This window comes from Pseudomonas sp. SWRI77, from assembly GCF_014269105.1.
Classification (GTDB): Bacteria; Pseudomonadota; Gammaproteobacteria; order Pseudomonadales; family Pseudomonadaceae; genus Aquipseudomonas; species Aquipseudomonas capeferrum.
The window spans coordinates 56,091-112,066 of record NZ_JABWRV010000010.1; the positions used below are offsets into that span (position 1 = coordinate 56,091).

At 63.1% G+C, this 55,976-nt stretch carries 56 protein-coding genes (2 of these 56 cut by a window edge); 30 read left to right on the forward strand and 26 right to left on the reverse strand.

What is annotated here, in order from left to right; genetic code table 11:
• A protein-coding gene (locus tag HU766_RS12160; RefSeq protein ID WP_186657022.1) for a hypothetical protein crosses the window boundary here: on the forward strand, positions 1–319 show its 3' end. Its footprint begins 569 nt before the window's first position; the window shows 319 of its 888 coding nt (coding positions 570–888); its start codon lies off the left edge, out of view; it ends in the stop codon at positions 317–319.
• Between the two features lie 140 nt (positions 320–459).
• Here HU766_RS12160 and HU766_RS12165 read toward each other — a convergent pair whose 3' ends face one another.
• The 9 genes from HU766_RS12165 to HU766_RS12205 all read right to left on the reverse strand — a co-directional run bounded on the left by HU766_RS12165 (position 460) and on the right by HU766_RS12205 (position 12,031).
• A complete protein-coding gene (locus tag HU766_RS12165; protein WP_186657025.1) occupies positions 460–1,428 on the reverse strand; it encodes a peptide ABC transporter ATP-binding protein in 969 nt (322 codons plus the stop codon).
• The gene (locus tag HU766_RS12170; RefSeq protein ID WP_033701138.1) at positions 1,428–2,396 is read right to left on the reverse strand and encodes an ABC transporter ATP-binding protein; all 969 of its coding nucleotides are present in this window, start codon (positions 2,394–2,396) and stop codon (positions 1,428–1,430) included. Before HU766_RS12170 ends, HU766_RS12165 begins: the two co-directional genes overlap by 1 nt.
• A gap of 10 nt (positions 2,397–2,406) precedes the next feature.
• Entirely contained in the window at positions 2,407–3,333 is a 927-nt protein-coding gene (locus HU766_RS12175) for an ABC transporter permease subunit (RefSeq protein WP_033701137.1), read from the reverse strand.
• A 10-nt stretch (positions 3,334–3,343) separates the two neighbouring features.
• Positions 3,344–4,354, reverse strand: a complete 1,011-nt coding sequence (locus HU766_RS12180; RefSeq protein ID WP_016485006.1) for an ABC transporter permease subunit — start codon at positions 4,352–4,354, stop codon at positions 3,344–3,346.
• Positions 4,355–4,430: 76 nt separating this feature from the next.
• Positions 4,431–6,026 (reverse strand): ABC transporter substrate-binding protein, encoded by a 1,596-nt coding sequence (locus HU766_RS12185; RefSeq protein ID WP_186657027.1) that lies wholly within the window; start codon positions 6,024–6,026, stop codon positions 4,431–4,433.
• Positions 6,027–6,110: 84 nt separating this feature from the next.
• Entirely contained in the window at positions 6,111–7,490 is a 1,380-nt protein-coding gene (locus tag HU766_RS12190; RefSeq protein ID WP_033701134.1) for an OprD family porin, read from the reverse strand.
• A 132-nt stretch (positions 7,491–7,622) separates the two neighbouring features.
• Positions 7,623–9,215 carry an ABC transporter substrate-binding protein gene (locus HU766_RS12195; protein WP_186657030.1) on the reverse strand — a complete coding sequence of 531 codons (1,593 nt, stop codon included), beginning with the start codon at positions 9,213–9,215 and terminating at the stop codon, positions 7,623–7,625.
• Between the two features lie 149 nt (positions 9,216–9,364).
• Entirely contained in the window at positions 9,365–10,990 is a 1,626-nt protein-coding gene (locus tag HU766_RS12200; RefSeq protein ID WP_047581369.1) for an ABC transporter substrate-binding protein, read from the reverse strand.
• 324 nt (positions 10,991–11,314) lie between these two features.
• Positions 11,315–12,031, reverse strand: coding sequence for an SIMPL domain-containing protein (locus HU766_RS12205; RefSeq protein WP_186657034.1), 717 nt, complete (start codon positions 12,029–12,031; stop codon positions 11,315–11,317).
• A gap of 201 nt (positions 12,032–12,232) precedes the next feature.
• Here HU766_RS12205 and HU766_RS12210 point away from each other — a divergent pair, with 201 nt between their 5' ends.
• The 4 genes from HU766_RS12210 (at position 12,233) to HU766_RS12225 (ending at position 16,571) form a co-directional block, all read left to right on the forward strand.
• Entirely contained in the window at positions 12,233–13,489 is a 1,257-nt protein-coding gene (locus HU766_RS12210; RefSeq protein WP_033701130.1) for an ATP-binding protein, read from the forward strand.
• Positions 13,489–14,049, forward strand: coding sequence for a response regulator transcription factor (locus HU766_RS12215; protein ID WP_033701129.1), 561 nt, complete (start codon positions 13,489–13,491; stop codon positions 14,047–14,049). Before HU766_RS12210 ends, HU766_RS12215 begins: the two co-directional genes overlap by 1 nt.
• Positions 14,050–14,211: 162 nt before the next feature.
• Entirely contained in the window at positions 14,212–15,153 is a 942-nt protein-coding gene (locus HU766_RS12220) for an AEC family transporter (RefSeq protein ID WP_033701128.1), read from the forward strand.
• 56 nt (positions 15,154–15,209) lie between these two features.
• Positions 15,210–16,571 (forward strand): amino acid permease, encoded by a 1,362-nt coding sequence (locus tag HU766_RS12225; protein ID WP_033701127.1) that lies wholly within the window; start codon positions 15,210–15,212, stop codon positions 16,569–16,571.
• An 89-nt stretch (positions 16,572–16,660) separates the two neighbouring features.
• Here HU766_RS12225 and HU766_RS12230 read toward each other — a convergent pair whose 3' ends face one another.
• From HU766_RS12230 to gatC, 5 genes are all read right to left on the reverse strand, one after another.
• Positions 16,661–17,704, reverse strand: a complete 1,044-nt coding sequence (locus HU766_RS12230) for a calcium/sodium antiporter (protein WP_033701126.1) — start codon at positions 17,702–17,704, stop codon at positions 16,661–16,663.
• 59 nt (positions 17,705–17,763) lie between these two features.
• Positions 17,764–18,138, reverse strand: coding sequence for a septal ring lytic transglycosylase RlpA family protein (locus tag HU766_RS12235; protein WP_186657038.1), 375 nt, complete (start codon positions 18,136–18,138; stop codon positions 17,764–17,766).
• A 174-nt stretch (positions 18,139–18,312) separates the two neighbouring features.
• Positions 18,313–19,758: an Asp-tRNA(Asn)/Glu-tRNA(Gln) amidotransferase subunit GatB gene (gene gatB, locus HU766_RS12240; protein WP_033701124.1), complete on the reverse strand. Its 1,446-nt coding sequence runs from the start codon at positions 19,756–19,758 to the stop codon at positions 18,313–18,315.
• 11 nt (positions 19,759–19,769) lie between these two features.
• Positions 19,770–21,221, reverse strand: a complete 1,452-nt coding sequence (gene gatA / locus HU766_RS12245; protein WP_186657042.1) for an Asp-tRNA(Asn)/Glu-tRNA(Gln) amidotransferase subunit GatA — start codon at positions 21,219–21,221, stop codon at positions 19,770–19,772.
• Between the two features lie 15 nt (positions 21,222–21,236).
• A complete protein-coding gene (gene gatC, locus HU766_RS12250; protein ID WP_027595588.1) occupies positions 21,237–21,524 on the reverse strand; it encodes an Asp-tRNA(Asn)/Glu-tRNA(Gln) amidotransferase subunit GatC in 288 nt (95 codons plus the stop codon).
• Between the two features lie 204 nt (positions 21,525–21,728).
• Here gatC and mreB point away from each other — a divergent pair, with 204 nt between their 5' ends.
• From mreB to tldD, 8 genes are all read left to right on the forward strand, one after another.
• The gene (gene mreB, locus HU766_RS12255; protein ID WP_003255163.1) at positions 21,729–22,766 is read left to right on the forward strand and encodes a rod shape-determining protein MreB; all 1,038 of its coding nucleotides are present in this window, start codon (positions 21,729–21,731) and stop codon (positions 22,764–22,766) included.
• A gap of 165 nt (positions 22,767–22,931) precedes the next feature.
• Entirely contained in the window at positions 22,932–23,963 is a 1,032-nt protein-coding gene (mreC, locus tag HU766_RS12260) for a rod shape-determining protein MreC (protein WP_186657172.1), read from the forward strand.
• Entirely contained in the window at positions 23,963–24,451 is a 489-nt protein-coding gene (gene mreD, locus HU766_RS12265; RefSeq protein WP_186657045.1) for a rod shape-determining protein MreD, read from the forward strand. Before mreC ends, mreD begins: the two co-directional genes overlap by 1 nt.
• A 33-nt stretch (positions 24,452–24,484) precedes the next feature.
• Positions 24,485–25,096, forward strand: coding sequence for a Maf family protein (locus tag HU766_RS12270; RefSeq protein ID WP_186657048.1), 612 nt, complete (start codon positions 24,485–24,487; stop codon positions 25,094–25,096).
• Positions 25,097–25,150: 54 nt separating this feature from the next.
• Positions 25,151–26,608 carry a ribonuclease G gene (gene rng / locus HU766_RS12275; protein ID WP_033701120.1) on the forward strand — a complete coding sequence of 486 codons (1,458 nt, stop codon included), beginning with the start codon at positions 25,151–25,153 and terminating at the stop codon, positions 26,606–26,608.
• Between the two features lie 82 nt (positions 26,609–26,690).
• A complete protein-coding gene (locus HU766_RS12280; RefSeq protein WP_186657051.1) occupies positions 26,691–30,512 on the forward strand; it encodes a YhdP family protein in 3,822 nt (1,273 codons plus the stop codon).
• Positions 30,513–30,520: 8 nt separating this feature from the next.
• Positions 30,521–31,372, forward strand: a complete 852-nt coding sequence (locus HU766_RS12285) for a carbon-nitrogen hydrolase family protein (protein ID WP_186657054.1) — start codon at positions 30,521–30,523, stop codon at positions 31,370–31,372.
• Between the two features lie 2 nt (positions 31,373–31,374).
• A complete protein-coding gene (gene tldD, locus HU766_RS12290; RefSeq protein WP_033701116.1) occupies positions 31,375–32,814 on the forward strand; it encodes a metalloprotease TldD in 1,440 nt (479 codons plus the stop codon).
• 34 nt (positions 32,815–32,848) lie between these two features.
• Here tldD and yjgA read toward each other — a convergent pair whose 3' ends face one another.
• Complete coding sequence (gene yjgA, locus HU766_RS12295; protein WP_033701114.1) at positions 32,849–33,370, reverse strand: ribosome biogenesis factor YjgA; 522 nt, start codon at positions 33,368–33,370, stop codon at positions 32,849–32,851.
• A 108-nt stretch (positions 33,371–33,478) separates the two neighbouring features.
• On the opposite strand from yjgA, the gene pmbA reads away from it, so the two are divergent.
• The 6 genes from pmbA (at position 33,479) to HU766_RS12325 (ending at position 38,734) form a co-directional block, all read left to right on the forward strand.
• Positions 33,479–34,825 (forward strand): metalloprotease PmbA, encoded by a 1,347-nt coding sequence (gene pmbA, locus HU766_RS12300; protein ID WP_033701112.1) that lies wholly within the window; start codon positions 33,479–33,481, stop codon positions 34,823–34,825.
• Positions 34,826–34,962: 137 nt separating this feature from the next.
• On the forward strand, positions 34,963–35,364 hold the full coding sequence (locus tag HU766_RS12305; protein WP_033701111.1) for a hypothetical protein: 402 nt from the start codon (positions 34,963–34,965) through the stop codon (positions 35,362–35,364).
• Positions 35,357–36,733 carry a class II fumarate hydratase gene (locus tag HU766_RS12310; protein WP_156310390.1) on the forward strand — a complete coding sequence of 459 codons (1,377 nt, stop codon included), beginning with the start codon at positions 35,357–35,359 and terminating at the stop codon, positions 36,731–36,733. Before HU766_RS12305 ends, HU766_RS12310 begins: the two co-directional genes overlap by 8 nt.
• A gap of 21 nt (positions 36,734–36,754) precedes the next feature.
• Positions 36,755–37,216, forward strand: coding sequence for a hypothetical protein (locus HU766_RS12315; protein WP_186657057.1), 462 nt, complete (start codon positions 36,755–36,757; stop codon positions 37,214–37,216).
• Position 37,217: 1 nt separating this feature from the next.
• Positions 37,218–37,829, forward strand: a complete 612-nt coding sequence (locus HU766_RS12320) for a superoxide dismutase (RefSeq protein WP_156310384.1) — start codon at positions 37,218–37,220, stop codon at positions 37,827–37,829.
• 11 nt (positions 37,830–37,840) lie between these two features.
• Positions 37,841–38,734 carry a ZIP family metal transporter gene (locus HU766_RS12325; protein ID WP_099452996.1) on the forward strand — a complete coding sequence of 298 codons (894 nt, stop codon included), beginning with the start codon at positions 37,841–37,843 and terminating at the stop codon, positions 38,732–38,734.
• A gap of 5 nt (positions 38,735–38,739) precedes the next feature.
• On the opposite strand, the gene HU766_RS12330 is transcribed toward HU766_RS12325, so the two are convergent.
• From HU766_RS12330 to HU766_RS12375, 10 genes are all read right to left on the reverse strand, one after another.
• Positions 38,740–39,012, reverse strand: coding sequence for an HPr family phosphocarrier protein (locus HU766_RS12330; protein ID WP_033701105.1), 273 nt, complete (start codon positions 39,010–39,012; stop codon positions 38,740–38,742).
• 20 nt (positions 39,013–39,032) lie between these two features.
• Positions 39,033–39,887 carry an RNase adapter RapZ gene (gene rapZ / locus HU766_RS12335; RefSeq protein WP_033701103.1) on the reverse strand — a complete coding sequence of 285 codons (855 nt, stop codon included), beginning with the start codon at positions 39,885–39,887 and terminating at the stop codon, positions 39,033–39,035.
• Positions 39,888–39,889: 2 nt separating this feature from the next.
• Positions 39,890–40,354 carry a PTS IIA-like nitrogen regulatory protein PtsN gene (gene ptsN, locus HU766_RS12340; protein ID WP_033701102.1) on the reverse strand — a complete coding sequence of 155 codons (465 nt, stop codon included), beginning with the start codon at positions 40,352–40,354 and terminating at the stop codon, positions 39,890–39,892.
• Between the two features lie 12 nt (positions 40,355–40,366).
• The gene (raiA, locus tag HU766_RS12345) at positions 40,367–40,675 is read right to left on the reverse strand and encodes a ribosome-associated translation inhibitor RaiA (RefSeq protein WP_033701100.1); all 309 of its coding nucleotides are present in this window, start codon (positions 40,673–40,675) and stop codon (positions 40,367–40,369) included.
• A gap of 82 nt (positions 40,676–40,757) precedes the next feature.
• Positions 40,758–42,251 (reverse strand): RNA polymerase factor sigma-54, encoded by a 1,494-nt coding sequence (locus HU766_RS12350; protein WP_186657060.1) that lies wholly within the window; start codon positions 42,249–42,251, stop codon positions 40,758–40,760.
• A 175-nt stretch (positions 42,252–42,426) separates the two neighbouring features.
• Positions 42,427–43,152: an LPS export ABC transporter ATP-binding protein gene (gene lptB, locus HU766_RS12355; protein ID WP_033701098.1), complete on the reverse strand. Its 726-nt coding sequence runs from the start codon at positions 43,150–43,152 to the stop codon at positions 42,427–42,429.
• Entirely contained in the window at positions 43,153–43,677 is a 525-nt protein-coding gene (gene lptA / locus HU766_RS12360) for a lipopolysaccharide transport periplasmic protein LptA (RefSeq protein ID WP_033701097.1), read from the reverse strand.
• Entirely contained in the window at positions 43,664–44,236 is a 573-nt protein-coding gene (gene lptC / locus HU766_RS12365; protein ID WP_033701095.1) for an LPS export ABC transporter periplasmic protein LptC, read from the reverse strand. The genes lptA and lptC overlap by 14 nt, the downstream gene beginning before the upstream one ends.
• Positions 44,237–44,244: 8 nt before the next feature.
• The gene (locus HU766_RS12370; RefSeq protein ID WP_033701094.1) at positions 44,245–44,769 is read right to left on the reverse strand and encodes an HAD family hydrolase; all 525 of its coding nucleotides are present in this window, start codon (positions 44,767–44,769) and stop codon (positions 44,245–44,247) included.
• Positions 44,770–45,744 (reverse strand): KpsF/GutQ family sugar-phosphate isomerase, encoded by a 975-nt coding sequence (locus HU766_RS12375; protein ID WP_033701093.1) that lies wholly within the window; start codon positions 45,742–45,744, stop codon positions 44,770–44,772. It lies immediately after the preceding gene.
• Between the two features lie 248 nt (positions 45,745–45,992).
• Here HU766_RS12375 and HU766_RS12380 point away from each other — a divergent pair, with 248 nt between their 5' ends.
• The 10 genes from HU766_RS12380 (at position 45,993) to hisC (ending at position 54,005) form a co-directional block, all read left to right on the forward strand.
• Positions 45,993–46,802, forward strand: coding sequence for an ATP-binding cassette domain-containing protein (locus HU766_RS12380; protein WP_033701092.1), 810 nt, complete (start codon positions 45,993–45,995; stop codon positions 46,800–46,802).
• On the forward strand, positions 46,802–47,599 hold the full coding sequence (gene mlaE / locus HU766_RS12385; RefSeq protein WP_033701089.1) for a lipid asymmetry maintenance ABC transporter permease subunit MlaE: 798 nt from the start codon (positions 46,802–46,804) through the stop codon (positions 47,597–47,599). The genes HU766_RS12380 and mlaE overlap by 1 nt, the downstream gene beginning before the upstream one ends.
• Entirely contained in the window at positions 47,599–48,084 is a 486-nt protein-coding gene (gene mlaD, locus HU766_RS12390; protein ID WP_016501327.1) for an outer membrane lipid asymmetry maintenance protein MlaD, read from the forward strand. Before mlaE ends, mlaD begins: the two co-directional genes overlap by 1 nt.
• Positions 48,085–48,093: 9 nt before the next feature.
• A complete protein-coding gene (locus HU766_RS12395) occupies positions 48,094–48,741 on the forward strand; it encodes an ABC transporter substrate-binding protein (RefSeq protein ID WP_186657063.1) in 648 nt (215 codons plus the stop codon).
• On the forward strand, positions 48,738–49,040 hold the full coding sequence (locus HU766_RS12400; protein ID WP_033701086.1) for an STAS domain-containing protein: 303 nt from the start codon (positions 48,738–48,740) through the stop codon (positions 49,038–49,040). The genes HU766_RS12395 and HU766_RS12400 overlap by 4 nt, the downstream gene beginning before the upstream one ends.
• Positions 49,041–49,159: 119 nt before the next feature.
• A complete protein-coding gene (locus HU766_RS12405; RefSeq protein ID WP_003255121.1) occupies positions 49,160–49,399 on the forward strand; it encodes a BolA family protein in 240 nt (79 codons plus the stop codon).
• Between the two features lie 23 nt (positions 49,400–49,422).
• Positions 49,423–50,688 (forward strand): UDP-N-acetylglucosamine 1-carboxyvinyltransferase, encoded by a 1,266-nt coding sequence (murA, locus tag HU766_RS12410; RefSeq protein ID WP_033701085.1) that lies wholly within the window; start codon positions 49,423–49,425, stop codon positions 50,686–50,688.
• Positions 50,689–50,858: 170 nt separating this feature from the next.
• The gene (gene hisG, locus HU766_RS12415) at positions 50,859–51,494 is read left to right on the forward strand and encodes an ATP phosphoribosyltransferase (protein WP_033701084.1); all 636 of its coding nucleotides are present in this window, start codon (positions 50,859–50,861) and stop codon (positions 51,492–51,494) included.
• A gap of 136 nt (positions 51,495–51,630) precedes the next feature.
• Positions 51,631–52,956 carry a histidinol dehydrogenase gene (hisD, locus tag HU766_RS12420; protein ID WP_033701083.1) on the forward strand — a complete coding sequence of 442 codons (1,326 nt, stop codon included), beginning with the start codon at positions 51,631–51,633 and terminating at the stop codon, positions 52,954–52,956.
• A 2-nt stretch (positions 52,957–52,958) separates the two neighbouring features.
• Entirely contained in the window at positions 52,959–54,005 is a 1,047-nt protein-coding gene (gene hisC / locus HU766_RS12425; protein ID WP_156310381.1) for a histidinol-phosphate transaminase, read from the forward strand.
• A gap of 87 nt (positions 54,006–54,092) precedes the next feature.
• Here hisC and HU766_RS12430 read toward each other — a convergent pair whose 3' ends face one another.
• Positions 54,093–55,274, reverse strand: coding sequence for an alkaline phosphatase family protein (locus HU766_RS12430; protein ID WP_186657077.1), 1,182 nt, complete (start codon positions 55,272–55,274; stop codon positions 54,093–54,095).
• Between the two features lie 139 nt (positions 55,275–55,413).
• Here HU766_RS12430 and HU766_RS12435 point away from each other — a divergent pair, with 139 nt between their 5' ends.
• Positions 55,414–55,976, forward strand: partial view of a FadR/GntR family transcriptional regulator gene (locus tag HU766_RS12435; protein WP_186657081.1) — the 5' portion only. Its footprint extends 88 nt past the window's final position; only the first 563 of its 651 coding nucleotides appear in the window; it begins with the start codon at positions 55,414–55,416; its stop codon lies beyond the right edge, outside the window.

Here is a 55,976-nt window from a genome sequence, read left to right on the forward strand (position 1 = left end):
AGGGACGCTGGCCGAAAGTGATCGCGCTTACCTGGCGCAACTGGTGGCCCAGCGTACCCGCTTGAGCCAGGCCGAGGCCGAGGCACGGGTTGATCAAGTGTTCGCTCAGGTTCAACAGGCCAAGGTAGAGGTGCAGCAGGCCGCTGACACGGCAGCCAAAGTGGCGGGCTGGACGGCCCTGTGGACCTTCGTTGCACTGTTGTGTGGGGCATTCTTCGCCAGCCTTGCCGCGCTGCTCGGTGGCCGTCAGCGTGATCGCGTCGTATGGCTGGAAGCTGAAGGGGTGGACTACACCGCGCGTCGTACCATTCAACGTTAAGTAAGGAGAAACATCATGCGCTCATTACTGCTGTGGATGATTGGGGTGCCGATTCCGGTGATTATCCTGATTGCGATATTCATGCATTGAGAGTCTTGGGGGCGCTTTGCGCCCCTTCGCGGGGCAAGCCTCACACTGATCTAGAGAAACTGCTCCGCATAGTGGCACGCCACCTGCCGCGTCCCCACCTGCCGAAACGCTGGCACCTCCTTCCCACACCGTTCCGTTGCATACGGGCAGCGCTTGTGAAAGGCACACCCATCCGGCGGGTTCAATGGGTTGGGCAGCTCACCGACAATCCTGATCTTCGGTTTCAGCGGGTCGGGGTGGATCGCCGGCGTTGCCGACAGCAATGCCTGTGTATAAGGATGCAGCGGCTTCTCGTAGATGTCCGCCTTAGGCCCCATCTCCGCCGGCCGCCCTAGGTACATCACCAACACGTGGTCCGCCACATGCCGCACCACGGCGAGGTTGTGCGAGATGAATACATAGGCTGTATTGAATTCCTTCTGCAGGTCCATGAACAGGTTCAGCACCTGTGCCTGGATCGACACGTCCAGCGCCGAGGTCGGCTCGTCCGCCACCAGCACCTTGGGCTGTAGCATCATCGCCCGGGCCAGGGCGATACGCTGGCGCTGGCCACCCGAGAACATGTGCGGGTAACGCTGGTAATGCTCGGGCCGCAGACCGACCTGCTCCATCATCTTCTGCACTTTCTCGCGCCGCTCGGCCTTGCTCAACGAGGTGTTGATCAACAGCGGCTCGGCCAACTGGTCGCCGATCTTCTGCCGCGGGTTCAGCGAGGCATAAGGGCTCTGGAAGACCATCTGCACGTCACGGCGAAGTTGCTTGCGTTCGGCCTTGCTGGCGCCCTTGACCTCGGTGCCGGCGATCTGCAGCGAGCCGGACGAGGGCTCTTCGATCAAGGTCAGCGCGCGGGCCAGGGTCGACTTGCCGCAGCCGGACTCGCCGACCACGGCCAGGGTCTTGCCGGCCTCCAGTTCGAACGACACGCCATTGAGCGCGCGCACCAGGGCGTGGCCCTTGGACAGGCCACGGGACACTTCGTAATGGCGAGTCAGCTCGCGGGCAGTGAGTACGACGGCCATCACGCCACCTCCTGGTTCAGCGGGTAGAAACAACGCACCAGGCTATGTGCCTGGGGGGCGAGGGGGGGGCGCTGTTGCCGGCAGTTGTCCTGCACGTAGGGGCAGCGCGGCGACAGCAGGCAGCCTTGCGGCCGGTCATAGCGACCGGGGACGATGCCGGGCAACGTCGCCAGGCGCTCGGCACCCAGGCTGTGCTCGGGGATCGCCGCCAGCAGCGCTTCGCTGTAGGGGTGCGCTGGCACGTCGAACAGCTCGGGCACCTGGCCCACTTCCACGGCCTGGCCTGCATACATCACACAGACACGTCGCGCGGTTTCGGCCACCACGGCCAGGTCATGGGTGATCAGGATGAGCGCCATGTTGCGCTCCTTCTGCAGGTTCACCAACAGCTCCATGATCTGCGCCTGGATGGTGACATCCAGGGCCGTGGTCGGCTCATCAGCGATCAGCAGCTTGGGTTCTCCGGCAATCGCCATGGCAATCGCCACGCGCTGGCTCATACCGCCGGACAATTGGTGCGGGTAAGCGTCCAGGCGGCTTTCTGCGGCCGGGATCTCGACTTTTTTCAGCAGCTCCAGGGCACGCTGGCGCGCCGCCTTGCCCTTCAGGCCCAGATGCTGGCGCAGTACTTCCTCGATCTGAAAACCTACGGTGTAACTTGGGTTGAGCGCGGTCATCGGGTCCTGGAAGACCATGGCGATGTCCTTGCCCACCACCTTGCGCCGCTGCCGGCCGCTGAGCTTGAGCATGTTGGTGCCGTTGAACGTCAGGGTGTCGGCGGTGATGCGCCCGGGGGCGTCGATCAGCCCCATCAAGGCCATCATGGTGACCGATTTGCCCGAGCCGGATTCGCCGACGATGGCCAGGATCTCGCCGGCATCCACTGCCAGGTCCAGGCCGTCGACCACGGGTACCGCGTTGGCGTCGCCGAAGCGCACGTTGAGGTTGTTGATCTGCAACAGTGACATGGCGTTCTCCTCAGGCGGCGTTCTTGAGTTTCGGGTCCAGCGCATCACGCAGTCCGTCGCCCATCAGGTTGATTGCCAGCACGCTGAGCAGAATGGTCACCCCAGGCAGGCTGACCACCCACCAGGCGCGTTCGATGTAGTCGCGGGCCGAGGCCAGCATGGTGCCCCACTCGGGCGTTGGCGGTTGCACGCCCAGGCCCAGGAAACCCAGGGCCGCGGCGTCGAGGATCGCCGAAGAGAAACTCAAGGTGGCCTGCACGATCAACGGCGCCATGCAGTTGGGCAGCACAGTGACGAACATCAGGCGCGGCAGGCTGGCACCGGCCAGGCGGGCGGCGGTGACGTAGTCGCGGTTCAGTTCACCCATCACTGCGGCGCGGGTCAGGCGCACATAGGCGGGCAGCGAGACGATGGCGATGGCGATCACCGTGTTGAGCAGGCCGGGGCCGAGGATGGCGACGATGGCCACCGCCAGCAACAGCGACGGCAGGGCCAGCATCACGTCCATCAGGCGCATGATCGAGGGGCCGAGCAAGTGCGGGAAGAAGCCGGCCAGCAGGCCCAGCAGAATCCCCGGGATCAGCGAAATCACCACCGACGACAAGCCGATCAGCAGTGACAGCCGGGCACCCTGGATCAACCGCGACAGCAGGTCGCGTCCCAGCTCGTCGGTACCGAGGATGAATTGCCAGGTCCCCCCTTCGAGCCACACCGGTGGGGTCAGCAGGAAGTCGCGGTACTGCTCGCTCGGGTCATGTGGGGCGACCCAGGGGGCGAACAGGGCGCAGAACACCACCAGGCACATGAAGGCCAGGCCCATCACCGCGCCCTTGTTGCGCGAGAAGGCGTGCCAGAATTCCTTGTACGGCGAGGGGTAGAGCAGGCTTTGGTCCACCGGGCTGGCCGGTGTGACGGGTTTTGCAAGTGGACTGGTCATGGCGGGGGTCTCAGCGCTGATGACGGATGCGTGGGTTGGCCAGGCCGTAGAGGATGTCCACGACGAAGTTGACCAGAATCACCAGGCAGGCGATCAAGAGGATGCCGTTCTGGACCACGGGGTAGTCACGGGCACCGATGGCTTCGATCAGCCACTTGCCGATGCCCGGCCAGGAAAAGATGGTTTCGGTAAGCACCGCACCGGCCAGCAACGTGCCGACCTGCAGGCCGAATACAGTGAGCACCGGGATCAGCGCATTGCGCAGGCCGTGCACGAACACCACGCGGGCCGGCGACAGGCCTTTGGCGCGGGCGGTGCGGATGTAGTCTTCGCGCAGCACTTCGAGCATCGACGAGCGGGTCATGCGGGCGATCACCGCCAGCGGAATGGTGCCCAGCACGATGGCCGGCAGGATCAGGTGCATCACGGCGTCCTTGAACGCGCCTTCTTCGTCGCTGAGCAGGGTATCGATCAACATGAAACCGGTTTTCGGCTCGATGTCGTAGAGCAGGTCGATGCGCCCGGACACCGGCGTCCAGCCCAGGCTGACCGAGAAGAACATGATCAGGATCAGCCCCCACCAGAAGATCGGCATGGAGTACCCGGCGAGCGAAATGCCCATGACCCCGTGATCGAACAGCGAGCCGCGCTTGAGCGCGGCGATCACCCCGGCCAGCAACCCGACGATGCCGGCGAACAGCAGCGCGGCAAAGGCCAGCTCCAGGGTGGCTGGGAACAGGGTGAGGAATTCGGTCCACACGCTTTCGCGGGTGCGCAGCGATTCACCCAGGTCACCCTGGGCGAGCTTGCCCACATAGTCCAGGTACTGGACCGGCAGCGGCTTGTTCAGGCCCAGGCGCTCCATGGCCTGGGCGTGCATTTCGGGGTCGACCCTGCGCTCGCCCATCATCACTTCCACCGGGTCGCCGGGGATCAGGCGTATGAGCGCGAAGGTCAGCAAGGTGATACCGAAAAAGGTCGGGATCAGCAGGCCCAGGCGCCGGGCAATAAAACTCAACATTGTCGGGGTTACCTCATCAGCCGTTGTACGGCAGTGCCGCTGGTCCCCGTGTGGGCTGCCAGCGGTCGTTGTTTTTCTACTTCACCTCGGTGGTGGCGAAGTTGTTGTTGGTCAGAGGGTTGATCACGTAACCCTCCACGTTCTCACGCATGGCGGTAAATATCTTGGGGTGGGCCATGCTGATCCAGGGCTGGTCGTCATCGTACACCTTCAATGCCTCGCTATAGAGCCTTGCACGCTCGCCGTTGTCGGTCACCTGACGGGCCTGGTTGATCAGCGCCTGGAATTTCGAGTTGCACCAGCGTGCGTAGTTCTCGCCATTTTTCGCCGCCTCGCAACTGAGCAGCGGGGTGAGGAAATTGTCCGGGTCGCCGTTGTCGCTTGCCCAGCCTGTGGAAACCAGGTCGGCCTCGCCTTTTTTGGCCCGGCGCAGCATCTCTGCCCACTCCATGACGCGAATGTCGAGCTTGATGCCGACCTTGGCCAGGTCGGCCTGGAGCATTTCCGCCGACAGCCGTGGGTTGGGGTTGGTCGGGCCACCGCCGCTGCGGGTGAACAGGGTGATGACCGTACCGTCTGGCACACCGGCCTGTTTGAGCAGCGCACGTGCCTGGTCGAGGTCGCGCGGTGGGTTTTGGTTGTCGCGGTTGAAGCCGATCATGCTCGGCGGATAGGGGTTGATGCCGACCACGGCATTGCCTTTGCCGAACAGCTGGTCGACGTGGGCCTGGCGGTCGAAGGCCATGTTGATGGCTTTGCGCACACGCACATCGCTGAGGTATTTGTGTTCGGTGTTCATGGCGATGTAGCCGGTGACCAGTGCTTCGGTATTGGCCACCTTGAGCTTGGGGTCGGCCTTGATCGACGGCACGTCCTCAGGCTTGGGGTACAGCGCCACCTGGCATTCGTTGGCGCGCAGCTTTTGCAGGCGTACGTTACTGTCGTTGGCGATGGCGAAAATCAGGGCATCGGCCGGTGGCTTGCCACGGAAATAGTCCGGGTTGGGCTTGTAGCGGACCTGGGCGTCCTTGTTGTAGCGCTGGAAGATGAACGGGCCGGTGCCGATCGGCTTGCTGTTGAGGTCGCCGGTCTTGCCAGCCTTGAGCAACTGGTCGCCGTACTCGGCGGAGTAGATCGAGGTGAAGCCCATGGCCATGTCGCGCAGAAACGGTGCTTCAGGGCGGGTCAGGGTGATGACCACGGTACGATCGTCGGTCTTGTCCACCGACTTGAGCAATTTGCCAAAGGCCATGCTTTCGAAATACGGGTAGCCGACGCTGGTCTTGTCGTGCCAGGGGTGTTGCGGGTCGAGTTGGCGGCGCAGGCTCCACAGCACGTCATCGGCATTGAAGTCGCGGGTAGGGGTGAAGTAGTCGGTGGTGTGGAACTTCACCCCCTGGCGTAGGTGGAAGGTGTAGGTCAGGCCATCAGCTGAGATGTCCCAGCGCTCGGCCAGGGCTGGCTGTATGTCGGTAGTCCCAGGTGTGAAATCGACCAGGCGATTGAACAGCGTTTCGGACGAGGCATCGAACGTCACGGCGGTGGTGTACTGGACGACGTCGAAACCCTCGGGGCTGGCTTCGGTACACACCACCAGCGGCTTGGCCGCAAGCGGCGCGGCGCTGCCCAGGATGAGCGCTGCCAAGGCAGCGTGGAGCGGTAGCGATTTCATGAGTACTCCCTGCAAACATTGATTCCAGCGTAGCCGCCACGGCCTGTTTTTTTCAGTGGGTGAGGCAGGCCGTGGCGTCATCGGTCAGAGGATGTTGAACGGAATGGTGGTCACCAGGCGGAACTCGTCCAGGCTGCCATCGGCCTGCGCCTTGCTGGCGCGGTGCGCGGTGTAGGTGGCGCGGATGCTGGTGTCCTTCAGCGGGCCGCTCTGCACGGCGTAGCTGGTGCCGATGCCCCACTCGTAGTGGGTCTCGCCGTCCATGCCGTTGACGTCATAGGCAGTGCCCCGGTAATGGGTGCCATCGATGCCCCAGCCGCGTGCGTTGTACAGGTTGAACTTGAGGCCCGGCACGCCATACGGCGCCATGTTCAGCACATAGGAAAGCTGCAGCGATTTCTCGTTCGGGCCGTTGAAGTCCGAGAGCAGCGAGTTGGCCAGGTAGATGCCGTTGGTTTCGTGCAGGTAGTCGAAGTACTCGTTACCGTTGACCTGTTGCCATGACGCGCTGAGGGTGTGGGCCTGGTGGGTGAGGGCGAGCGACAGGCTGTAAGTGTCGTTGTCGATCTCGCCCATCTTCTTGCTGCCTGCATCCACGGTCTTGTAGTAGTTCAGGCCGGTGCTCAGGCTGAGCACGGCGCTGTCGCCCAGCACGTGGTTGGCGCCGAAGTAGTACTGGTTCCAGAAGTCGTCGACCTTGGTGGCATACAGGCTGGTGCTCAGGCTTTTGAACGGCTGGTAGTTGACCCCGGCAGTGCTGGCGCGGTCGGTCTCGACGCCGGCGGCGCCGTACTCGGAGCGGAACTTGCTGAGGCTTTGTTCGGTTCGGGGCGAGACGCGATCGAAGGTGCCCAGGTCGAACGACAGGTTGTCGAATTCGGCGCTGTGCAGGAAGGCGCCCTGGAAGCTCGATGGCAGGGCGCGGTTGCCAATGTAGGCGATCATCGGCGTGTCCACCGACTGGCGGCCGAGAGTGAGCGTGGTGTTGGACACGCGGGCCTTGATGTTGCCCAGGCCCAGCTTGCTCCACTGGCCGACGGGGTCGCCGTCGCTGTGGGTCAGCGTGCGGTTGTTGGGCCCGGCGATTGCCTCGCGGCTCTGTTGCAGGGCAATGGCATTGTAGCCGGCGGCTTCGACGGCAATACCGACGGTGCCTTGGGTAAAGCCCGAGCTGTAGTTGAGGATGGTGCCCTGCAGCCAGTTCTCGCGGCTGTGGGTGTCGTGGCGAGTACCGTCGCGCTTGTAGTACTTCCAGAGCGGGGCGCGGGTGGCGCGCTCGCGGGCATACCAGTTACGAGTGCTGCCAGAGACGCTTTGGCCGTCGATGAAGCCGGTTGCCTGGTCTTGTTCACTGCTGGTCTTGAGGCTGAGTGGGACGTAGGCCTGGCTTTGGGGTTCGGCTTCGGCCACGGAGCAGACGCTACCGAGGGTCAATGCCAGTGCGGTTGAGGTGAATAGTCTCAAGGTGAAAACTCCCTTTCCTTTTTCTAGTTATTACCGGCCTTGTGAGCCGGGCGTGTTGCTGCGGTGTTGCCAGAGTTGCCCGGGGTTGCCGGGCTAATCAGGGGGAGGGGTGTTGTTTGTAGCGGCTAGTACCTAATCAACACTCACACCGGAAAAATTGTTGCGGCCAAAGGGGCTGACCTTGAAATCGGCAACCTTGATGCTGATCGGCTGGTTCACCGTGGAGTGCGCCACCGGGGTGATTGGCACCTGTTGCTTGAGCCGCTGCTGGGCCTGCCGGTAGAGGGCGGTGCGTTGTTCGCGGTCGGTCACCTGCTTGGCTTGCTTGACCAGGCTGTCGTACTGCGGGTCGCACCACCGGGAGTAGTTGTTGCTGCCGATGGCGTCGCAGTTGTAGAGGGTGCCGAGCCAGTTGTCGGGGTCGCCGTTGTCACCGGTCCAGCCGATCAGGGCAATGTCGTGCTCGCCGCTTTTCATGCGCTTGAGGTATTCACCCCACTCGTAGCTGACGATACGTACCTTGAAGCCAAGCTTGCTCCAGTCGGCCTGGAGCATCTCGGCCATGAGCTTGGCATTTGGGTTGTAGGGGCGCTGCACGGGCATGGCCCACAGGGTGACTTCGGTGCCTTCCTTGACCCCGGCCTGCCTGAGCAGTTGCTTGGCTTTTTGCGGGTCGAAGGGCGCGTCCTCAAGGCTGTCGTCATAGGACCACTGGGTCGGTGGCATGGCGTTGACTGCGCGCTGCCCGGAGTCCTGATACACCGCCTGAAGGATCGCCTGCTTGTTCACCGCCATGTCCATGGCCTGGCGCACTTGCAGGCGGTCGAACGGCGGGTGCTGGGTGTTGTAGGCGATGTAGCCGAGGTTGAAGCCAGGTTGCTGCAGCACTTCGAGTTTGTTATCGGCCTTGAGCGCCGGCAGGTCGGCGGGGCGCGGGTGCAGGGTGACCTGGCATTCGTTGCGCCGCAGCTTCTGGATACGTACCGAGGGGTCGATGTTGATCGAAAACACCAGGTTGTCGATTTTCACCTGGCCCGGCGCCCAGTACGCCTTGTTGCCCTTGAAGCGGATCTGCGAATCCTTCTGGTAGCGCTGGAACACGAACGGTCCGGTGCCGATGGGCTGCTGGTTGATGTCGCTGGGGCGCCCGTTGGCCATCAAGTGCTCGGCGTACTCGGCGGACAGCACCGAGGCGAAGCTCATGGCCAGGTTCTGCACGAAGGCGGCGTCGACCTTGTTCAGGGTGAACATCACGGTCAGCGGCCCGGTCTTTTCGAGGCGGGCGATATTCTTGTCCAGGCCCATGCTGACGAAGTACGGGAATTCGGTGGGGTAGGCCTGACGGAACGGGTGGCCCTTGTCGAGCATGCGGTTGAAGGTGAACAGCACGTCGTCGGCATTGAAGTCGCGGCTGGGGCTGAACGCCTTGTTGGCGTGGAACTTCACCCCCTCACGCAGGTGGAAGGTGTAGCGCAGCCCATCGTCGGACACGTCCCATTGGGTGGCCAGGGCCGGCTGCACCGCCGTGCCACCGCGCTCGAACTCGACCAGGCGGTTGTACAGCGGTTCGGCGGCGTCGTTGTCAGTGGCGCTGGTGTACTGGGCCGTGTCGAAGCCGGCCGGGCTGCCCTCGGAGCAGAACACCAGGTTTTTTGCGAACAGGGCCGGGGAGAGGCTTATCAGGCCCAGCGCGAGCAGGGTCGAAAGGGGGGTGGCAGGGCGCATGGCAAGTCCTTGTTGGTCTGTTTCGCCGCCTCGGGGTACGAATGGCGGCAACAGTTCGCCGATCCCGCTGCGGATGGCGGCGGGGCGGTATGCTGTGATCGGATCTGGTGGGGCTGGCACCCGCCGCCTGGCGGGTGCCGGGATCTACCCTATTTGTCCACGCTGACGCCGTAGAAGGCGTTCAACGCGAACGGGCTGATCTTGAAGTCCTTCACCTTGGCGCTCATGGGCTGGTACACGGTGGAGTGGGCAATCGGGGTGATCGGCACCTGCTCCTTGAGGATGTGCTGCGCCTGCTGGTACAGCTCGGTGCGCTTGGCCTGGTCCGAGGTGGCCTTGGCCTGCTTGATCAGGTCGTCGTAAGGCTTGTAGCACCACTTGGAGAAATTGTTGCCGTCGACGGCATCGCAGCCGTACAGGGTGCCCAGCCAGTTGTCCGGGTCACCGTTGTCGCCGCTCCAGCCAATCAGCATGGCGCCTTGTTCGCCGCCTTTTGAGCGCTTGATGTACTCGCCCCATTCATAGCTGACGATTTTTGCCTTGATGCCGATCTTGGCCCAGTCGGCTTGCAGCATTTCAGCCATCAGCTTGGCATTTGGGTTGTACGGGCGTTGCACCGGCATGGCCCACAGGGTGATCTCGGTGCCTTCCTTGATGCCGGCTTGCTTGAGCAGCTGTTTGGCCTTTTCCGGGTCGTAGGTGGCGTCCTTGATACTGTCGTCATAGGACCACTGGGTGGGCGGCATGCCGTTTACCGCCAACTGACCGGCACCCTGGTAAACCGATTCGATGATTTTCTTCTTGTCCACCGCCATGTCCAGTGCCTGGCGCACTTCGAGTTTGGCCATGGGGTTGGGTGCGTCGCTGCCCTTGATCTTGTCCATCACGTTGTAGGCGATGTAACCGAGGTTGAAGCCGGCCTGATGCGGCATCTGCAGGTTCTTGTCGGCCTTGAGCGGCTCGATGTCCGCCGGCCGCGGAAACAAGGTGACCTGGCACTCGCCCTTTTTCAGCTTCTGCATGCGCACCGAGGCATCGGTGGTGATGGCGAAGATCAGGTTGTCGATCTTCACGTCCTCGGGTTTCCAGTAGTCCTTGTTGCCCTTGAAACGGATCTGCGCGTCTTTCTGGTACTTGCTGAACACGAACGGGCCGGTGCCGATCGGCTTCTGGTTGAGGTCGGCGGCCTTGCCCCCCTTGAGCAACTGGTCGGCGTACTCGGCCGACTGAATGGAGGCGAAACTCATCGCCAGGTTCTGGATGAACGCGGCGTCGACGTCGTTGAGGGTGAACTTGACCGTGTGTTCGTCGACTTTCTCCAGCTTGGCAATGTTCTTGTCCATGCCCATGTCGGTGAAGTAGGGGAACTCGGTGGGGTAGGCCTTACGGAACGGGTGGTCCTTGTCGAGCATGCGGTTGAAGGTGAACAGCACGTCGTCGGCATCGAACGGGCGGCTTGGCTTGAAGTAGTCAGTGGTGTGGAACTTGACCCCTTCGCGCAGGTGGAAAATGTAGGCCTTGCCGTCGTCGGACACTTCCCATTTTGTCGCCAGGCCCGGAATCACGGCGGTACCGCCACGTTCGAACTGGGTCAGGCGGTTGAACACGGTCTCGGCCGAGGCGTCGAAGTCGGTTCCCGTTGTGTACTGCCCTGGGTCGAAGCCGGCGGGGCTGCCTTCGGAGCAGAACACCAAGTTGGACGCCGCGTGGGCGTGGGGGGCGCCAGCGAGCAAACCTGCGCCAAGCAGGAACGGAATGACTGCGTGTTTGAGCATGGTGGCCTCATTGTTGTCATTTTTGATTGAGGTGGCCTCGTGAGCCGACCTGAGGATACTTATGCAGGGGCTATTCCCAATGCAACACTCGGAAGGACAGTTGGCGCCAGAAATGTGGTACGACCGTACATGGATGTCGCATCAGTATAACTTTTGGCGAAGTTAAACGTTTGCGAGGGCAAAATGATGGCTTTTTGCTGAATGTTACGAGGGGGAGGAATTGTAGGCATGCACCGCCAGGGTGCGTAGGAAATGTCTGAAAATGCTAAAAGTGGCCATGCTGCGGGGCTGGCCAGAAGGGGGCGCAACGCGCCCCACTGTGCCTCAAGGCATCTGAACTTCGATCAAGCCATCGGCATTCATGCTGACTTCGCTGGTGCCCGCCTCGATATCCGGCGCCGGTGCCGCTTCGTCACCCGCCATAGCCTTCATGGCCATCGGTGCGCTGCGCATATAAGGGCGCGGGTAACCGCTGCTGTTGAGGTTCAGGTTGACCACTTTGTAGCCCTTGCCACCCAGTGCCTCGGTGGCCAACTGTGCGCGTGCCTTGAAGGCATTGACGGCGTCCTTGAGCAGGTCGTCCTCGCTGGCCTTGCGCGTGGCCGGGGCGATGGAGAAGTCCATGCCGCCCATTTTCAGCGCTTGCAACAGGTCGGCGGTCAGTTGCGACAGGGCTGGGAAGTTGGCGCTCTCCAGTCGCAGCTCGGCACGTTCACGCCAGCCGGTGATCTTTTGCCCTTTGCTGTCGTACACCGGGTAGCTGTTGCGGCTGCCCTGGCTGATCTTCACATCCTTGACCTGGCGAGACTGCTGTACAGCCTTGTTCATGGTCTCGGTGATCTCTTTGGCAAGCTTGCCCGGGTCGGTGTTCTGCGCTTCGCTGTAGAGGGTCACGACCATCAGGTCGCGCGGCACTTCCTTGCTGACTTCGGCACGCAGCGATACCTGGTTGTAGCGCGGCTCTTCGGCCGCCAGCGCAGGCAGGCTGGCGAGCAGCCCGCACGACAGGATCAGGGCAGTGCCGCGACGAGGGATTTGCATGTAAGACTCCTTGGCAATAAAAGGGCGTGGGATCTGGTCTCCATTCCACGCATGGCCCATCAGACCGGGAACAGTGTAGTGGGTTCAAAAGTGCCACTATGCACCTGTGACAAAGTGTGGCGCTTTGCCGCATCGCTGCAGTGAGGCGCCCGGCTTCGGTATACTCCAGCCGATTTTCTGGAGCACTCATCAGGAGAGCTCATGCTCGCTGACGTACAACCGTTGTCCGCTACCCGTCAGAACCTCTGGCGCCTGACTGTCATCCGCGTGCTGGTCCTGGCTGCCCAGGCAGGCTCGGTGGGCGTCGCCTACTGGACCGACCTGCTGCCCTTGCCATGGTTTTCGCTGGCAGCAACGCTGGCCCTGTCGTCCATCCTGTGTGCGTTCACCGCGTTGCGCCTGCGCCTGTCGCTGCCGGTCACTGAACTTGAGTATGCACTGCAGCTTGCCTGCGACCTGTTGATCCACAGTGCCTTGCTGTATTACTCCGGCGGCTCGACCAACCCGTTCGTTTCCTATTACCTGGTGCCGCTGGCCATTGCCGCGGTGACCTTGCCCTGGCTCTATTCGTTGATCCTTTCGGGCATCGCGCTGACGGCCTACAGCTTGCTGCTGGTGCAGTTCTACCCGCTTGAAGGGCTGCCTATGGCGCGGGACAAGATGCAGGTCTACGGCATGTGGCTGAGCATCGCCCTGGCGGCCGCAGTCATCACCTTCTTTGCCGCGCGCATGGCCGAGGAGCTGCGGCGCCAGGAACAACTGCGCTCCGAGCGCCGTGAAGAGAGCCTGCGCGATGAGCAATTGCTGGCCGTGGCCACCCAGGCCGCCGGCGCTGCCCATGAGCTGGGCACACCGCTGGCGACCATGAGCGTACTGCTTAACGAAATGCGCCAGGACCACCCCGACCCTTTGTTGCAGGAAGACCTGCAGATCCTTCAGGACCAGGTCAAGCTGTGCAAGGAAACCTTGCAGCAACTGGTGCGTGCCGCCGAGGCCAATCGCCGCCTGGCCATGGTCGAGCAGGACGTCACCGTCTGGCTGGACGAGGCGCTCAACCGTTGGCACCTGATGCGGCCCGAAGCCAGTTACCGCTTCCAGCGCCTCAGGGACGGCCAGGTACCCCGCCTGACGCCGCCACCTGACCTGACCCAGGCCCTGCTGAACCTGCTGAACAATGCAGCCGACGCGTGCCCGGACGACCTTGAGGTGCGCCTGGACTGGGACGCCGAGGACATTGTCATCAGCATTCGTGACCATGGCCCTGGTGTGCCCCCGGCAATCGCCGAAGCGATTGGCAAACCCTTTATTACCACCAAGGGCAAAGGCTTCGGCCTGGGCCTGTTCTTGAGCAAGGCCAGCGTGACGCGTGCGGGCGGTTCGGTGAAACTCTATAGTCATGAGCAGGGTGGCACCCTGACCGAACTGCGCCTGCCCCATGGCAAGCGAGGAGATGAATGATGAGTGAAGATATCCAGGTTGAAGGCGAAGAGCTGCCGCACCTGCTGCTGGTGGATGACGATGCCACCTTTACCCGGGTCATGGCACGCGCCATGAGCCGCCGCGGGTTCCGCGTGAGCACCGCAGGCTCGGCTGAGGAGGGGCTGATCCTGGCCCAGCAGGACCTGCCGGACTACGCCACGCTGGACCTGAAGATGGAAGGTGACTCAGGGTTGGTGCTGTTGCCCAAGCTGCTGGAGCTGGACCCGGAGATGCGGGTGGTGATCCTCACCGGTTACTCGAGCATCGCCACCGCAGTCGAGGCGGTCAAACGCGGTGCCTGCAACTACCTGTGCAAGCCGGCCGATGCTGACGATGTACTCGCGGCGCTGCTTTCCGAGCACGCTGACCTGGATGCCCTGGTGCCGGAAAACCCGATGTCGGTCGACCGCCTGCAGTGGGAGCACATCCAGCGCGTGCTGAACGAACACGAAGGCAATATCTCGGCCACGGCGCGGGCGTTGGGCATGCACCGGCGGACCTTGCAGCGCAAGCTGCAGAAGCGACCGGTTCGGCGCTGACCCGTTCGCCGGGCAAGCCCGCTGCCACACATTGTGGGAGCGGGCTTGCCCCGCGAAAGGTCCCTGGCTGTCAGACACTTCTCTGTATCGCATCCCGATCCCCGCAACTCGCAGCCGTTGACGTATCATTAGCCCCCTGACGGCAACTCCCTGCAGGATCGCATGCTCGCCCTTCTTATCCAGACGCTGAACATCACGGCGCCCGTTTTCGCCATGCTGTTCATGGGCATACTGCTCAAACGCATCCACCTGATCGACGACAACTTCAACCGTGTCGCGTCGCAGCTGGTGTTCAATGTCTGCATGCCGGCGCTGCTGTTCCTGGGCATCTACCACGCCGACCTGGCGGCCGCGGTCAAACCCGGCGTCATCCTGTATTTCGTCGCTGCCACCCTGGTTGGCTTCGCCGTGGCCTGGGGGCTGGCCCTCTGGCGTTGCCCGCCGGCAGACCGCGGCATCTACACCCAAGGCGCATTTCGCGGCAACAACGGCGTGATCGGCCTGGCGCTGGCCGCCAGCCTGTACGGCGACTACGGTATCTCGCTAGGGGCGGTGCTGGCAGGCCTGGTGATCCTCATGTACAACTCGCTGTCGGCGGTGGTGCTGGCGGTGTACAGCCCGGACCTCAAGTCTGACCCGTGGAGCATCTGCAAGAGCATCTTCAGCAACCCCTTGATCCTCAGCGTGCTGGTGGCAACGCCCATGGCCTACGGCCAGGTGCCGCTGCCCAACTGGTTGCTCACCTCGGGCGACTACCTGGCGCAGATGACCCTGCCGCTGGCGCTGATCTGCATTGGCGGTACCCTGTCGCTGGCGGCGCTGCGTGACAGTGGCAGGCTGGCGATCGATGCCAGCCTGGTGAAGATGGTCTGGTTGCCGCTGGTCGGCACGTTGGGTGCCTGGCTGTGCGGTTTCCGCGGTGCCGAGCTGGGCATCCTGTTCCTGTACATCGGCAGCCCTACCGCAGCGGCCAGCTACGTGATGGCACGGGCGGCCAATGGCAACCATGAATTGGCTGCCTCGATCATCGTGATCACGACGCTAATGGCGGCGATCACCACCAATATCGGTATTTTCATCTTGCAGTGGGGCGGATGGATCTAGATCCTTGACTGCAAATAACAGCAATAACACTGCCTCACTGAGCTAAAGGACACTTCATGCAAGACCAGAGCACGCCCGAGCGCTTGCAGCGCGGGTTGAAGAACCGCCATATCCAGCTGATCGCGCTGGGTGGGGCCATCGGCACGGGGCTGTTTCTGGGGATCGCCCAGACCATTCAGCTGGCTGGCCCTTCCGTTTTGCTGGGCTATGCCATTGCCGGCCTGATGGCCTTCTTCATCATGCGCCAGCTTGGCGAAATGGTGGTCGAAGAGCCGGTCGCCGGCAGCTTCAGCCACTTTGCCCACCAGTACTGGAGCGAATTCGCAGGCTTCGTCTCGGGCTGGAACTACTGGGTGGTGTACGTGCTGGTGGGCATGGCCGAGCTGACGGCGGTGGGCATCTATGTGCAGTACTGGTGGCCAGATTTCCCTACTTGGGCTACGGCGGCGATCTTCTTCGTGGTCATCAACCTCATCAACCTGACGCAGGTGAAAGTCTACGGTGAGATGGAGTTCTGGTTCGCCCTGGTCAAGGTGGTGGCCATCGTCAGCATGATCGGCTTTGGTGCCTGGCTGCTGAGCAGCGGCCATGGCGGCCCGGATGCCAGCGTGGCCAACCTGTGGCAGTACGGTGGTTTCTTCCCTAACGGCGTCACTGGCCTGGTCATGGCCCTGGCCGTGATCATGTTCTCCTTCGGTGGGCTGGAGCTGGTGGGGATCACCGCTGCCGAGGCGGACAACCCGCGTCAGAGCATCCCCAAGGCCACCAACCAGGTGGTCTACCGCATCCTGATTTTCTACATTGGCGCCTTGGCGGTGCTGCTGTCGCTGTACCCATGGCAGAAGGTGGTGCAGGGGGGCAGCCCGTTCGTGATGATCTTCCATGAGCTGGACAGCGACCTGGTGGCGACGATCCTCAACGTCGTGGTGTTGACGGCTGCGCTGTCGGTTTACAACAGTTGTGTCTACGCCAACAGCCGCATGCTGTTCGGCCTGGCCAGCCAGGGCGATGCGCCGCGTCAGTTGCTCAAGGTCAGCCGCAGTGGCGTCCCGCTGACGGCGCTGGGCGTTTCGGCGTTCGCCACCGGCCTGTGCGTACTGATCAACTACCTGATGCCGGGGGAAGCCTTCGGTTTGCTGATGGCCCTGGCGGTGTCGGCGCTGGTGATCAACTGGGCGAGCATCAGCATTACCCACCTGAAGTTCCGCAAGGCCAAGCTGGGCGCGGGCATTACCCCGTTTTATCAGAGCTGGGGGCACCCGATTACCAATTACCTGTGCCTGGCGTTCATCGTGCTGATTCTGGTGGTGATGTACCTGACGCCGCCGATTCGTATTTCGGTGATGTTGATTCCGGGTTGGATCGCGGTGCTGTGGGTGGCGTTCCGGTTGAAGAAGGCGCGGCAGGCCAAGGGGTGAGGGGCTGACAAGCGCCTGGCTCGATCTCACAGGCGCAGCAAACCGCAAGGCATGCACCTGGCAGCCATCACGCTACCCCTTACGGCACCTCAATGCTGTCGGCGCCAGGCGCGCACGGTGGTATACAGCAACACCACCGCTAGCACCGGCAGCACATAAAACAGCATGAGCCGTTCCAGGCGCCCGGCCAGTGGCATGCCGGTGGTGAAGGCCACCACATGCAGCCCATAGGCCAGGTACAGGCAAAGGAACACCAAGCCTTCAGCGCGGGTAATCCGGTACCCCGAATAAAACACCGGCAGGCTTAGCGCCGCCACACCCAGCATCACCGGCAAGTCAAAGGCCAGTGCGTTGGGTGAGATCGACAGCGGCTCTGGCGTGATCAGCGCAGTCAGCCCCAATACCCCCAGCAGGTTGAACAGGTTGCTGCCGATCACCGTGCCCACGGCGATCTCCCGTTCGCCGCGAAGGGCGGCGATCATCGCCGCCGCCAACTCTGGTAGCGACGTGCAGACCGCCACCACGGTCAGGCCGATGATGCGTTCGGACAGCCCCAGGTCGGTCGCCACCTCGACGACGGCTTCCAGCAGCAGGTGCCCGGCCAGGCTCAGCAGGCCAAGGCCGAGGGCAATCTGCAACAGGGCGCCAGACCAGAAGCGTGCGCCGCTGACGGTGATGACGCTGGGCGCGGGGTAGGTGCGGGCGTAATGCCGCGATTGGTGCCAGAGCATGCCCAGGTAGCCCACCAGTGCCAACAACAGCAGCAGGCCCTCCCAGCGGCCCAGGTAGCCATTGGCGGCGAGCGCATACACCAGCGCGCTGGCGACGATCATCAGGGGGATATCCAGGCGCACCAGCTGGCGTGATACGCGCAGCGGGATGATCAGCGCGGCCAGGCCGAGAATCACCAGCACGTTGAAGATATTGCTGCCGATCACGCTGCCGACTGCGACATCGGGTGCGCCTTGGTAGGCAGCCTGCAGGCTGACGGTGAGCTGCGGCGCGGTGCTGCCGAAGGCCACCAGGCTCAGGCCGATGATCAATGGCCGCACGTGCAGGCGCAGGGCCAGGCGCAGGGCCACACGTACCAGTAGCTCTGCACCGCAGGCCAGCAGCACGAGGGCGACGCCCAGTTGCAGGAGGCTGAAGGTGGGAAGGGTGGCGAGGTCGAAAATGGTCGGGCTCCAGTCGGTCAGTCGCTCAGACCTTGTACCCGGACGCGCGCCGTTCCGCTACGGAGCATGCCAATTTTTTCTGCTGCGGCGCGTGACAGGTCGATCAGCCGGCCACGTGTGTGCGGGCCGCGGTCGTTGATGCGCACCACCACGCTGCGTTGGTTGGCAAGGTTGGTGACCAGCACCTTGCTGCCGAAGGGCAGGCTGCGGTGAGCGGCGGTGAGGGCATGCTGGTTGAAAGGCTCGCCACTGGCCGTGCGTTTGCCGTGGTGGCGGGCGCCGTAATAAGAGGCGGTACCGGTCTGGTTGTAGCCGCGAGGGTCGATGTCGTGGCTGGCGCAGCCGGCCAGCAGGGAGAAGAGTGCGAGGGTGCCGAGGGATCGTTTTAGCAAGTCGAAAGCTCCGGTGCTGCCGTTGGGGCTGCTGTGCGGCACTTCGCGGGGCCAGTCGGATCGCCGCACCGCCGCTCCCACAGGTACTGGGCTGCGCAATACCTGTGGGAGCGGCGGTGCGGCGATCCGACTGGCCCCGCGAACGAGGGCAAAGCCCTCGCCGCATTTTTCAGCTCAGCCTTCGAGCTTGGCTTTGAGCAATTGGTTCACTTGCCCAGGGTTGGCCTTGCCCTTCGACGCTTTCATCGCCTGGCCGACGAAGAAGCCGAACATCTTGCCACGCTTGGCCTCGTCGGCGGCGCGGTACTGTTCGACCTGTTCGGCGTTGGCAGCCAGCATCTCGTCGAGCATCGTCTCGATTGCACCGGTGTCGGTAACCTGCTTCAGGCCACGGCTTTCGATGATGCTGTCGGCATCGCCTTCACCGGCGGCCATGGCTTCGAACACGGTCTTGGCAATCTTGCCGCTGATGGTGTTGTCGCGAATCCGCAGCAACATGCCACCGAGCTGCTCGGCACTGACCGGCGCCTGGTCGATCTCGATGCCCAGCTTGTTCAGCAGGCTGCCCAGCTCGACCATGACCCAGTTGGCGGCCAGCTTGGCGTCGCCGCCAATCTTCACCACTTCTTCGAAGTAGTCCGCCTGTTCACGGCTGGAGGCCAGCACGTTGGCGTCGTAGGCCGACAGGCCGTACTGGCTCTGGAAGCGCTCGACCTTTTGCGGTGGCAGCTCGGGCAAGCCGGCACGGATGGTGTCGAGGAAGCTGTCCTCGATGACCACCGGCAGCAGGTCCGGGTCGGGGAAGTAACGGTAGTCGTTGGCTTCCTCCTTGCTGCGCATGGAGCGGGTCTCGTCCTTGTTCGGGTCGTACAGGCGGGTTTCCTGGATGACCCTGCCACCGTCTTCGATCAGGTCGATCTGGCGCTGGATCTCGCTGTTGATCGCACGCTCGATGAAGCGGAACGAGTTGACGTTCTTGATCTCGCAGCGGGTGCCGAACTCGGCCTGGCCCTTGGGGCGGATCGACACGTTGCAGTCGCAGCGCAGCGAGCCTTCGGCCATGTTGCCGTCGCAGATGCCCAGGTAGCGCACCAGGGCGTGGATGGCCTTGACGTAGGCCACGGCCTCCTTGGCGCTGCGCATGTCCGGCTCGGAGACGATTTCCAGCAGCGGCGTGCCGGCACGGTTCAGGTCGATGCCGGTAGAGCCGCTGAAGTCTTCGTGCAGGCTCTTGCCGGCGTCTTCTTCCAGGTGCGCACGGGTAACCCCGATGCGCTTGATGGTGCCGTCTTCCAGGGCGATATCCAGGTGGCCCTTGCCGACGATCGGCAGCTCCATCTGGCTGATCTGGTAGCCCTTGGGCAGGTCGGGGTAGAAGTAGTTCTTGCGCGCGAACACGTTGCGCTTGCCGATCTCGGCGTCGATCGCCAGGCCGAACATGCAGGCCATGCGCACGGCTTCCTGGTTCAGCACCGGCAGTACGCCGGGCATCCCCAGGTCAACCAGGCTGGCCTGGGTATTCGGCTCGGAGCCGAAGGTGGTGGCGCTGCCGGAGAAGATCTTCGACTGGGTAGCGAGCTGGGTATGAATTTCCAGCCCGATCACAACTTCCCATTGCATGTGTGAACTCCTCAGAAGCCGTTGGGGGCACGGGTGTGCCAGTCGGTCACTTGCTGGTAGCGGTGCGCGACGTTGAGCAGGCGGCCTTCCTGGAAGTACGGCGCCAGCAACTGCACGCCAACGGGCAGGCCATCGACGAAGCCGGCCGGCATCGACAGGCCGGGCAGGCCTGCCAGGTTGGCGGTGATGGTGTAGACGTCTTCAAGGTAGGCGGCGACTGGGTCGCTGCTCTTGGCGCCGAGCTTCCAGGCCGGGTTCGGCGTGGTCGGGCCAAGGATCAGGTCGACGTCGTTGAACGCGGCCATGAAGTCGTTCTTGATCAGGCGGCGGATCTGCTGCGCCTTGACGTAGTAGGCGTCGTAATAGCCGGCCGACAGGGCGTAGGTGCCGACCATGATGCGGCGCTGCACTTCGGCGCCGAAGCCTTCGCCACGCGAACGCTTGTACAGGTCGGTCAGGTCTTTGGGGGCTTCGCAGCGGTAGCCGAAACGCACGCCATCGAAACGCGACAGGTTGGAGGACGCTTCAGCGGGCGCGATCACGTAGTACGCCGGGATGGCATGCTGCATGTTCGGCAGGCTGATTTCCTTGACCACGGCGCCGAGCTTTTCCAGCTCCTTGACGCTGGCTTGCACGCGTTCGGCGATGCGCGGGTCGAGGCCGGCGCTGAAGTATTCCTTCGGCAGGCCAATGCGCAGGCCTTGCAGCGAGGCGTTGAGTTTGGCGCTGTAGTCCGGCACCGGTTCTTCGATGCTGGTGGAGTCCTTGGCGTCGAAACCGGCCATGCCTTGCAGCAGCAGCGCGCAGTCTTCGGCGGTACGGGCCAGTGGGCCGCCCTGGTCGAGGCTGGAGGCGTAAGCGATCATGCCCCAGCGCGAAACACGACCGTACGTCGGTTTCAGGCCGGTCAGGTTGGTCAGCGCTGCCGGCTGTCGGATCGAGCCGCCGGTGTCGGTGCCAGTGGAGGCTGGCAGCAGGCGCGCGGCGACGGCAGCAGCCGAGCCACCGGACGAGCCGCCAGGCACGTGCTCGAGGTTCCACGGGTTTTTCACCGGGCCATAGTGGCTGGATTCGTTGGCCGAACCCATGGCGAATTCGTCCATGTTGGTCTTGCCCAGGGTGACCATGCCGGCTTCGGCCAGCTTGGCGACCACGGTGGCATCGTACGGCGCCTTGAAGTTGTCGAGCATCTTCGAGCCGCAGCTGGTGCGTACACCGTTGGTGCAGAACAGGTCCTTGTGGGCGATCGGCGCGCCCAGCAGTGCCCCGGCCTCGCCAGCGGCGCGGCGGGCGTCGGCGGCACGGGCCTGGCCCAGGGCCAGCTCTTCGGTGACGCTGATGAAGCTGTTGATTTGCGGGTCGAGTTGCTTGATGCGCGCCAGCAGGGCGCCCGTCAGCTCTTCGGAGGAAAACGACTTGTCGGCGAGTCCGCGGGCGATCTCGGCCAGGGTCAATTGATGCATGGCAGGCTCTATCCCTTACTCGATGACTTTGGGAACCAGGTACAGACCGCTTTCGGTCGAGGGTGCGATGGCCTGGTAGGCCTCGCGCTGGTTGCTTTCGGTGACCTGGTCGGGACGCAGTCGCTGGCTGGCCTCCAGGGGGTGGGCCAGGGGCTCGATGCCCGTGGTGTCGACCGCTTGCATCTGGTCGACCAGCCCGAGAATGCTGTTCAGTGCATCGGTAATACGTGGCAGTTCGCCATCATTCAGCCCCAGACGGGCCAGATGGGCGATCTTTTCCACGTCGCAGCGTTCAAGCGCCATGGGGATCTCCAAGGGGAACAAAGAACGGAATAAGGTCCGTGATGAGGAACATGTCGGCATTCTGGCGGTCATACGGCCGCGATCATCTGCTGGCGTGCTCGGAAAAACGACCAATTTAACATATTGGCTCCTTGCCCAAAATCCCTGCCATTGTTAGAGTTTGCCGCACTTTTTTACCCACGCTTTCCCCAGGGTCACTTTCCCATGTTCAAGAAACTGCGTGGCATGTTTTCCAGCGATCTTTCCATCGACCTGGGTACTGCCAACACCCTTATTTACGTGCGTGAGCGCGGTATCGTCCTGAATGAGCCCTCGGTTGTTGCCATCCGTACCCATGGCAATCAGAAAAGCGTCGTCGCCGTCGGTACCGAAGCCAAACGCATGCTGGGCCGTACGCCCGGCAACATTGCTGCCATTCGTCCGATGAAGGACGGCGTCATCGCCGACTTCAGCGTTTGTGAAAAAATGTTGCAGTATTTCATCAACAAGGTTCACGAGAACAGCTTCCTGCAGCCCAGCCCTCGCGTGCTGATCTGCGTGCCGTGCAAGTCGACCCAGGTAGAGCGCCGCGCGATTCGCGAGTCGGCCCTGGGTGCCGGTGCCCGCGAAGTCTTCCTGATCGAAGAGCCCATGGCCGCCGCCATCGGTGCCGGCCTGCCGGTTGAAGAGGCCCGTGGCTCGATGGTCGTCGATATCGGCGGTGGTACCACCGAAATCGCGCTGATCTCCCTCAACGGTGTGGTCTATGCCGAATCCGTGCGGGTTGGCGGCGATCGCTTCGACGAAGCCATCGTCACCTACGTGCGCCGCAACTACGGCAGCCTGATTGGCGAGTCCACCGCCGAGCGTATCAAACAGGAAATCGGCACCGCCTACCCGGGCGGCGAAGTGCGCGAAGTCGATGTCCGTGGTCGTAACCTGGCCGAGGGCGTACCGCGTGCCTTCACCCTGAACTCCAACGAAGTGCTCGAAGCGCTGCAGGAGTCGCTGGCGACCATCGTTCAGGCGGTCAAGAGCGCCCTGGAGCAGTCGCCGCCGGAGCTGGCCTCCGACATCGCCGAGCGCGGCCTGGTGTTGACCGGTGGTGGCGCACTGCTGCGCGACCTCGACAAGCTGCTGGCCCAGGAAACCGGCCTGCCGGTGATCGTCGCCGAGGACCCGCTGACCTGTGTCGCCCGTGGCGGCGGTCGCGCCCTGGAGATGATGGACAAGCACGCGATGGACCTGCTCTCCAGCGAGTGATCCTGCTCGCGGCTCATGAGCGCCCGGTTTACAGGTAGCACGCACAGTGCTACCTGTATGCGCTGGGCTGGCGTCCGTTTGGGCGTCGTTTCCGTCAACCCGCAACCAGGCTGGTGCGTTGTCCCATGTCCAATGACCTCCTGAGTCGTCCACGAGGAACGGCCCATTAAACCGCTTTTCTCCAAGGGCCCTTCGCTGGGCGTTCGTCTGCTCGTATTGGTGGTGCTGTCGATCGCGTTGATGGTGGTCGATGCGCGCTTTGCCGTGCTCAAGCCTGTGCGCAGCCAGATGGGCATGGTGTTGATGGAATCGTACTGGATCACCGATTTGCCGCAGCGCTTGTGGCAAGGCGTGGCGGGCCAGTTCGGCAGCCGTACCGAACTTATCGCGGAAAACGAAAAGCTCAAGACCGAGGCCCTGCTGTTGCAGGGGCGCCTGCAGAAGCTGGCGGCCCTGACCGAGCAGAACGTGCGCTTGCGTGAGTTGCTCAATTCTTCGGCCCTGGTCAACGAAAAGGTCGAAGTGGCCGAGCTGATCGGCGTCGACCCCAACCCGTTCACCCACCGCATCCTGATCAACAAGGGTGAGCGCGATGGTGTGTTCCTCGGCCAGCCGGTGCTCGACGCCCGCGGCCTGATGGGCCAGGTGGTCGAATTGATGCCTTACACCTCGCGGGTGCTGTTGCTGACCGATACCACCCATAGCATTCCGGTGCAGGTCAACCGCAATGGCCTGCGCGCCATCGCCAGCGGTACCGGCAACCCGGAGCGCCTGGAGCTGCGCCATGTGGCCGATACCGCCGACATCAAGGAAGGCGACCTGTTGGTCAGCTCCGGTATGGGCCAGCGCTTCCCGGCCGGCTACCCGGTGGCCACGGTCAACGAAGTGATTCACGACTCCGGCCAGCCGTTTGCCATTGTCCGCGCCATCCCTACCGCCGCACTCAACCGCAGCCGCTACATGCTGCTGGTGTTCAGTGACCGGCGTACCCCGGAACAGCGCGCCACTGACGCGGCGATTGCGCAGGAAGAGGCCGACCGCAAGGGCACCGCGGTGGGTGTTCAGCCTGGCGCCAATGGCGAGCAGGCCGCACCTGCCGGTACCGCAACCGCGCCCGTCGCGCCCGCAACCCCGGCAGCCCCTGCCACGCAGCCCGCCGCTGCGCCTGTAGCGCCCGCTCAACCCCGGAGGCAATGATGGCTGCATCACGCCGCAACAACGGCTGGGTCATCTGGCTGACATTCGCCGTTGGCTTGCTGCTCAGCGTCTCGCCCATGCCTCAGTTCATGGAAGTGTTCCGGCCCATGTGGCTGGCGCTGCTGGTATCGTTCTGGACCCTTGCCGTGCCGAGCAAGGTCGGCATGACCACGGCCTTCGTGCTGGGCCTGGCCGAGGATGTGCTGTATGGCACGTTGCTTGGGCAGAACGCGCTGATCCTGACCCTGATCACCTTCCTGGTGCTGTCGCTGCAGCAGCGCTTGCGCATGTTCCCCATGTGGCAGCAGAGCCTGGTGATCCTGGTGATCTTCGGCATCGCCCAGCTGATACAGCTATGGCTCAGCGCGCTGACCGGCAACCGCCTGCCGACCCTGGCTCTGGTGTGGTCGGCGGTCATCAGCGCCTTGCTCTGGCCATGGATCAGCTTTGCCCTGCGCGACCTGCGCCGACGCTTGCACATAAATTGACGGCGTTGCCGCGACTGACAGGGAGATGTCTACATGAACCCGTTTTACCTGGCCTCTGGCTCGCCCCGTCGTCGTGAACTGCTGACCCAGATCGGCGTACCGTTCACTACAGTAAGCGCCCCCATCGATGAAACCCCGCTGGCCAATGAAGGTGCCCAGGCCTATGTCGAGCGCCTCGCCCGGGCCAAGGCCGAAGCTGGCCTTGCCAGCCTGAAGGGCCCGGCGGTGGTGCTGGGCGCAGACACCGCAGTGGTCCTCGATGGGCGTATTCTCGGCAAACCGGAAAACCGTGAACATGCCTTGGCCATGCTGGCCGACTTGTCTGGCCGCGAACATCAGGTATTGACCGCTGTCGCCCTGAGCGATGGCGCACGCACCCTGAGCCTGTGCGTCACCAGCAATGTGCGCTTTCGTGCCATCAGCGCCGATGAAGCAGCGCGCTACTGGGCCAGCGGTGAGCCTGCCGACAAAGCCGGCGGTTATGCCATCCAGGGGCTGGGCGCAGTGTTCGTCACCGGCCTTGCAGGCAGTTACTCTGCGGTGGTGGGTTTGCCGCTGAGCGAGACCGCCGAGCTGCTCGCCGGGTTCGGCATCGCCTGCTGGCAACTGCCTGCGCTTTCTCCAGAGGTAACAAAGCCGCAGTAGCCAGCGCTGCCTGCGCGATCCATCATTATCCAAGACCTTTGACGAGAGCCTGCCATGAGTGAAGAGATCCTGATCAACATCACCCCGATGGAGTCACGTGTGGCGGTGGTGGAAAACGGGGTGCTGCAGGAAGTGCACGTCGAGCGCACCCAGCGCCGCGGCATCGTCGGCAATATCTACAAGGGCAAGGTGGTACGCGTGCTGCCCGGCATGCAGGCGGCGTTCGTCGACATCGGCCTGGAGCGGGCTGCCTTCATCCATGCCTCGGAAATTTCCCAGCGCGAAGGCTCGGCGGTAGAAAACATCACCGCGCTGGTGCATGAAGGCCAGGCGCTGGTGGTACAGGTGACCAAGGACCCGATCGGCACCAAGGGCGCCCGCCTGACCACGCAGTTGTCGATCCCTTCGCGCTACCTGGTGTACATGCCGCGCAGCAGCCATGTTGGTATTTCCCTCAAGATCGAAGACGAAGCCGAGCGTGATCGCCTCAAGCAGGTGGTCAGCAGCTGCATGGACAGCGAGAACATCAAGGACGCCGGCGGCTTCATCCTGCGCACTGCCGCCGAAGGCGCCCGCGCCGAAGAGATCCTGCAGGACATTCGCTACCTGCGCCGCCTGTGGGAACAGATCGGCAGCCAGATCCAGACCTGCGGCGCGCCCACGGTAATCTACGAAGACCTCGGCCTGGCCCTGCGTACCCTGCGCGACCTGGTCAACCCGAAGATCGAGAAAATCCGCATCGACTCGCGGGAAACGTTCCAGAAAACCACGCAGTTCGTCGGCGAATTGATGCCTGAGATTGCCGATCGGCTCGAGCATTACCCTGGCGAGCGGCCGATCTTTGACCTGTACGGTGTCGAAGACGAGATTCAGCGTGCCCTGGAGCGCAAGGTGCCGCTCAAGTCCGGTGGCTATCTGGTGGTCGACCCTGCTGAGGCAATGACCACCATCGACGTCAACACCGGCGCCTTCGTCGGCCATCGCAACCTTGAAGAAACTATCTTCAAGACCAACCTTGAAGCCGCTACCGCCATTGCCCGGCAACTGCGCCTGCGCAACATCGGCGGCATCATCATCATCGACTTCATCGACATGGAGGATGAAGAGCATCAGCGCCAAGTGCTGCGCACCCTGGAAAAGCAGCTCGAGCGTGATCACGCCAAGACCAACATCATCGGCATTACCGAGCTGGGCCTGGTGCAGATGACCCGCAAGCGCACGCGTGAGAGCCTCGAGCAGGTGCTTTGCGAACCCTGCCTGGCGTGCCAGGGCCGTGGCAAGCTGAAAACCCCCGAGACCATTTGTTACGAGATCTTCCGTGAGATCCTTCGCGAAGCCCGTGCCTACCAGGCCGAGGGCTACCGCGTACTGGCCAACCAGAAAGTGGTCGACCGCCTGCTGGACGAAGAGTCGGGCAACGTGGCGGAGCTTGAAACCTTCATCGGCAGAACTATTCGCTTCCAGGTCGAGTCGATGTACTCGCAGGAACAATACGATGTGGTGCTGCTCTGAGGCTTACCAAAACGCAGCACAGGATGGCCGGGCTGGCAAAACCGGTACTTGGGGCCATCATGGATAAACGACCTGGAGGGCCATGGCCATGGGACGTCTGAACCGCGTTCTTGTCGCCTTGACTCGCTGGGGGCTGGGCTTGTGTGCGCTGCTGGCGGTGCTGGTGGCGTTGTATGTCAGCCTCGGCCGGCAATTGGTGCCGTTGGTGGCCGAGTACCGAGCCGATGTCGAGAGCAAGGCCGAACAGGCGTTGGGCCTGCCAGTGCATGTCGGCGCCCTTGAGGGGCGCTGGAGCGGGCTGGCGCCTGTGCTGCGCGTTCGCGACCTGCAATTGGGCGAAGGCGCCACCGCGTTGCGCCTGGACGACGTCAAGCTGGTGCCGGACTTGTGGGCCAGCCTGACCTCCCGCGAGGTACGCCTGGCGCGTATTCAGTTAGGCGGCTTGCAACTGATCCTGCGCGAAGATGAGCAAGGCGCCTGGAACCTCGAAGGGCTGCCGAAAAAAGACGATGCCGCCCTCGACCCCGCCGAATTGCTGCAGCGCTTGCGCCAACTGGGGCGTATCGATGTATTCGACAGCCAGGTTACCTTGCAGCCCTGGCAGCGCGACCCCCTGACCTTGACGTATGTGAGTGCCGGCCTGCAGGCCGGTGCCTCGCGCCAGGCCCTCGACGTGCGCGCAACCCTGCCGGACGGCCAGCCCCTGGCGCTGAACCTGCGCAGCCGCGCGTCGGCCAAAGCCTGGCAAGACGCTGAGGTTACGGCATACCTGAGCCTGCCGCAGAGCGATTGGGCGCGCTGGTTGCCGCCGCGTCTGCTGGGCCAGTGGCAGGCTGACGCATTGCGCGCCGGGGGCGAGTTCTGGGTCGACTGGCGCCAAGGCCAGTTGCAAGACGCGGTGGTCCGTCTCAATGCGCCAACGCTGCAAGGTGCGTATGCCGGGCGCAAGGCCGCAACCCTGGACAACCTGGCGCTCGCCGCCTGGTTCCAGCGCAGCCCGCAAGGCTTCGATGTGAGTGTCGATTCCCTGGCCATGAGCATCGGCAAGACCCGTTGGGAAACCCATCTGCAGTTACGCCAGCGCCCTGGGCAGGCACCCGCCGACGAGCGCTGGGAAGTGCAGGCCGACCGCCTTGACCTCACTCCGCTGACCCCATTGATCGATGCCTTGGCACCGCTGCCGGATAACCTCATGGCCGTGGTCGATGGCCTGAAGGTCACCGGCGCGCTGCGCAACCTGCGCCTGGAGGCGCGGCCCAAGGCTGAGGGCGACCAGCGGCTGCAATTTGCCGCCAACCTGGAGCAGGTCGGTTTCAACGCCTACCACGGTGCCCCGGCGGCCGGCAACGTCAGTGGCAGCATCAGCGGCGACCTGGGCCATGGCGAGCTGCGGCTCGACACTGAGGCCTTCATGCTGCACTTGTACCCGATCTTCGCCAAACCTTGGCATTACCAGCAGGCCAATGCCCGCCTGACCTGGGCCCTCGACAAGCAAGGCTTCACCCTCGTCGCGCCGTACCTCAAGGTGCTGGGCGAGGAGGGCAAGATCGCCGGTGACTTCTTGATCCGCCTGCTGTTCGAAGAGGGCCGCGAGGACTACATGGACCTGCGGGTCGGGTTGACCGAGGGCGATGGCCGATACACCGCCAAATACTTGCCGGAAGTGCTCAGCCCGGCCCTCGACGAATGGCTGCGCAGTGCGATCGTCAAGGGCACCGTGGATGAGGGCTACTTCCAGTACCAGGGATCGCTGAACCACGGCGCCGCCCCGGAGGCTCGCAGTATCAGCCTGTTCTTCAAGGTGCGTGACGCGGCGCTGGACTTCCAGCCCGGCTGGCCTCAAGTGCAGCAGGTCGATGGTGACGTGCTGATCGAAGACAGTGGTGTGCGCATCAAGGCCCACCATGGCCTGCTGCTCGATACCAAGGTCAGTGACGTCAGTGTCGACATCCCCCACGTCGAAGGCGACCAGCACAGCCATCTGTACCTGGATGGCGATTTCGACGGCAGCCTGGGTGACGGCCTGAAAATTCTCAAGGAAGCCCCGATCGGCACGGGTGAGATCTTCGCCGGGTGGGAAGGCGAGGGCCCGCTCAAGGGCAAGGTCAAGCTCGATATCCCCCTGGCACATGGGCAGCGGCCCAAGGTCAAGGTGGACTTCGCCACCGCTGATGCCCGCCTCAAGGTGGCCCCGCCAAGCCTGGAGCTGAACCGCCTGAAGGGCGACTTCAGTTTCGACTTCGACAAGGGCCTGAGCGGCAAGGACATCAGCCTGCAGGCATTCGGCAAACCGGTGACTGCGCAGATCGTCGCCGAGGGCGAGCCAGGGCAGATGCAGACCCGCATCAACGCCAGCGGCCAGGTTTCGCTGAAAGCGCTGACCGAGTGGCTGCAGTTCAACCAGGCGCTGCCAGCCTCGGGCGAGCTGCCCTACCAGTTGCAGGTCAACCTGGGTAGCCGGGACAACAGCCTGAACGTCAACTCGTCGCTCAAGGGGTTGGCGATCAATTTGCCGGCCCCCTTCGGCAAGGCAGCGGCGGATACCCGCGACAGCCGCTTCAGCATGAACCTGCAGGGCCAGGAGCGGCGCTTCGACGCCAGCTATGCCGACCTTGCACGCTTTGCCTATGCCGCGCCCGGCGACAAACTGGCCCAGGGCCGCGGTGAGCTGCTGCTGGGCACAGGCCAGGCGCAAGTGCCAAGCGGCCAGGGGCTGCGAGTACGCGGGCACCTGGAAGCACTGGACCTGGCGCCGTGGCAAGCGCAGATGGCTAGCCTGGGCGGTGACGACCCCGGTGGCAGTGCCCGGCAGAGCCTGCAAAGCGTCGACCTGAGCATCGGCCAGCTCAAAGCCTTCGGCATGGACCTGAATCAGGCGGTGGTGCGTCTGGCCCGTGGTGGCCCGGCGTGGGACCTGCGCCTGGACAGCAAGGAAGTCATCGGCAACGCGCGCGTACCCGACGCCAAGGCCGCGCCCATGTCGGTGCGCCTGCAGACCTTGCGCCTGCCAGCGGCGGACCCGGCCCAGGCGCAGGCCGAGGAGGGGCCCGACCCGTTGGCCTCATTCGACCCGCGCAAGGTGCCTGCCCTGGACCTGAGCATCGACAAGCTCTACCGTGGCGACGACCTCTACGGCAGCGCATCGATCAAGTTGCGCCCGACCGCGCGTGGCGTATCGGCAGACGATATCGACCTTGACTTCAAGGGCCTGCGCATAGATGGCGGCGGTGGCTGGGAAGGCCCGCCGGGCAGCAGCAGTAGCTGGTACAAAGGGCGCCTGGACGGCAAGAACCTGGCCGATGTGCTCAAGGCGTGGGGGTTTGCCCCCACCGTGACCAGCCGCGATTTCCGCCTGGATGTCGACGGCCGCTGGCCGGGCTCACCTGCCTGGGTGGGCTTGAACCGTTTCTCCGGGAGCATGGATGCCGCCCTGCGCACCGGCCAGTTCGTCGAAGTCGAAGGCAGTGCCCAGGCCCTGCGCGTGTTCGGCCTGCTCAACTTCAACTCCATCGGCCGCCGCTTGCGCCTGGACTTTTCCGACCTGTTCGACAAAGGCCTGGCCTATGATCGGGTCAAGGGCCTGCTGGTGGCCAGCAATGGCGTCTACGTGACCCGCGAGCCGATTACCGTTACCGGCCCGTCGAGCAACTTCGAGCTTGACGGTACCCTCGACCTGGTCCGTGACCGGGTGGATGCCAACCTGCAGGTGAGCCTGCCGGTGACCAACAACCTGCCGCTGGCTGCCCTGATTATCGGGGCACCTGCGGTGGGGGGCGCGCTGTTCCTGGTCGATCGCTTGATCGGCGACCGGGTATCACGCTTTGCCAGCGTGCATTACCGCGTCGAGGGGCCGTGGAAAGAGCCTAGAATCACATTTGTGAAACCTTTCGAGAAATCGCGCTAGGAGTCTTCATGAAGGCAGCGGTGATCCAGATGGTCAGTCAGGACGACGTGCTGGCCAACCTGCAGCGTGCCGGCGCCCTGCTTGAACAGGCCGCGCTCGGTGGCGCACGCCTGGCCGTGCTGCCAGAAAACTTCGCCGCCATGGGGCGCAAGGATGCTGCAGTGATCGGCCGCGCCGAAGCCTTGAACGAAGGGCCGATCCTGCCATGGTTGAAACGCACCGCGCGCGACCTCAAGTTATGGATTGTTGCCGGCACCTTGCCGTTGCCACCGGTCGGCCAGCGTGATGCCAAGGCCCATGCCTGCTCACTGCTGATCGACGAGCACGGTGAAGTGGCGGCACGCTACGACAAGTTGCACCTGTTCGACGTGGACGTCGCCGACAACCGCGGCCGTTACCGTGAGTCCGACGACTATGCCCATGGCGCGCAGGTGGTGGTGGCCGATACCCCGGTGGGGCGCCTGGGCCTGAGCGTATGCTATGACCTGCGCTTCCCCGAGTTGTACAGTGCCTTGCGCGCTGCCGGGGCCGAGCTGATCTGCGCGCCAGCCGCCTTCACTGCGGTGACGGGCGCGGCGCACTGGGACGTGCTGATTCGCGCGCGTGCCATCGAGACCCAATGCTACCTGTTGGCCGCAGCGCAGGGCGGCACCCATCCAGGCCCACGGGAAACCCATGGGCATGCAGCGATCGTCGACCCTTGGGGGCGGATCGTTGCGCAGCAGGCGCAGGGCGAAGCGGTATTGCTCGCCGAGCGCGACACTGATGAACAAGCGTCCATTCGGGCGCGCATGCCGGTGGTTTCGCACCGGCGCTTTTTCTCGCAGGACGCCTTGCGGCCTGCGCACACCTCGGAGTGACTATGAGCCAGATGTTATCCACCGTCAGCGAGCAGCTCCTGGCCCCAGGCGGGTTGACCCTGGACAGCCTGCAGGCTGTGCTGGGTGAGTTGGCCGGCCCGGGCATCGATGCCGCCGACTTGTATTTCCAGGGCCAGATCTCGGAAACCTGGGCGCTGGAGGACGGCATCGTCAAAGAGGGCAGCTTCAACCTCGACCAAGGCGTGGGCGTGCGTGCCCAGTCCGGTGAAAAGACCGGCTTCGCCTACAGCAACGCCATCAACCTGGAGGCACTGACCTCGGCGGCCCGTGCCGCGCGTTCGATCTCCCGTGCCGGGCAGAATGGTACGGTCCAGGCTTTCCGCAGCCAGGATGTGACGGCCCTGTATGCGCCGGACAACCCCCTGGATGTGCTCAGTCGCGCCGAAAAGGTCGACCTGCTCAAGCGTGTCGATGCCGCCACCCGGGCGCTGGACCCGCGTATCCAGCAGGTCAGCGTGAGCATGGCCGGGGTCTGGGAGCGCATTCTCATCGCGGCGGCCGATGGCAGCCTGGCCGCCGACGTGCGCCCGCTGGTGCGCTTCAACGTCAGCGTCATCGTCGAACACAATGGCCGCCGCGAGCGCGGTGGCCAGGGTGGCGGCGGGCGTACCGACTACCGCTTCTTCACCGAAGAGAAAGTCATGGGTTATGCCCGTGAGGCGTTGCGTCAGGCCCTGGTGAACCTGGAGGCGATTCCTGCCCCGGCGGGCACCTTGCCCGTGGTGCTGGGGCCGGGCTGGTCGGGCGTACTGTTGCATGAAGCGGTGGGCCATGGCCTGGAAGGCGACTTCAACCGCAAGGGCAGCTCGGCGTTCAGCGGCCGGATCGGTGAGCAGGTGGCGTCGAAACTGTGCACCATCGTCGACGATGGCACCCTTGAAGGCCGCCGCGGTTCGTTGAGCGTGGATGACGAAGGCACCCCGACCGAGTGCACCACGCTGATCGAGAACGGTGTGCTCAAAGGCTACATGCAGGACAAACTGAACGCCCGCCTGATGGGCATGGCCGTGACCGGCAATGGCCGCCGCGAATCCTACGCCCATCTGCCGATGCCGCGCATGACCAACACCTACATGCGCGCGGGCGAAAGCGACCCGCAGGAAATCATCGCTTCGGTGAAGAGAGGCATCTATTGCGCCAACCTGGGCGGTGGCCAGGTGGATATCACCAGCGGCAAGTTCGTCTTCTCCACCAGTGAGGCTTACCTGATCGAAGACGGCAAGATCACCGCGCCGGTCAAGGGGGCAACGCTGATTGGCAACGGGCCGGAGGCGATGAGCCGGGTGTCGATGGTCGGCAATGACCTGGCGCTGGACAGTGGCGTCGGCACGTGCGGCAAGGATGGGCAGTCGGTGCCGGTAGGGGTCGGGCAGCCGACGTTGAAACTCGACGCGATTACCGTCGGCGGGACCGGGGCGTGACAGGTGTGGGGGCTGCGCAGCAGCCCCTGGGCAATCAGCGCAATCCGCGCTGCAGCTCGTCGAGGTCGCGGATGTACTTGAACACCTTGCGCGCGGCGGCAGGCGGTTTGTTACGCGCCTTCTCGTGCTGGGCATGGCGGATCAGCGAGCGCATTTGCTGGCGATCGGTATCGGGGTACTCGTTGACGAAGCGTTCGAGGTCTTCGTCATTGCCGTCGATCAACCGGTCGCGCCAGCGCTCCAGGCCGTGGAAACGCTCGTTGTACTGGCGGGTCGAGCTGTCCATCTGTTCGAGCAAGGCATGGATGGCATCCAGGTCCTGCACACGCATAAGCTTGCCGACAAACGACATGTGGCGTTTGCGGGCACCATGAGCGGTGTGCTTGCTGGCCTCGGCCAGCGCCTTGCGCAGCTCGTCGGTCAACGGCAGGCGTGCCAGGGTGTCGGCCTTGAGCGTAGTGAGGCGCTCGCCGAGTTCGACCAGTGCATGCAGTTCGCGCTTGATCTGGGTTTTGCTTTTTTCGCCGTCGAAGGCGTCGTCGTTTGAATCAACCATGGTGGCAGTCCGCTAGAAATCGCCGCCATGATAACCAGTCGGGGGCCGCTTGTCCGGCCCGGTCGTAGAATGACCCTCGCCGAACGCAGAATTTGAGTGGAGAGAACCATGAGTGCAGTCCAGAGCGTAGGTCCGAAAGACCTGCCAGCCTTGCAGGAGCAGGTCGAAGCGATCATCGCCGAAGCGCGTCGCCAGGGCGCCAGTGCCTGCGAAGTGGCGGTCTCGCTGGAGCAAGGCCTGTCCACCACGGTGCGTCAGCGCGAGGTCGAAACGGTCGAGTTCAACCGTGACCAGGGCTTTGGCATCACCCTCTATGTCGGCCAGCGCAAAGGTTCGGCCAGTACCTCGGCAAGTGGCCCCGAGGCGATCCGCGAAACCGTAGCCGCCGCGCTGGCGATCGCCAAGCATACGTCCGAAGACGAATGCTCCGGCTTGGCCGACGCCGCCCTGATGGCCCGCGATATCCCGGACCTGGACCTTTACCACGACTGGGACATCGAACCCGAGAAGGCGATCGAGATGGCCCTGGCTTGCGAGGCCGCGGCGTTCGACGCCGATTCACGCATTCTCAACGCCGATGGCACCACGCTCAACACTCACCAAGGGTGCCGAGTGTATGGCAACAGCCACGGCTTCATCGGCAGCTACGCCTCGACCCGACACAGCCTGAGCTGCGTGATGATCGCCGAGGGTGATGGCCAGATGCAGCGTGACTACTGGTATGACGTAAACCGCCAGGGCAATTTGTTGGCCGACCCGCGCAGCATCGGCCAGCGTGCGGCCCAGCGTGCGGCCAGCCGCCTCGGCGCGCGCCCGGTGCCGACGTGCGAAGTGCCGGTGCTGTTCTCGGCAGAGCTCGCTGGCGGCCTGTTTGGCAGCTTCCTGTCGGCCATTTCCGGCGGCAACCTGTACCGCAAGTCGTCGTTCCTTGAAGGCACTATCGGGCAGCGGCTGTTCCCAAGCTGGCTGACTCTCGATGAGCGCCCGCATATTCCCCGGGCCTTGGGCAGTGCTGCGTTCGACGGTGACGGCCTGGCGACCTACGCCAAACCGTTTGTCGACAAGGGTGAGCTGGTGTCGTACCTGCTGGGGACCTATTCCGGGCGCAAGCTCGGCCTGCCCAGCACGGCCAACTCCGGTGGTGTGCACAACCTGTATGTGACCCACGGCGTCGAGGACCAGGCGGCCCTGATCCGCCGCATGGGGCGTGGCTTGCTGGTGACCGAGTTGATGGGGCATGGCCTGAACATGGTCACGGGCGACTATTCGCGTGGGGCTGCAGGCTTCTGGGTCGAGAACGGCGAGATCCAGCATGCGGTCCAGGAAGTGACCATCGCCGGGAACATGAAGGACATGTTCCAGCAAATCGTGGCGATCGGTAGCGATCTTGAGACCCGCAGCAATATTCACACGGGCTCGGTGCTGATCGAACGGATGACCGTTGCCGGCAGCTGAGTGGCCGCCTGATCTACAAAACCCGGCCTGCGCGCCGGGTTTTTTTATACCTGCTTACTCCCTGCTTTGGTCGATGCCCTCTTGAAGTGATTCTAGTTATCACTTAATAATGAATATCATTACCTAGTTGCTTGGCGATGGTGTTCATGAAATCCGTCCTCCACGAGTTGCCCTACCTGGAAAACTGGCGCTGGCTCAGCCGGCGCATTCGCTGCGCGCTCGAGCCCGATGAGCCGCGCCTGATCGAGCACTACCTGGCCGAAGGCCGCTACCTGGTGTGCTGCACCGAAACCTTGCCATGGACGGTGGCCCTGACCTCCTTTCGCCTGCTCCTGGATACCGCTTGCGACCGCATGCTGCCCTGGCATTGGCGCTGCCTGTGCCTGGACCAGGCCTGGCGACCCTTGCTCGACCTGCGCAACCTCGACCGCCGCGAACAGAACCAGCGCTGGCAGCCCTACGCCCTGCAATTGGCCAATTGCGTGCTGCTGCCTTCGATTTCTCCCGATGAACTGATGCAAGGATTAGACGATGAGTAATACCCGTATCGAGCGTGACAGCATGGGTGAGCTGCAGGTGCCTGCCGAGGCCCTGTATGGCGCCCAGACCCAGCGCGCGGTCGACAACTTCCCGGTCAGCGGCCAGCGCATGCCGGCCCAGTTCATTCGCGCATTGCTGCTGGCCAAGGCCGCAGCGGCCAAGGCCAACATCGAGCTGGAGCAGGTGAGCGCCGAGCAAGGTCAGGCCATCGTCAAGGCAGTCGAACAACTGCTGGCGGAAGATTTCATCCAGCATTTCCCGGTGGATGTGTTCCAGACCGGTTCCGGCACCAGTTCGAATATGAACGCCAACGAGGTGATCGCCACCCTGGCGACTCGCGTGCTGGGTAATGCGGTCAATGCCAACGACCATGTGAACTGCGGCCAGAGCAGCAACGACATCATCCCGACTACCATCCATGTCAGTGCCGCCCTGGCGCTGCACGAGCAACTGCTGCCAGCGTTGCGTCACCTGGTACAGGTGATCGAGGCCAAATCGCAGCAGGTACACCCATTCGTCAAAACCGGCCGTACCCACCTGATGGACGCCATGCCCGTGCGCATGAGCCAGGTGCTCGACGGCTGGGCAGCACAAATCAAAGGCGCGCAGGCGCACATCGAGGCGACCCTGCCGAGCCTGCAGGCGCTGGCCCAGGGCGGCACGGCGGTGGGAACGGGTATCAACGCCCACCCACAGTTCGCTGCCGGCTTCGCGCGCCAGCTCAGTGCCCTGACCCAGGTCGAGTTCACCCCTGGGCAGAACCTGTTTGCCCTGATCGGCTCGCAGGACACCGCCGTAGCTCTTTCCGGGCAGCTCAAGACTGCTGCGGTGGCGCTGATGAAAATCGCCAACGACCTGCGCTGGATGAACTCCGGCCCGTTGGCCGGCCTTGGCGAGATTGAACTGCAAGGCCTGCAGCCTGGCTCTTCGATCATGCCGGGCAAGGTCAACCCAGTGATCCCGGAAGCCACTGCCATGGTGGCTGCGCAGGTCATCGGCAATGACGCGACCATCGCCATCGCCGGGCAGTCGGGCAACTTCGAGCTGAACGTGATGCTGCCGGTGATCGCCCGCAACCTGCTGGAAAGCATCGAACTGATGGCCAACGTCAGCCGCTTGCTGGCCGACAAGGCCATCGCCACGTTCAAGGTCAATGAAGGCAAGCTCAAGGAGGCGCTGGCGCGCAACCCGATCCTGGTCACGGCGCTGAACCCGATCATCGGCTATCTCAAGGCCGCCGAAATCGCCAAGACCGCCTACCAGCAAGGCCGCCCGATCATCGATGTGGCGCTGGAGCATACCGACTTGTCGCGCGACCAGCTGGAAGCGCTGCTCGACCCGGAAAAACTCACCGCCGGCGGGATCTGACCCCGGCGCAGGAGACACGCCATGCAGCACTGGAAACGCACCACCGAAATGGCCAACCACCTGTTCGAGCAAGGTGAGTGGGTCGATGCACGGGAACACTACCTGCAAGCCCTGGCGCTGGCCCAGGTGCTGTTCGAGCGCTGGCATGACGTCGACGAAGCGGTGGCGGTGTTCGTCATCGCTCACCACAACCTGGCCGACCTGCACCTGCAGTTGAACCAGCCGCACGAGAGCGCCGACTACCTGTGCTCTGCGCATCAGCGCCTGCTGCAGGCCAGCCAGGAGGCCCGCTTGCCCCAGGCGCTGCGCGATGCCGCGCTGCGCCACAGTGGGCGCACCTACACCGAGTTGCTGAATTTCATCGCCGAGTACGGCCAGTACCCGCGCACCGAGCGCCTGCTCAACCGTCACGCACCCGCTGCCAGCGCGCTGGCCGCGAAGGCCGACGTGACACCCAGACCCCACGCTTACGGAATCCACTGACATGCCACACACCTTGCCTGCGTTGCCCTATGCCTACGATGCGCTGGAACCGCACATCGATGCCCAGACCATGGAGATTCACCACAGCAAGCATCACCAGACCTATATCAACAACCTCAACGCCGCTATCGAAGGCACCGAATGGGCCGAGTGGCCGGTGGAGCAGTTGGTCGGCGCGGTCAAGCAGTTGCCAGAGAAGCTGCAGGCTGCGGTGATCAACCAAGGGGGTGGCCACGCCAACCACACGCTGTTCTGGACCGTGATGGCGCCACAGGGTGGCGGCCAGCCGCACGGTCAGGTGGCCAAGGCAATCGAAGCCGAGCTGGGTGGTTTCGACGCCTTCAAGGACGCGTTCACCAAAGCGGCACTGAGCCGCTTCGGCAGTGGTTGGGCCTGGCTCAGCGTCACCCCGGAAAACAAGCTGGTGGTTGAAAGCAGCGGCAACCAGGACAGCCCGCTGATGCACGGTAATACGCCGATCCTGGGGTTGGACGTGTGGGAACACGCTTACTACCTCAAGTACCAGAACCGTCGCCCTGAATACATCGGTGCCTTCTACAACGTCGTCGACTGGGCGGAAGTAGAACGTCGTTATCTCGAAGCCTTGAAGTGAGTCGATCCGGTATGCGTTCACAGGTGTTGTCCGTCAGCAGCGTGCGTCTGTTTCGCCTGGCGATAGGAACCTTGCTGTTGCTGGTCGGCACTGCGCTGTTGCTGGCGCAGGGCATTGCCTGGCTGGGCCTGGAACCGCGCATGCTGCGCGCCCTCGAGGGGGGCGCACTGTGCGCGTTGGGGACGGCGCTGGGCGCGGTACCGGTGTTGGTGATACGTAATATGCCGGTGGCCCTGGCCGACACACTGCTGGGCTTCGGCGCCGGCGTGATGCTGGCGGCCACCGCGTTTTCCCTGATCATTCCGGGGTTGGAAGCGGCTCAAGGTATCGGCTTCAGCCCCTGGGGCGCGGGCGGCCTGATCAGCTTTGGCTTGATGTTCGGCGCCTTGTGCCTGTTTCTGGTCGACCTCAAGGTTTCCGGGGCCTCGCCGGAAGCCTTGGTCGGCACGGATAACCAGCCAGTGATCGCCGCGCGAATCTGGCTGTTCGTGATTGCCATCATTGCCCACAACATTCCTGAAGGCATGGCCATCGGCGTGTCGGCGGGTGGCGGTATGGCGGATGCCGACAGCCTGGCCATGGGCATCGCCTTGCAGGATGTGCCTGAGGGCCTGGTGATAGCGCTGGTGCTGGCGGGGGCGGGCATGCCGCGGTTCAAGGCGTTTCTGATCGGAGCCGCTTCAGGCCTGGTCGAACCCGTGGCTGCGGTGATCTGTGCCTGGCTGGTCAACGTAGCCGAACTGCTGCTGCCGTTGGGGTTGGCGTGTGCGGCGGGAGCGATGCTGTTGGTGGTGACCCAGGAAATCATCCCTGAGTCGCGCAGCAATGGGCATCACCGCTTGGCCAGCCTGGGGCTGTGTATCGGTTTCTGCTTGATGATGGTGATGGACACCGCGATGTCCTGAGCGGTTTACTCGCCTTCGTCGAAGTAGTTGTTGATCAGCTCGATCAAGGCTTCCAGCGCTTCGTTGTCCTGTTCGCCTTCGGTCAGCAGGTGCACCTGGGTGCCTTTGCCTGCCGCGAGCATCATCACTGCCATGATGCTTTTGCCGTCCACCAGCTTGTCGGGCGCGCGGCCCACGCGCACCTGGCAGGGGAAGCGCCCGGCCACGCCGACGAACTTGGCTGCCGCCCGGGCATGCAGGCCCAGCTTGTTGATGATGGTGATTTCGCAGGCGGGCATCGTGGGGTGGATCCTGTGGGCTAGAGGTCGCGGTGGCGGACCTGGACGTTTTTCAGTGATTGCTGCAGCAACTCGCCGAGGCGTTCGGTCAGGTACACCGAGCGGTGATGGCCGCCGGTGCAGCCGATGGCGATAGTGACGTAGGCGCGGTTGCTGGCGGCGAAGCGGGGCAGCCATTTGAGCAGGTAGCTGGAAATGTCGTTGAACATCTCTTCGACATCCGGCTGGGCGGCGAGGTAGTCGATCACCGGCTGATCGAGGCCGGAGTGCTCACGCAGCTCGGGCTTCCAATAGGGGTTGGGCAGGCAGCGCACATCGAACACCAGGTCGGCATCGACCGGCATGCCGCGCTTGAAGCCGAACGATTCGACCAGAAACGCAGTGCCAGGCTCTGGCTGGTTGAGCAGGCGCAGCTTGATCGAGTCGCGCAGTTGGTAAAGGTTTAGGCTGGTAGTGTCGATTTTCAGGTCAGCCAGATCGGAGATCGGCCCCAGCATGTCGCTCTCGACCCGTATTGCCTCTGCCAGGGAACGGTTGGCATTGGTCAGCGGGTGGCGCCGGCGCGTCTCGGAGAAGCGTTTGAGCAGCGTATCTTCGTCGGCGTCCAGGTACAGCACGTCGCATTGGATGTGCCGCGCTCGGGCCTCTTCGAGCAGTTCGGGGAAACGCGACAGGTGGCTGGGCAGGTTGCGCGCGTCAATCGACACGGCGACCTTGGGTTGCAGCAACTCGGTATTGATCAACGCGTTTTCCGCCAGCTGCGGTAGCAGGCCGGCGGGCAGGTTGTCGATGCAATAGAAACCGTTGTCTTCCAGCACATCGAGGGCGGTGCTCTTGCCGGAGCCGGACCGGCCGCTAACGATGATCAGACGCATGTTCAGGGCTCGCTCTGGACGTCCAGGACAACCTGGTAAAGGGCCTCGTTACTGCTGGCTGCACGCAGACGATCACGAACCTCTTTGCGATCGAGCATGCTGGCAATCTGGCGCAGCAGTTCCAGGTGCGCATCGGTGGCAGCTTCGGGCACCAGCAGGACGAACAGCAGGTCCACGGGTGCGCCATCGATGGCGTCGTAGTCGATCGGTGCCTCCAGGTGCAGCAAGGCGCTGACGGGGGCGGTGCATCCTTCGAGCCGGCAGTGGGGGATGGCGATGCCGTTGCCGAACCCGGTCGAGCCGAGTTTTTCACGGGCGACCAGTTTCTCGAAGACGTCTTGCATCTCCAGTTCTGGCACTTGGTCGGCGATGACAGTGGCGACCTTTTCGAGGGCGCGCTTCTTACTGCCGCCCGGCACGTTCACGAGGGAACGGCCGGGGGTCAGGATGGTTTCAAGTCGGATCATGGATGAGGGGGATCAGCGGGCAGCCGTGCCTTGCAGCAGGCTTTGCTGTTTTTCCTTGTGTTTTTTCAGTTGGCGGTCGAGCTTGTCGGCCAAGGCGTCGATCGCTGCATACATGTCTTCGTGTTCCGCGTTGGCGACCACTTCACCGCCAGGAATCTGCAGGGTCGCTTCGACCTTCTGCTGCAGCTTCTCGACCTTCATGATGACCTGCACGTTGGTAATCTTGTCGAAGTGACCCTCCAGGCGCTTGAGTTTCTGCTCGATATAGTCGCGCAGCGGCGGGGTGACTTCTACATGGTGTCCACTGATGTTGACTTGCATACAGCTTCTCCTTTGTTGCCCGTGCATCATAAAGAGGCAGGTCTTGCACCTGCCCCGCAAATGCTGTGGCACATACCAGGGGCTACATCAGTCGCTTGCGCTCGCTCGACGGTGCGATGCCGAGAGACTCGCGGTACTTGGCGACGGTGCGACGGGCTACCTGGATGCCTTGTGCCTCCAGTAAACCAGCGATCTTGCTGTCACTCAATGGCTTTTTCTGATTTTCCGCCGCAACCAGTTTCTTGATGATCGCGCGGATCGCCGTGGACGAGCATTCTCCGCCTTCGGCGGTGCTCACATGGCTTGAGAAAAAGTATTTCAGTTCGTAGATACCGCGGGGCGTGTGCATGTATTTCTGCGTGGTGACCCGCGAAATGGTCGACTCGTGCATGCCCACCGCTTCGGCAATGTCATGCAGCACCAAGGGCTTCATCGCTTCGTCGCCATGGTCGAGAAAACCGCGCTGATGCTCGACGATCTGCGTGGCGACCTTCATCAGCGTTTCGTTGCGGCTCTGCAGGCTCTTGATGAACCAGCGCGCTTCCTGCAGCTGGTTGCGCATGAAGGTGTTGTCGGCGCTGGTGTCGGCGCGTCTGACAAAGCCTGCGTACTGCGGGTTGACGCGCAGCCGCGGGATCGCCTCCTGGTTCAGCTCGACCAGCCAGCGCTCACTGTCCTTGCGCACGATGACGTCGGGCACGACGTACTCGGGCTCGCTCGATTCGATCTGTGAACCGGGGCGCGGGTTGAGGCTTTGCACCAGTTCGATGACCTGGCGCAGTTCGTCTTCCTTGATCTTCATGCGCCGCATCAGCTGGCTGTAGTCGCGGCCACCCAGCAGGTCGATGAAGTCGGTGACCAGGCGCTTGGCCTCGGCCATCCAAGGGGTGCTGACTGGCAGCTGACGCAGTTGCAACAGCAGGCATTCGCCGAGGTTGCGTGCACCGACGCCGGCAGGCTCGAACTGCTGGATGCGGTGCAAGACCGCTTCGACCTCGTCCAGCTCGATATCCAGTTCAGGGTCGAAACCGGCGCAGATCTCCTCCAGGGTGTCTTCCAGGTAGCCCTGGCCATTGATGCTGTCGATCAGAGTGACGGCGATCAGGCGATCGGTATCGGACATCGGCGCCAGGTTCAGCTGCCACAGCAGGTGGCTTTGCAGGCTCTCGCCGGCCGATGTGCGGGTGGTGAAGTCCCACTCGTCGTCATCGTTGCTTGGCAGGCTGCTGGCGCTGGTCTGGTAGATGTCTTCCCAGGCGGTGTCGACCGGCAGCTCGTTGGGGATGCGCTCGCTCCACTCACCGTCTTCCAGGTTTTCGGCACTGGCGGTGCTTTCCTGGAAGCTGTTGTCCTGGGCTTCGGCGGCCGGTTTGCTCTCGGCGTTATCGGCCATCGGGTCGCTATTGTCGAAGTCCTCGCCGTCTTCCTGACGTTCGAGCATCGGGTTCGACTCCAGCGCTTCCTGGATTTCCTGTTGGAGGTCCAGGGTGGACAGCTGGAGGAGGCGGATGGCCTGTTGCAACTGAGGAGTCATCGTCAGTTGCTGGCCCATTTTTAGGACGAGCGATGGTTTCATGGCAGGGGCTTAATACCTTGTTCGCCGGCGCGCATGCGCCATCCACTACACGAGGGCGCCGGAGCGCCAAATTCAAGCAAGTTTTATGCCTTAAATTGTAGCGTTTGCCTAGAGCACCGTAACAACTTAAACCCCGTCAAGGGTTATTTGCCGGTGCTCCAGGTGCGTCCCGGGGTCAGAGTCGGAACTCGTGACCCAGGTAAACCTCTTTGACCAGGTCGTTGGCCAGGATGGTCTCGGCATCGCCTTCGGCGATCAGTCGGCCATCATTGACGATATAAGCGGTTTCGCAGATATCCAAGGTCTCGCGCACGTTGTGGTCGGTGATCAGTACACCGATGCCCTTGGCCTTGAGATGGTGGATGATCTGCTTGATGTCGCCGACCGAAATCGGGTCGACACCCGCGAAGGGTTCGTCCAGCAGGATGAACTTCGGTGCGGTTGCCAAGGCCCGGGCGATCTCGACGCGGCGGCGTTCGCCACCCGAGAGGCTCATGCCGAGGTTGTCGCGGATGTGGCTGATATGGAACTCCTGCAGCAGGCTTTCCAGCTCCTTGCGGCGGCCGTCGCGGTCGAGTTCCTTGCGGGTCTCGAGGATCGCCATGATGTTGTCGGCCACCGACAGCTTGCGGAAGATCGAAGCTTCCTGCGGCAGGTAGCCGATACCGGCGCGGGCGCGACCGTGCATGGGCTGGTGGCTGACATCGAGGTTGTCGATCAGCACGCGCCCTTGCTCAGCCTGGACCAGGCCGACGATCATGTAGAAGCAGGTGGTCTTGCCGGCGCCGTTGGGGCCGAGCAGGCCGACGATCTGGCCACTGTCGATCGACAGGCTGACATCGCGCACGACCTGCCGACCCTTGTAGCTCTTGGCCAGGTGCTGGGCTTTAAGGGTTGCCATTTACTCGGCCTTCTTCTTGGGCTGGATCACCATGTCGATACGCTGACGCGGTGTAGTCACGTTGCCACCACGACCGGCGGTCGCCACCTGGGTCTGGGTGTTGTAGACGATTTTCTCGCCTTCGGTGGTGTTGCCTTCGTTTTCGACCTTGGCGCGGTCGGTGAGGATCACCAGGTCCTTCTGCGACTGGTACTGGATAGTCACACCCCAGCCTTTCATCTTGTCCGGCTTGGCGGCGCTCTGTTGCTGCTCGAAGTAGGCCAGGTTGCCCACCGAGGTCACCACGTCGATATCGCCGGTGGCGGAGCGGGTGATGGTCACGGTGTTGCCAGTGATTTTCATCGAGCCCTGGGTGATGATCACATCGCCGGTGTAGGTGGCCACACCCTGCTTGTCGTCCAGATGGGCATTGTCGGCCTGGATGCGGATCGGCTGATCACGGTCGTTCGGCAGTGCGAAGGCGCTCGCGCTTCCCAGTGCTGCGCTCAGGCTGAGCAAAAGGGGGAGGGTTTTAACGAGCCTCATACTGTCCTCTTACGTTAGAGAGCAGGTCCATCCTGCCTTCTTTCAAATACGCTTTCATTCCTTTGCCCGTAGTTGTGCCACCGGCGCCGTCGATTCTAACGGCTTGCTCGGTCTGCGCATATTGCTTCTGCGGGAACACGGTCATGCGTGAGCTGGTAATGATGGTCTCACGCTGCTTTTCGTCGGTGCGGGCAACGCGTACCTGGTCGATCAGCTCGACCTCGGTACCGTCCGGGTTGACCTCGGCGCGGGCGCTCTGCACGTGCCACGGGTACTCGGTGCCGCGGTACATATGCAGGTCGGGCGTGGTCAGCAGGGTGATTTCGCTGGCCTTGAGGTGCTCGACCTTGTCAGCGGTCATTTCATACTGCAGTTTGCCGTCGGGCAAGAATTGCAGGCTGTGGGCGTTGGTCGCGTAGTAGTCGATAGCGCTATCGTCGACCTGGCTCACCGGCTTGTCGAGGAAGCTTTCCGGGCTGACGTTCCAGTAGCCGATCGCCACCAGCAGGGCGGCGATGACCCCGAGCAGCGCAAAGTTGCGGACTTTCTTGCTGAACATGGGCAGCCTTACAGGTAGTTGGCGTTGGCAGCGTCCAGGGTGCCCTGGGCCTGCATGATCAGTTCGCAGAATTCACGGGCGGCCCCTTCGCCGCCGCGCGCCTGGGTCACGCCCTGGGCGTGCTGGCGAACGAACGGCGCGGCGTTGGCTACCGCCATGCCCAGGCCCACGCGGCGAATCACCGGCAAGTCTGGCAGGTCGTCGCCCAGATAGGCGACCTGATCATAGCTTAGGCCCAGTTCGGCGAGCAGGCCGTCAAGAACCACCAATTTGTCCTCGCGGCCCTGGAAAAGGTGAGGAATACCGAGGTTCTTCGCGCGGCGCTCGACCACCGGGGTCTTGCGCCCGCTGATGATTGCGGTGGTTACGCCCGAGGCCATGAGCATCTTGATGCCCTGGCCATCGAGGGTGTTGAAGGTCTTGAATTCGCTGCCATCTTCGAGGAAATACAGGCGACCGTCGGTGAGCACGCCGTCGACGTCGAACACCGCCAGCTTGATGGCCTTGCCCCGTTGCATGAGGTTCTGGTTCATTTACATCACTCCGGCGCGCAGCAGATCGTGCATGTTGAGGGCACCGGTCGGCCGGTCGTCGCGGTCCACGACCACCAGGGCGCCGATCTTGTGGTCTTCCATGATCTTCAGGGCTTCGGCAGCGAGCATCTCGGCGCGGGCAGTCTTGCCGTGCACGGTCATCACGTCGTCGATCAGCGTGGTGTGCACGTCGATATTGCGATCGAGGCTGCGGCGCAGGTCGCCGTCGGTGAACACCCCGGCCAGGGTGCCATTGGCTTCGACGATCACGGTCATGCCCAGGCCTTTGCGGGACATTTCAAGGAGTGCGTCCTTGAGCAGGGTGCCGCGTGCCACCTGGGGCAGTTCGTCGCCGGTGTGCATGACATTCTCGACCTTGAGCAGCAGGCGACGGCCCAGCGCGCCACCGGGGTGCGAGAAGGCGAAGTCCTCGGCAGTGAAGCCGCGGGCTTCGAGCAGGGCGATCGCCAGGGCATCGCCCAGTACCAGCGATGCCGTGGTGGAGGAGGTCGGCGCCAGGTTCAGCGGGCAGGCCTCCTGGGCAACACGGGCGTCGAGGTTGACCTCGGCGGCCTGGGCCAGGGGCGAATCAGGGTTGCCGGTGAGGCTGATCAGCTTGATACCCAGGCGCTTGATCAAGGGCAGCAGCGTGACGATTTCGGCGGTGCTGCCGGAGTTCGACAGGGCCAGGATGACATCGTCGCGGGTGATCATGCCCATGTCGCCATGGCTGGCCTCGGCCGGATGCACGAAAAACGCAGGCGTGCCAGTGCTGGCCAGGGTGGCGGCGATCTTGTTGCCGATGTGCCCGGACTTGCCCATGCCGACCACGACGACCCGGCCCGTGCTTGCCAGGATCAGTTCGCAGGCCTTGACGAAATTGTCGTCGATGCGCGCCAACAGGGCCTCTACGGCCTCGAGTTCCAGGCGCAAGGTGCGTTGGGCGGATTGGATCAGCTCGCTGGATTGGCTCATGTCGAAAAAGCAATGCCTGATGAAAAGGCGGCGATTATAGCCGCAATGAAAGAAACCCTCACCCTTTCGATTGCTGTGACGAATGTCATCAAAGCCTGTCTCAGGGCTGAACGACTCGCTCCCCGGCCTTGGGGCGGCGCTGTCAGCGGTGCTATAGTTCGCCGCTATTCGGCCTGCCACGGGCGCGTGTGCCTTCAAGAAGAGGGCCGGCGTCCATTAGGACGAGGCTGCACTAGCAAGGAGTCTAGATGAGTGTGGATAGCGCCTACGCGGTCGAGTTGAAGGGGGTATCCTTCAAGCGCGGTTCGCGCAGCATTTTCAGCAATGTCGACATCCGCATCCCGCGCGGCAAGGTCACCGGCATCATGGGGCCATCGGGTTGCGGCAAGACCACGTTGCTACGCCTGATGGGCGCGCAGTTGCGCCCGTCCGGTGGTGAGGTGTGGGTAGCGGGGCAGAATCTGCCGACGCTGTCGCGCAGCGACCTGTTCGACGCGCGCAAGCAGATGGGCGTGCTGTTTCAGAGTGGCGCGCTGTTCACTGACCTCGATGTGTTCGAGAACGTCGCCTTCCCGCTGCGCGTGCATACCCAGCTGTCGGAAGAAATGATCCGTGACATCGTGCTGATGAAGCTGCAGGCCGTGGGCCTGCGCGGAGCCATCGACCTGATGCCCGACGAGCTGTCCGGTGGCATGAAGCGCCGGGTGGCGTTGGCCCGTGCGATTGCCCTGGACCCGCAGATTCTCATGTATGACGAGCCGTTCGTCGGCCAGGACCCGATCGCCATGGGCGTATTGGTGCGCCTGATCCGCCTGCTCAACGATGCACTGGGCATCACCAGCATTGTCGTTTCCCACGACCTGGCCGAAACCGCCAGCATTGCCGACTATATCTACGTGGTCGGTGATGGTCAGGTGCTGGGGCAGGGCACGCCCGACGAACTGATGGGCTCGGACAACCCGCGTATTCGCCAGTTCATGAAGGGCGATCCGGACGGTCCGGTACCCTTCCACTTTCCCGCGCCTGATTACCGCGCCGACCTGCTGGGGGCGCGTTGATGCGCAGAAAATCCTTACTCGAACGTGTTCGCCTGTTCGGTCGCTCGGCGATCGACGTGGTGGCGGTGCTCGGGCGTTCCTGCCTGTTCCTGTTTCACGCGCTGGTCGGGCGTGGCGGCATTGGCGGTGGTTTCCAGCTGCTGACCAAGCAGCTGTATTCGGTGGGCGTGCTGTCGCTGGCGATCGTTGCCGTGTCCGGCGTGTTCATCGGCATGGTCCTGGCGCTGCAGGGTTACAGCATCCTGACCAAGTACGGTTCGGAGCAGGCGGTCGGGCAGATGGTTGCCTTGACCCTGCTGCGTGAGCTCGGGCCGGTGGTGACCGCCTTGCTGTTCGCTGGCCGTGCGGGCTCCGCGCTGACCGCCGAGATCGGCAACATGAAGTCCACCGAGCAGTTGTCTAGCCTCGAGATGATTGGCGTCGACCCGCTCAAGTACATCATCGCGCCGCGATTGTGGGCCGGTTTCATCTCGCTGCCGCTGCTGGCGCTGATTTTCAGCGTGGTCGGCATCTGGGGTGGTTCGTGGGTCGCAGTCGACTGGCTGGGCGTGTACGAGGGCTCGTTCTGGGCCAACATGCAGAACAGTGTTTCCTTTACCGACGACGTGTTGAACGGCTTGATCAAGAGCCTGGTGTTCGCCTTCGTCACCACCTGGATTGCCGTGTTCCAGGGGTACGACTGTGAGCCCACCTCAGAAGGGATCAGCCGCGCCACCACCAAGACCGTGGTCTATGCCTCGTTGGCAGTCCTGGGTCTGGACTTTATTCTGACCGCCTTGATGTTTGGAGATTTCTGATGCAAAACCGCACCCTGGAAATCGGTGTCGGCCTGTTCCTCCTGGCCGGGATCCTGGCGCTGCTGCTGCTGGCCCTGCGTGTCAGCGGGCTGTCGGCCAGCCCGAGCAGTGATACCTACAAAGTTTATGCGTACTTCGACAATATCGCCGGTTTGACGGTCAGAGCTAAAGTGACCATGGCCGGTGTGACGATCGGCAAGGTCACCGCCATCGATCTGGACCGTGATTCCTACACCGGTCGGGTGACGCTGCAGCTGGACAAGACCGTCGACAACCTGCCGACCGACTCCACTGCCTCGATCCTGACCGCCGGGTTGCTGGGCGAGAAGTACATCGGCATCAGCGTGGGCGGCGAAGATCAGGTGCTCAAGGATGGCGCGACCATCCACGACACCCAGTCGGCCCTGGTGCTGGAAGATCTGATTGGCAAGTTCCTGCTCAACTCCGTTGGCAAGGAACCGAAAGAAGCGCAACCGGCTAATTAAGGAGTTTCCATGATTTCGATACTGCGACGTGGCCTGCTGGTCCTGCTGGCGGCCTTCCCCCTGCTGACCCTGGCGGCACAGACGCCCCACGAGGTGGTTCAAGGCACGACCAACGAACTGCTGGGTGACCTCAAGGCCAACAAGGAGCAGTACAAGTCCAACCCCAGCGCCTTCTACGATGCGCTCAACCGCATCCTCGGCCCGGTGGTGGACGCTGACGGTATTTCGCGCAGCATCATGACCGTCAAGTACTCGCGCAAGGCCACGCCTGAGCAGATGCAGCGCTTCCAGGAAAACTTCAAGCGCAGCCTGATGCAGTTCTATGGCAACGCCCTGCTGGAATACAACAACCAGGGCATCGTCGTCGATCCTGCCAAGGTCGATGACGGCAAGCGTGCCAGCGTCGGCATGAAGGTGACGGGCAACAACGGTGCCGTGTATCCGGTGCAGTACACCCTGGAGAACATCGCCGGCGAGTGGAAGGTGCGTAACGTCATCGTCAACGGCATCAACATCGGCAAGCTGTTCCGTGACCAGTTCTCCGACGCCATGCAGCGCAACGGCAACAACCTGGACAAGACTATCGACGGCTGGGCAGGCGAAGTGGCCAAGGCCAAGCAGGAAGCCGATCAATCGTCCGATAAGGTCGTGAAATGAGTGAAACCGGCGTAAGCATGGCCGAGCCGGGCGTACTGCGCCTGGCAGGCGTGCTGGACTATCGCAGTGGCCCGGCCTTGCGCAAGCAAGGCAAGGCGCTGGTCGAGGCTTCCAAAGAGCCGCGCCTGATCCTCGATTGCTCGGCGGTGGACAAGTCGTCGAGCGTCGGCCTGTCGCTGCTGCTGGCGTTCATCCGCGATGGCCAGGCCACTGGCAAGGTCTGCGAAGTGCGTGGAATGCCCGAAGACATGCGGGAGATTGCCGAGGTCTACGACCTCGATGAAGTGCTGGCCAGCTGATGGCCTGACACGGATGGATGGCCCCTCGGTCAGCGCAAACCTTCAGTGGGCTTCGCAGGCGAGGGGCTTTTTTGTATGATGGCCGACCCGTGCGCATCGGGCGCCGATTGAGGTTGAGCATGCAGGCCGTAGAAGTTAAAAGCTTCCTTGAAGAAAAATTGCCGGGATCCCGGGTCGAAGTTGAAGGCGAAGGCTGCAACTTCCAGTTGAACGTGATCAGCGACGAGTTGGCTGGCCTGAGCCCGGTCAAGCGTCAACAGGCGATCTATGCTCACCTTAATCCCTGGATCGCCAATGGCAGCATCCATGCGGTAACCATGAAATTTTTCAGCAGCGCAGCCTGGGCTGAGCGCACCTGAGCCAACTTGGCGGCGAGACTCCAATGGACAAACTGATTATTACTGGCGGCGCTCGCCTTGACGGCGAGATCCGCATTTCGGGCGCGAAGAACGCGGCCCTGCCGATTCTGGCGGCGACCCTGCTGGCTGACGGCCCGGTCACCGTGGGCAACCTGCCGCACCTGCACGACATCACCACTATGATCGAGCTGTTCGGGCGCATGGGCATCGAGCCTGTGATCGACGAGAAGCTGTCGGTGGAAATCGACCCGCGTACCATCAAGACGCTGGTCGCGCCGTACGAACTGGTCAAGACCATGCGCGCCTCGATCCTGGTGCTGGGCCCTATGGTCGCGCGCTTCGGCGAGGCCGAAGTGGCTCTGCCTGGCGGTTGCGCCATCGGTTCGCGCCCTGTCGACCTGCACATCCGTGGCCTGGAAGCCATGGGTGCGAAGATCGAAGTCGAAGCCGGCTACATCAAGGCCAAGGCCCCTGAAGGTGGCTTGCGCGGTGCGCACTTCTTCTTCGATACCGTCAGTGTGACCGGTACCGAGAACATCATGATGGCCGCAGCCCTGGCCAAGGGTCGCAGCGTACTGCAAAACGCTGCGCGCGAGCCTGAAGTGGTCGACCTGGCCAACTTCATCAACGCCATGGGTGGCAAGATTCAGGGCGCCGGCACCGACACCATCACCATCGATGGCGTCGAGCGCCTGCACTCGGCCACCTACCGGGTCATGCCAGACCGTATCGAGACCGGTACCTACCTGGTCGCCGCCGCCGTCACCGGTGGCCGCGTCAAGGTCAAGGACACCGACCCGACCATCCTTGAAGCAGTACTGGAAAAACTCAAGGAAGCGGGCGCCGACATCAACACCGGCGAAGACTGGATCGAGCTGGACATGCACGGCAAGCGGCCCAAGGCTGTGAACCTGCGTACCGCGCCTTACCCGGCGTTCCCGACCGACATGCAGGCGCAGTTCATCTCGCTCAACGCCATCGCCGAAGGCACTGGCGCGGTGATCGAGACGATCTTCGAAAACCGCTTCATGCACGTCTACGAAATGCACCGCATGGGCGCGCAGATCCAGGTCGAAGGCAACACGGCCATCGTCACGGGCGTCAAGGCGCTCAAAGGTGCACCGGTAATGGCCACCGACCTGCGTGCTTCGGCCAGCTTGGTGCTGTCGGCACTGGTTGCCGATGGCGATACCCTGATCGATCGCATCTACCACATCGACCGTGGTTACGAGTGCATCGAAGAAAAACTGCAGATGCTGGGCGCGAAGATCCGTCGCGTACCGGGTTAAGAGTCTGCAGGGGCAGGGTGTGGGAGCGGGCTTGCCCCGCGAAGCAGCCACCGCGGTTATGGCACCGGCTTTGCCGGTGTTCGCGGGGCGAGCCCGCTCCCACACACGAATTGTATGCGACCGGGCTTAACGCCCGGTCGGCAGTAGCCGCTTAAGGACCGACGTTTCCCATGTTGACCATCGCGCTATCCAAAGGCCGAATTCTCGACGATACCCTGCCATTGCTGGCCGAGGCCGGTATCGTGCCGACCGAGAACCCGGACAAGAGCCGTAAACTGATCATCCCCACTACGCAGGACGACGTGCGCCTGCTGATCGTGCGTGCCACCGACGTGCCGACCTATGTCGAGCATGGTGCCGCCGACCTGGGTGTGGCTGGCAAGGACGTGCTGATGGAGTACGGCGGCCAGGGCCTGTACGAGCCGCTGGACCTGCAGATCGCCTGCTGCAAGTTGATGACCGCTGGCGTGGTTGGTGCACCCGAGCCCAAGGGCCGCCTGCGCGTAGCCACCAAGTTCGTCAACGTTGCCAAGCGTTACTACGCCGAGCAAGGCCGTCAGGTCGATATCATCAAGCTGTATGGCTCGATGGAGCTGGCCCCGCTGATCAACCTCGCCGACAAGATCATCGACGTGGTCGACACCGGCAACACCCTGCGCGCCAATGGCCTGGAGCCACAGGAGATGATCGCCACGATCAGTTCGCGCCTGGTGGTCAACAAAGCCTCCATGAAGATGCAGCATGCCCGGATCCAGAGCCTGATCGACACCCTGCGCAAAGCTGTCGAATCGCGACACCGCGGCTAAGACGCTCTACCTCCTGCGCGCGACCTCCGCTGTCGCGCCCGTCTATCCGCGTCATAGCCACTTTTCTCAGGTGCCCGCGCGGATGGACTGGTAGCCTAGGGCGCCTGAGCATTCGCTAATAATCGAGGCCCTCGCCATGACCGTGTCCACTGCAATTGCCCGTCTCAACGCCGCTGATCCGGATTTCGCCCGACATCTGGATCATCTGCTGAGCTGGGAAAGTGTGTCTGATGACGCGGTCAACCAGCGCGTGCTCGACATCATCAAGGCCGTGCGCGAGCGTGGCGATGCGGCGCTGGTGGAGTTCACCCAGCGTTTCGATGGTGTTCAGGCCACCCGCATCGAAGACCTGATCCTGGGCCGTGAGCGCCTTGAGCTGGCGCTGACCCGCATCACCCCGGCGCAGCGTGAGGCCCTGGAAAAGGCCGCCAACCGCGTGCGTATCTACCACGAGCGGCAGAAGCAGGACTCGTGGCAGTACACCGAAGCCGACGGCACCGTGCTGGGCCAGAAGGTCACGCCGCTGGACCGCGCCGGCCTGTATGTGCCCGGCGGCAAGGCGTCGTACCCGTCCTCGGTGCTGATGAACGCCATCCCGGCCAAGGTCGCAGGTGTGACCGAGGTGGTGATGGTGGTACCGACCCCGCGTGGCGAGGTCAACGAACTGGTGCTGGCTGCAGCCTGCATTGCCGGTGTCGACCGCGTGTTCACCGTCGGCGGTGCCCAAGCCGTCGCCGCCCTGGCATATGGCACCGAGAGCGTGCCGCAGGTGGACAAGATCGTCGGCCCCGGCAACATTTATGTGGCGACTGCCAAGCGCCACGTGTTCGGCCAGGTCGGTATCGACATGATCGCCGGCCCTTCGGAAATTCTCGTGGTGTGTGACGGCCAGACTGACCCGGACTGGATCGCCATGGACCTGTTCTCCCAGGCCGAGCACGATGAAGACGCCCAGGCCATCCTGGTCAGCCCGGATGCCGAGTTCCTCGACCGCGTCGCCGCCAGCATCGACAAGCTGCTGCCGACCATGGAGCGCGCCGAGATCATCGAGAAGTCGGTCAATGGCCGCGGCGCGCTGATCCAGGTGCGTGACATGCAGCAGGCCATCGAAGTGGCCAACCGGATCGCCCCCGAGCACCTTGAGCTGTCGGTTGCAGACCCGCAAGCCTGGCTGCCGCAGATCCGCCACGCCGGCGCGATCTTCATGGGCCGCCACACCAGCGAAGCGCTGGGTGACTACTGCGCAGGCCCCAACCATGTGCTGCCGACGTCCGGCACTGCGCGCTTTTCTTCGCCACTGGGGGTGTATGACTTCCAGAAACGTTCGTCGATCATCTTTTGCTCCGAGCAGGGCGCGTCCGAGCTGGGCCACACCGCCTCGGTCCTGGCCCGTGGCGAGTCGCTGACGGCCCACGCCCGCAGCGCCGAATACCGTATCCTGACCCAAGCCAAGGGGAACTGAGCATGAGTCGATTCTGGAGCCCCTTCGTCAAGGACCTGGTGCCTTACGTGCCGGGCGAGCAACCCAAGCTGGCCCGCCTGGTCAAGCTCAACACCAATGAAAACCCTTATGGCCCGTCGCCCAAGGCGCTGGAAGCCATGCGTGGCGAGCTGAACGACAACCTGCGCCTGTACCCGGACCCGAACGGTGACCGGCTCAAGCAGGCGGTGGCCGAGTACTACGGGGTAACCCCTGGCCAGGTGTTCGTCGGCAACGGTTCGGACGAAGTGCTGGCGCACATCTTCCACGGCCTGTTCCAGCACGACGCGCCGCTGTTGTTCCCGGACATCAGCTACAGCTTCTACCCGGTCTACTGCGGCCTGTATGGCATCGCCTTCGAGCAGGTGGCGCTGGACGAGCAGTTCCAGATCCGTGTCGAGGACTACAACAAGCCTAACGCTGGCATTATCTTCCCCAACCCGAACGCGCCCACCGGCTGCCTGATGCCACTGCAGGCGGTCGAGCAACTGCTGCAAGCCAACCGTGATTCGGTGGTGGTGGTGGATGAAGCCTACATCGACTTTGGTGGCGAGACGGCCATCAGCCTGGTGGACCGCTATGACAACCTGCTGGTCACCCAGACCCTGTCCAAGTCGCGCTCGCTGGCGGGTTTGCGCGTTGGCCTGGCGGTCGGCCACCCGGACCTGATCGAGGCGCTGGAGCGGATCAAGAACAGCTTCAACTCCTACCCGCTGGACCGTGCCGCGATCGTCGGTGCGGCCGTAGCGTTCGAAGACCGTGCCTACTTCGAAGAAACCTGCCGCAAGGTGATCGACAGCCGGGAAGTGCTGGTCGAGCAACTGACTGCCAAGGGCTTCGAGGTGCTGCCGTCGGCGGCCAACTTCATCTTCGCCCGTCACCCGCAACAGGATGCGGCCGAATTGGCGGCGCGCCTGCGTGAGCAGGGGGTGATCGTGCGGCACTTCAAGCAGGCGCGGATTGCCCAGTTCCTGCGCATTACCATCGGTACCCCGGAAATGAACCAGGCATTGCTCGATGCGCTGAACTGATCAGGCCGGCTCAAGCAGCCGTCCGCTTTGATCGAACCCCGCCTGGCACTGGCTGCCAGGCGGGGTTTTTCATTCAGGGCGCAACGTTCAGTAGGCCACTTCCTCGATGTTGTAGGGTTGGCCGGCAGGCCTGTTGCGCACCGCCACCGGGGTGGCATCAAGTACCAGCACGTAGTCGTTGACGGTATCCATGCCGTCCGGGTCGGTCCATTGGCCGGCCGCGGCCGGTACTTGTGCAACCACATGCCCGTTCTTGAGGATGGTCAGGTAGCCCTTGGCGCTGCTGTGCCAGCGTAGACGCGCATTGGCTTCATCGGCCCTGGCCTTGCGCGCACCTGCCTTACCCAGCAGGGGGGGGGCGTCCAGTAGCCACTGGGCTTGCAGCGCCTGGCCCATGTGGCGCAGGACGGTGGGCGCCACCGAGGTCTGCGCGGCAAGGCAATACAGGTTGTTTGGCCCGGGGTTTTCTTCTGGGAGGATGGGCTCGGTCAGCTCTTCGTTCATCGGTTTGTTGCTGGCGATGAAGGTGGTCTTTTCCTGCTCGGTGACGCCACCATGGCCCTTGCCCCGATAGTCGCGGCCATGGTCGGTACTGACAATCACCAGCCAGTCTTCTTGCGGGTGATTGCGGCGCCGTTCGTCGACCTTGTCCAGCAGTCTCCCCAGCCGGTTATCGGCATTGCGCAGTGCCTGTTGGTAGCGCTCGCCGAAGCCTGTAGCGTGGCCGGCTTCATCAGGTTCGCCCAGCTCAATGAAGGTGAAGTCGGCAGGCGTGCTGCCGAGAATCTGCAGTGCTCGCAGGGTGACCTGTTCATCGGACAAGCCGCTTTCGCGCACATCGTTGCCATGGGCATCTTCGAGCAAAAATGCGGTGTTGATGGGCGACCTGTGCACCACACTGGCGAGGTAGGCCGTCGGCAGTGCCTCACGCAGCCGTTTGAACAAGCTGGGAAATGCCGGGTCGACCCGCAACGACTCGGCATTGGAGTCAACGCCATGCTTGTTGCTCCAGACCCCAGTGAGCAAGGTGACCCAGCCTGGGCCGCTGAGGGTGGGCTGCTCGCTGGCCTTGCCGGTGATGCCGCCGGTATAGGTGTACGCGTAATACAGACGTTGCTTGAGGTGGGTGGCATCGCCCAGTGCCTCGTACTGTTCGAATTGCACACCTTGGATGCCGACGATCAGGGTTTTCGGTTCAGGCCCTTTTTGCGCCGGGCCGCAACCTGCCAGCAAGGCCAACGTCAGCAGAAGCAAGGCTGATAGTCGCATGGAGAGGCATCCTTGGAAGGTTACAGCGAGCGTTGCAATAAAGTGCGCTGCTCACAACTGGCAGAAATACCAGGTGATTTGCCGTCCGGAGCGCCATCCATTAAGCTTCGGTAATTCATCGGATGATTGGTTGAATGTGATGAGCGTAGCGTTGACCAAGCGTTCCCTGGTCGAACTCGCCGTGGAGCGCATGCGTGAGCGCATCCTTCAGGGCGACTGGCAGGTAGGGCAGCGACTGCCGACCGAGCCTGAGCTGGCCCAGGCGCTGGGCATCAGCCGCAACACCGTGCGTGAGGCCATGCGCGTGCTGGCGTTCAGTGGCCTGGTTGAGATCAGGCAGGGCGATGGCAGCTATCTGCGTGCTGTGCAGGACCCGCTGTTGGCTGTGCAGGCGATGTCGCGTTGCACGCCTGAACAGGCGCGGGAAACCCGCCATATCCTCGAGACCGAGGCCATCGGCCTGGCGGCGTTGCGCCGCACCGACGCAGACCTGAAGGCGCTGCGTGAAGCCCTTGAAGGCAGTGCCGGGCACTTTCACGGCGACATCGATGCCTACGTGACCTGCGACCTGGTGTTCCACCAGCGCCTGGTCGATGCCGCCCACAACCCTGCATTGAGTGAGTTGTACCGGTATTTCTCCGGTGTGGTGGCGGCAGCGCTGCAACACAACATGACCAACGTCCCACGCTGCCAGTCCACGTT

Excerpts from the sequence above, each read along its gene's own strand:
- HU766_RS12430 (WP_186657077.1), bottom strand. The coding sequence starts at position 55,274 with ATGCGACTATCAGCCTTGCTTCTGCTGACGTTGGCCTTGCTGGCAGGT.
- HU766_RS12180 (WP_016485006.1), bottom strand. The coding sequence starts at position 4,354 with ATGTTGAGTTTTATTGCCCGGCGCCTGGGCCTGCTGATCCCGACCTTT.
- HU766_RS12195 (WP_186657030.1), bottom strand. The coding sequence starts at position 9,215 with ATGCGCCCTGCCACCCCCCTTTCGACCCTGCTCGCGCTGGGCCTGATA.
- HU766_RS12175 (WP_033701137.1), bottom strand. The coding sequence starts at position 3,333 with ATGACCAGTCCACTTGCAAAACCCGTCACACCGGCCAGCCCGGTGGAC.
- rapZ (WP_033701103.1), bottom strand. The coding sequence starts at position 39,887 with ATGCGTCTGATCATCGTTAGCGGCCGGTCCGGCTCCGGCAAGAGCACC.
- yjgA (WP_033701114.1), bottom strand. The coding sequence starts at position 33,370 with ATGGTTGATTCAAACGACGACGCCTTCGACGGCGAAAAAAGCAAAACC.
- lptA (WP_033701097.1), bottom strand. The coding sequence starts at position 43,677 with ATGAGGCTCGTTAAAACCCTCCCCCTTTTGCTCAGCCTGAGCGCAGCA.
- rng (WP_033701120.1), top strand. The coding sequence starts at position 25,151 with ATGAGTGAAGAGATCCTGATCAACATCACCCCGATGGAGTCACGTGTG.
- HU766_RS12165 (WP_186657025.1), bottom strand. The coding sequence starts at position 1,428 with ATGGCCGTCGTACTCACTGCCCGCGAGCTGACTCGCCATTACGAAGTG.
- raiA (WP_033701100.1), bottom strand. The coding sequence starts at position 40,675 with ATGCAAGTCAACATCAGTGGACACCATGTAGAAGTCACCCCGCCGCTG.
- HU766_RS12325 (WP_099452996.1), top strand. The coding sequence starts at position 37,841 with ATGCGTTCACAGGTGTTGTCCGTCAGCAGCGTGCGTCTGTTTCGCCTG.
- hisG (WP_033701084.1), top strand. The coding sequence starts at position 50,859 with ATGTTGACCATCGCGCTATCCAAAGGCCGAATTCTCGACGATACCCTG.
- pmbA (WP_033701112.1), top strand. The coding sequence starts at position 33,479 with ATGAGTGCAGTCCAGAGCGTAGGTCCGAAAGACCTGCCAGCCTTGCAG.
- HU766_RS12395 (WP_186657063.1), top strand. The coding sequence starts at position 48,094 with ATGATTTCGATACTGCGACGTGGCCTGCTGGTCCTGCTGGCGGCCTTC.
- HU766_RS12280 (WP_186657051.1), top strand. The coding sequence starts at position 26,691 with ATGGCCATGGGACGTCTGAACCGCGTTCTTGTCGCCTTGACTCGCTGG.
- HU766_RS12405 (WP_003255121.1), top strand. The coding sequence starts at position 49,160 with ATGCAGGCCGTAGAAGTTAAAAGCTTCCTTGAAGAAAAATTGCCGGGA.
- mlaE (WP_033701089.1), top strand. The coding sequence starts at position 46,802 with ATGCGCAGAAAATCCTTACTCGAACGTGTTCGCCTGTTCGGTCGCTCG.
- HU766_RS12225 (WP_033701127.1), top strand. The coding sequence starts at position 15,210 with ATGCAAGACCAGAGCACGCCCGAGCGCTTGCAGCGCGGGTTGAAGAAC.
- HU766_RS12305 (WP_033701111.1), top strand. The coding sequence starts at position 34,963 with ATGGTGTTCATGAAATCCGTCCTCCACGAGTTGCCCTACCTGGAAAAC.
- hisD (WP_033701083.1), top strand. The coding sequence starts at position 51,631 with ATGACCGTGTCCACTGCAATTGCCCGTCTCAACGCCGCTGATCCGGAT.
- mreB (WP_003255163.1), top strand. The coding sequence starts at position 21,729 with ATGTTCAAGAAACTGCGTGGCATGTTTTCCAGCGATCTTTCCATCGAC.
- HU766_RS12310 (WP_156310390.1), top strand. The coding sequence starts at position 35,357 with ATGAGTAATACCCGTATCGAGCGTGACAGCATGGGTGAGCTGCAGGTG.
- HU766_RS12380 (WP_033701092.1), top strand. The coding sequence starts at position 45,993 with ATGAGTGTGGATAGCGCCTACGCGGTCGAGTTGAAGGGGGTATCCTTC.
- gatA (WP_186657042.1), bottom strand. The coding sequence starts at position 21,221 with ATGCATCAATTGACCCTGGCCGAGATCGCCCGCGGACTCGCCGACAAG.
- ptsN (WP_033701102.1), bottom strand. The coding sequence starts at position 40,354 with ATGATCCGACTTGAAACCATCCTGACCCCCGGCCGTTCCCTCGTGAAC.
- HU766_RS12200 (WP_047581369.1), bottom strand. The coding sequence starts at position 10,990 with ATGCTCAAACACGCAGTCATTCCGTTCCTGCTTGGCGCAGGTTTGCTC.
- HU766_RS12370 (WP_033701094.1), bottom strand. The coding sequence starts at position 44,769 with ATGAACCAGAACCTCATGCAACGGGGCAAGGCCATCAAGCTGGCGGTG.
- gatC (WP_027595588.1), bottom strand. The coding sequence starts at position 21,524 with ATGGCGCTTGAACGCTGCGACGTGGAAAAGATCGCCCATCTGGCCCGT.
- HU766_RS12320 (WP_156310384.1), top strand. The coding sequence starts at position 37,218 with ATGCCACACACCTTGCCTGCGTTGCCCTATGCCTACGATGCGCTGGAA.
- HU766_RS12400 (WP_033701086.1), top strand. The coding sequence starts at position 48,738 with ATGAGTGAAACCGGCGTAAGCATGGCCGAGCCGGGCGTACTGCGCCTG.
- gatB (WP_033701124.1), bottom strand. The coding sequence starts at position 19,758 with ATGCAATGGGAAGTTGTGATCGGGCTGGAAATTCATACCCAGCTCGCT.
- lptC (WP_033701095.1), bottom strand. The coding sequence starts at position 44,236 with ATGTTCAGCAAGAAAGTCCGCAACTTTGCGCTGCTCGGGGTCATCGCC.
- HU766_RS12350 (WP_186657060.1), bottom strand. The coding sequence starts at position 42,251 with ATGAAACCATCGCTCGTCCTAAAAATGGGCCAGCAACTGACGATGACT.
- HU766_RS12270 (WP_186657048.1), top strand. The coding sequence starts at position 24,485 with ATGAACCCGTTTTACCTGGCCTCTGGCTCGCCCCGTCGTCGTGAACTG.
- HU766_RS12220 (WP_033701128.1), top strand. The coding sequence starts at position 14,212 with ATGCTCGCCCTTCTTATCCAGACGCTGAACATCACGGCGCCCGTTTTC.
- murA (WP_033701085.1), top strand. The coding sequence starts at position 49,423 with ATGGACAAACTGATTATTACTGGCGGCGCTCGCCTTGACGGCGAGATC.
- hisC (WP_156310381.1), top strand. The coding sequence starts at position 52,959 with ATGAGTCGATTCTGGAGCCCCTTCGTCAAGGACCTGGTGCCTTACGTG.
- HU766_RS12170 (WP_033701138.1), bottom strand. The coding sequence starts at position 2,396 with ATGTCACTGTTGCAGATCAACAACCTCAACGTGCGCTTCGGCGACGCC.
- HU766_RS12330 (WP_033701105.1), bottom strand. The coding sequence starts at position 39,012 with ATGCCCGCCTGCGAAATCACCATCATCAACAAGCTGGGCCTGCATGCC.
- mlaD (WP_016501327.1), top strand. The coding sequence starts at position 47,599 with ATGCAAAACCGCACCCTGGAAATCGGTGTCGGCCTGTTCCTCCTGGCC.
- tldD (WP_033701116.1), top strand. The coding sequence starts at position 31,375 with ATGAGCCAGATGTTATCCACCGTCAGCGAGCAGCTCCTGGCCCCAGGC.
- HU766_RS12375 (WP_033701093.1), bottom strand. The coding sequence starts at position 45,744 with ATGAGCCAATCCAGCGAGCTGATCCAATCCGCCCAACGCACCTTGCGC.
- mreD (WP_186657045.1), top strand. The coding sequence starts at position 23,963 with ATGGCTGCATCACGCCGCAACAACGGCTGGGTCATCTGGCTGACATTC.
- HU766_RS12315 (WP_186657057.1), top strand. The coding sequence starts at position 36,755 with ATGCAGCACTGGAAACGCACCACCGAAATGGCCAACCACCTGTTCGAG.
- HU766_RS12215 (WP_033701129.1), top strand. The coding sequence starts at position 13,489 with ATGAGTGAAGATATCCAGGTTGAAGGCGAAGAGCTGCCGCACCTGCTG.
- HU766_RS12285 (WP_186657054.1), top strand. The coding sequence starts at position 30,521 with ATGAAGGCAGCGGTGATCCAGATGGTCAGTCAGGACGACGTGCTGGCC.
- HU766_RS12185 (WP_186657027.1), bottom strand. The coding sequence starts at position 6,026 with ATGAAATCGCTACCGCTCCACGCTGCCTTGGCAGCGCTCATCCTGGGC.
- HU766_RS12210 (WP_033701130.1), top strand. The coding sequence starts at position 12,233 with ATGCTCGCTGACGTACAACCGTTGTCCGCTACCCGTCAGAACCTCTGG.
- lptB (WP_033701098.1), bottom strand. The coding sequence starts at position 43,152 with ATGGCAACCCTTAAAGCCCAGCACCTGGCCAAGAGCTACAAGGGTCGG.
- HU766_RS12205 (WP_186657034.1), bottom strand. The coding sequence starts at position 12,031 with ATGCAAATCCCTCGTCGCGGCACTGCCCTGATCCTGTCGTGCGGGCTG.